Here is a 57,671-nt window from a genome sequence, read left to right as displayed (position 1 = left end):
CCAGCGCCCCCTGCGAGGCGAACCACCACTCGCTGCTGGTCGGCGCACCGATCAGCTGCAGCAGCGCGATGACCGAGTCACCGGCGGTGACGGCCAGGAACCAGACACCCATCATCTGCGAGCCGTACTTCTCCGGCGCCAGCTTCGTGGTGAGGGACAGGCCGACCGGGGAGAGCGTCAGCTCACCGATGGTCTGGATCAGGTAGACGATGACCAGCCACATCGGGGTGACCTTGGCGTCGCCGGAGGCGGCCGTCTGGGCCAGCATCATGACGAAGAAGGACAGGCCGATCAGGAACACACCGTTGGCGAACTTCGTGAGGGAGCTGGGCTCCTTGCCGCGGCGGTTCAGCCACAGCCACAGCCAGGCGAAGATCGGCGCGAGCGCCATCACGAACAGCGAGTTCAGCGACTGGAACCAGCTGGACGGGAACTCGAAGCCGAACAGCGTGTTCGCGGTGTTGTCGTTGGCGAACAGGTTCAGCGTGGAGCCGGACTGGTCGAAGATGCCCCAGAACACGGCGGCCACGATGAAGAACCAGATGTACGCGGAGACCCGGGACTGCTCGGTGTCCGACAGGTCCTTGTCGCGCTTCATCTTGACCAGGTACCAGATCGGCAGGACCAGGCCGAGGACGGTGAGCGGCCACAGGATCCAGTTCACGGTCAGCGCACCGGCCGCGCCGGCGACGGCGTAGAACAGGATGGCGACGACCGCCCAGATCGCGCTCTTCTTCCACAGGTCGCGCTTCTCGTCGTCGCCCATCGGGGACGGGACGACGTTGGACTCGCCCGACAGGTAGCGGTAGCCGAACAGGAAGCAGACCAGGCCGAGCGCCATGCCGACACCGGCCATCGCGAAGCCGAGGTGCCAGTTGACCGTCTGGCCGACCGTGCCGATCGTCAGCGGCGCGAAGAAGGCACCGAGGTTGATCGCGATGTAGAAGATCGAGAAGCCGCCGTCACGACGCGGGTCGTTCTTCTCCGGGTACAGGTGGCCGACCATCGTGGAGATGTTGGCCTTGAGCAGACCCGAACCGGCGGCGATCAGACCGAGGCCGAGGTAGAAGGAACCGGCCCACGGCAGCGCCAGCGTGAAGTGGCCGACCATGATGATCGCCGCGCCCACCGCGGTGGTCTTGCGCGGACCCCATACGCGGTCGCCGAGCCAGCCGCCCGGGAGGGCGAGCAGGTACACAAGGGCGTTGTAGACGGAGTAGATCGCCGTCGCCGTGGCTACGTTGAGGCCGAGGCCACCGTCGACGACACCGGCCGACAGGTACAGCACGAGAAGCGCGCGCATCCCGTAGAAGCTGTACCGCTCCCACATCTCCGTCAGAAACAGAAAGGCCAGGCCGCGAGGGTGGCCAAGGAAGGTCTTCTCACCGGCGCCGGGCGCGGTGGTGTCCTTCGTCAGGCTGGACGCCATGGGGGGTTCCTTGCTCGCTCGGGACGCTGCACCTTCGTGGGGAGCGCGCGCCCGGGATGGGGGCCGGCACCGGTACCCGCCAGTGCGGCGGGCCCGAGATCCACACCCCGACGCGCGTCCTTACACGCGGGGCCCGACCACAGGTCATTCCTAAAAATGCTGACGGAAGTCAGCTCACACAAGAAAGGGACCTTGGGTGCGCGGTGCGCTCCAAAGGTCCCCCAGTAGTGCATCAGGCGTTGAATCACCTTACGAACGACTCAGTGGCATATGGAAGGACTTGAGAGATGGATCACAGGCCTTCACGGAACCGCCCGCACTATTTCAAAGGTGTTCCCCAGGATGACACCCGACCCTCGCAGGGCGGGAACGCGGAGGCAAAAATTCCGTAAGCGCGCGGGCGCCGCTGTATCCGATCACCCCACGGGCGTCGTACGGCGCGGACTACCATCACCCCATGACCCGTGTACTGCTCGCCGAGGACGACGCGTCCATCTCGGAGCCCCTGGCCCGCGCCCTGCGCCGGGAGGGCTACGAGGTAGAAGTGCGCGAGGACGGTCCGACCGCCCTCGACGCCGGACTGCAGGGAAACATCGACCTCGTCGTGCTCGACCTCGGACTGCCCGGAATGGACGGTCTTGAGGTGGCCCGCAGAATGCGCGCCGAGGGGCACACGGAGCCGATCCTGATCCTCACCGCGCGCGCGGACGAGGTGGACACGGTCGTCGGGCTCGACGCCGGCGCCGACGACTACGTGACGAAGCCGTTCCGCCTCGCCGAACTCCTCGCCCGGGTCCGGGCGCTGCTGCGGCGCGGTGCCAGTGAGCCGACGCAGGCGCCTGCCACGCACGGGGTGCGGATCGACGTCGAGTCGCACCGCGCGTGGATGGGCGAGGAGGAACTCCAGCTCACGGCCAAGGAGTTCGACCTCCTACGGGTCCTGGTCCGCGACGCGGGCCGCGTCGTCACCCGTGACCAGTTGATGCGCGAGGTCTGGGACACGACGTGGTGGTCCTCCACCAAGACCCTCGACATGCACATCTCGTGGCTCCGCAAGAAACTCGGCGACGACGCGGCGAATCCGCGCTACATCGCCACGGTCCGCGGCGTCGGCTTCCGCTTCGAGAAAAGCTGACCCACCCCACACGGGGCTCCGCCCTGCCCCCCGCTGCTCAGCCCGCACCGCACGGGGCTCCGCCCCGGACCCCGCTGCTCAATCGCCGCAGGGGCTTGATTGTGCGCACTCCGGCCCGATCGGCGGCGAGCGAGCACATCCAGCCGCGCCGGCGTCGAGCAGGCAAGTCCAGCCGTGTCGGTGGCGAGTGGGCACATCCAGCCGCGTCGGCGTCGAGCGGGCACATCCAGCGGCGCGGGCATCGAGCAGGCAAGTCCAGTCGCGTCGGTGGCGAGTGGGCACATCCAGCCGTGTCGGTGGCGAGCGGGCACATCCAGCGGCGCGGGCGTCGAGCAGGTAAATCCAGTCGTGTCGGTGGCGAGTGGGCACATCCAGCCTCGCCGGCGTTTGAGGCGTGGGGTCCGGGGCGGAGCCCCGATCTTTTGAGCCCGTCGGCGATTGAGGCGCCGGGCCGGGGGCCGAGCCCCGGTCTATTCAGCCTCGCCGGCGTTTGAGGCGCGGGGTCCGGGGCGGAGCCCCGAGGCGTTGGTCACGGTGCCGGCCGAACCGCATCCGGGACACTAGGACCTATGCGCCGCCGACTGATCAACTCCACCCTCGCCGTGGTCCTGGTAGTGATCGCCGTCTTCGGCGTCTCCCTGGTCATCGTGGAGACCCGAACCATCACCAACAGCGCCCAGGAACGCGTCGAATCGGAGGCCGTCCGCCTCGCCTCCATCGTCGACAGCCGAATCCTCAGCGAGGAGCAGATCACCGGCGACATCCTCCAGGACCAGGTCGCCGGCGCCCGCTACGCCGAGATCGACATGCCCGACCGCGCGCCCATCACCATCGGCACCCCACCCGCAGGCGACGTCATCTCGTACACCGCCTCCGGCGAACAGGGCGAGAAGGTCACCGTCGAGGAGGCGCGCTCGGCCGTCACCACGGAGGTCGGCCGCACGCTCCTGATCATCGCGGGCGTCGCCCTCCTCGCGATCGTCGCCGCCGTCCTCCTCGCCGTACGCCAGGCCAACAGACTCGCCTCCCCCCTCACGGACCTCGCCTCCACAGCGGAGCGCCTCGGCTCCGGCGACCCCCGCCCCCGCCACAAGCGCTACGGCGTCCCGGAACTGGACCGCGTCGCCGACGTCCTCGACGGTTCGGCGGAGCGCATCGCCCGCATGCTCACCGCCGAACGGCGCCTCGCGGCCGACGCCTCGCACCAGCTGCGTACGCCCCTCACGGCGCTCTCGATGCGCCTGGAGGAGATCACGATGACCGACGACCTCGACGAGGTGAAGGAGGAGGCGACGATCGCGCTCGCGCAGGTCGAGCGGCTCACCGACGTCGTCGAGCGGCTGCTCACCAACTCCCGCGACCCGCGCACCGGCTCCGCCGTCCCCTTCGACCTGGACGAGGTGATCAAGCAGCAGCTGGAGGAGTGGCGCCCCGCCTACCGCAGCGCCGGCCGCGCGATCGTCTCCTCCGGCAAGCGCCACCTCACGGCCGTCGGCACCCCGGGCGCGGTCGCCCAGGTGCTCGCCGCGCTGATCGAGAACTCGCTGATGCACGGCGGCGGCACCGTCGCCCTGCGCACCCGCGTCACCGGCAGCCAGGCCATCGTCGAGGTCACGGACGAGGGGCCCGGCGTCCCGGGGGAGCTGGGCTCACGGATCTTCGAGCGGACCATCAGCGGCCGCAACTCGACGGGCATCGGCCTCGCCGTCGCCCGCGACCTGGCGGAGGCGGACGGCGGCCGCCTCGAAATGCTCCAGTCGAGCCCGCCCGTCTTCGGCCTGTTCCTGTCCCGTACGCCGCTGAAGAAGGCGACGGGAGACGAGGCGGAGGACCAGCAGACGATCCGGTGACTACCGGGGCCGGGCCGCGGACGTGGCCGGCGACTCGTCGAGGAACGATTCCGCACTGGCCACGGCCTCCCGCGCCGGCAGCGTCCTGAACACCCACGTCCGGTACGACCAGAACCGGAACAGGGTCGCGAGCCCCATCCCCAGGAACTTGAAGACGTTGCTCTGCAGCGGGCTGTGCCAGCCGAACCCGTACGTCGCCGCGTACAGGACCCCGTTCTCGATGACCAGCCCCGCCGCGCTGAACAGCAGGAACAGGGTCAGCTCCTTCGCGCGGCCGCTCTTGTCGCGGTCGCGGTACGTGAAGTAGCGGAACCCCACGTAGTTGAAGGCGATGGCGACGACCGTCGCGATCACGCTGGCGCGCACCACCTGGAGGTCGGTGCTGTGCCGCATGAGGTTGAAGACGGCGAAGTTCACGAGGACGCCCAGAGCGCCGACGACACCGAACTTGGCGACCTCGCGGGCCAGCCCCGCGAGCCGCTTGCGCAGCGCGCCCGTGGTGCGGCCGGTACGTCCGGTGATGCTCATGATGGTCGCCTCAGCCCCCGTGGTGTTCGCCGCGTCATGGTCCATGGTCCATGGTCCTGGTCCGGTTACGTGACCGACCCAGCCATGCTAACCGGGGCCCTTCCGCGGCGACGGAGGTCGGCGTCGATCCCCGTACGCAGCCCGTTGTCGTTTCCTACAGGACAAGGGGCGTACGGGATCCGGTCAATTGGCCGATACCCTGGACCGGTGACGTTCCCCGTAGTCGGTATGGTCGGCGGCGGCCAGCTCGCTCGTATGACACACGAGGCAGGCATCCCGCTCGGCATCAGGTTCAAGCTCCTCAGCGACACTCCGCAGGATTCCGCGGCGCAGGTCGTCGGCGATGTCGTGGTCGGCGACCATCGCGACCTGGACACGCTGCGCGAGTTCGCGCGCGGCTGCGACGTGATCACCTTCGATCACGAGCACGTACCGACAGCGCACCTGCGGGCCCTGGAGGCGGACGGCATCCCGGTCCGCCCCGGCCCCGACGCGCTGTTGTACGCCCAGGACAAGGGCGAGATGCGCGCGAAGCTCACCTCGCTCGGCGTGCCGTGCCCGCGCCACCGGATCGTGAGCGACCCGGTGGATGTCGCGGCGTTCGCCGCCGAGGGCGAGGGCTTCCCGGTCATCCTCAAGACCGTGCGCGGCGGCTACGACGGCAAGGGCGTCTGGTTCGTACGCTCCGAGGCCGACGCCGCCGACCCGTTCAAGGCGGGCGTGCCCGTCCTCGCCGAGGAGAAGGTCGACTTCGTACGGGAGCTGGCGGCGAACGTCGTCCGCTCCCCGCACGGCCAGGCCGTCGCCTACCCCGTCGTCGAGTCCCAGCAGGTCGACGGCGTCTGCGACACGGTGATCGCGCCCGCGCCCGAGCTGGACGAGTCGCTCGCGGGAGAGGCCCAGGAGCTGGCCCTGCGGGTCGCGCAGGAGCTCGGCGTGGTCGGCCACCTCGCGGTGGAACTCTTCGAGACCCGTGACGGCCGCATCCTCGTCAACGAACTGGCGATGCGCCCGCACAACTCCGGCCACTGGACGCAGGACGGGGCGGTCACGTCCCAGTTCGCGAACCATGTGCGCGCCGTCCTCGACCTGCCGCTGGGCGACCCGCGCCCGCGCGCCGAGTGGACGGTCATGGTCAACGTCCTCGGCGGCGACTACCCGGACATGTACAGCGCGTATCTGCACTGCATGGCCCGTGACCCGCAGCTCAAGATCCACATGTACGGCAAGGACGTGAAGCCGGGCCGCAAGGTCGGCCACGTGAACACCTACGGCGACGACCTGGACGAGGTGCTGGAGCGCGCCCGTCACGCAGCCGGCTACCTGAGGGGCACGATCACCGAATGAGCAGCACGACCAGCACGTCCCCCGTCGTCGGCATCGTCATGGGCTCCGACTCCGACTGGCCCGTCATGGAGGCCGCGGCCAAGGCCCTCGACGAGTTCGAGATCCCCTACGAGGTCGACGTCGTCTCCGCGCACCGGATGCCGCACGAGATGATCTCGTACGGGGAGCAGGCCGCGGAGCGCGGCCTCAAGGCGATCATCGCGGGCGCGGGCGGCGCCGCCCACCTGCCCGGCATGCTCGCGTCGGTGACGCCGCTGCCGGTGATCGGCGTCCCGGTCCCGCTGAAGTACCTCGACGGCATGGACAGCCTGCTGTCCATCGTGCAGATGCCGGCCGGCGTGCCGGTCGCGACGGTCTCGGTCGGCGGCGCCCGGAACGCTGGTCTGCTCGCGGCGCGCATGCTGGCCGCCCACGACGAGGAACTCCTCGGCCGCATGCGGGAGTTCCAGCAGGACCTGAACGACCAGGCGACCGAGAAGGGCAAGCGGCTGCGGGCCAAGGTCGAGGGCTCGGGCGCCGGTTTCGGCTTCGGTTCGGGTTCGGGTTCGGGGAAGTGACGCACATGAACGTCTCGTCCCTCGCGGAAGCCCGCTCGATACTCGCCGAGTTCCCCGTCGTCGACGGCCACAACGACCTGCCGTGGGCGCTGCGCGAGCAGGTGACGTACGACATCGACGCGCGCGACATCGCCGTCGACCAGAGCGCCCACCTGCACACGGACCTGGCTCGGCTGCGGGCCGGAGGCGTCGGCGCGCAGTTCTGGTCGGTGTACGTCCGCACGGACCTGTCCGGCGACGCGGCGGTCTCCGCCACGCTCGAACAGATCGACTGCGTCGACCAGTTGATCGCCCGGTACGCGGGTGAGCTGCGGGAGGCGCGGACGGCGGCCGACATGGAGGCGGCCCGTAAGGAGGGCCGCATCGCCTCCCTCAAGGGCGCCGAGGGCGGCCACTCCATCAACAACTCTCTCGCCACGCTGCGCGCGCTGTACGCACTCGGCGTCCGGTACATGACCCTGACGCACAACGACAACATCGCGTGGGCGGACTCGGCGACGGACGAGCCCGGCGTCGGCGGGCTTTCGGCCTTCGGCCGCGAGGTGGTCCGCGAGATGAACCGCGAGGGCATGCTGGTCGACCTCTCGCACGTCGCGGCGACGACGATGCGCGCGGCGCTGGATGTCTCGGAAGCTCCGGTGATCTTCTCCCACTCCTCCTCCCGGGCGGTGTGCGAGCACCCGCGCAACATCCCGGACGACGTACTGGAGCGCCTGCCGGGGAACGGGGGAGTGGCCATGGCCACCTTCGTCCCGAAGTTCGTGCTCCAGGCGGCGGTCGACTGGACGGCGGCCGCGGACGACAACCTCCGCTCGCACGGCTTCCACCACCTGGACACGTCCCCGGAGGCGATGAAGCTGCACCGCGCCTTCGAGGAGGCGCGCCCGCGCCCCGTCGCGACGGTGGCCACGGTGGCCGACCACCTCGACCACATGCGCGAGGTCGCGGGCGTCGACCACATCGGCATCGGCGGCGACTACGACGGCACGGCGTTCACGCCGGACGGCCTGGACGACGTCTCGGGCTATCCGAACCTGATCGCGGAGCTGGTCGACCGGGGCTGGTCCCGCGCCGACCTCGCCAAGCTGACGTGGCGCAACGCGGTCCGGGTCCTCGGCGACGCGGAATCGGCCGCCGCCGACCTCCGGCTCCGCCGGGGCCCGTCGAACGCGACGCTGGCGCAACTGGACGGGTAGCGCTCCGCGGGGGACCGGTGCCGCGTGGCGGTGCCGTCCGCCCGCCCACCCGAACGGCACCGCTCACCGAGACCCCGCCCCCGCCCCGTGCCACGGTGGTCCGAACGCCGCCCCACCGACGTCCGGAGCCCTCCATGGCCGACCTTCAGGACGACCTCAACACCCCCGTCGAGGCCAGGGGCCCGGCCAATCAAGCCCCGCCGGCGATTGAGGCGCGGGGTCCGGGGCAGGGCCCCGCGGCCGCAACCCCGTCGCAGCCCGACACCACCGCCGCCCACGACCTCCTCGCCCGCCACCCCGTCGCCGACGGCTACTGCGGCCTCCCGCAGGTGCTGCGCACCCTCCCCTGGTACGACCTGGAACTCGGCGAGAGCTCCGTGGAGGTCGACCTGCCGAGGCTCCGCGCAGGCGGCACCGGCGCACAGCTGTGGGCACCACACGTAGCCCCCGACGCCCCGGTCACCACCGCCCTGGAACAGCTCGACCTGATCACCAACGTCGTCGCCCGCCACCCGGAGGACCTCCGCCTCGCCCGCTGCGTCTCCGACACCACCGACGCCCGCGCCCACGGCCGTATCGCCGTCCTGATCGGCCCGGCCCCGGCCACGGCGACCGCGGACTCCCTCGGCACACTGCGCTGCCTGCACGCCCTCGGCCTGATCGCCCTCACGCTGACCGGCACGTCATGGACGTCCGGGGACGAGGGACTGACCCGGTTCGGCGAAGAGGTCGTACGGGAGATGAACCGCCTCGGCATGCTCATCGACCTCACCGGCGCCTCGCCCGCCACCGCCACCCGCGCGTTCGCCGTCTCGAAGGCCCCCGCCGTCATGACCCGCTCCGGCGCCCACGCCCTGAACCACCACCCCGACAACGTCCCGGACGAACTCCTCACCGCACTCGGCGAGAACGCGGGACTCTGCCTGGTGCCGTGCTCGGCGGACCGCACGGGGCCCGCCCTGGCGGACGTCGCCGATCACGTCGACCACGTCCGCCGCGTCGCGGGCCCCGAGTCGGTGGGCCTGTCAGGGACGTACGACACCGGGGACGCGCACCCCGAACACCTCACCGACGCCGCCGGCTACCCGGCCCTGATCGCGGAACTCCAGAGCCGCGGCTGGCCGGACACCGACCTCGCCCTGCTCACCTGGGGCAACGTCCAACGGGTGCTGCGCAGCACGGAGTTCGTGTCCCGTGCCGCCCGCCAACGCCGCGGCCCGTCGACGGCGACCCCGGACCTCGACTCGTAGCCGAGGTCCGGGGCCCCACTTCGACCGCACGCGCGCCGCTCAGCCCTGCGCGTCGCGCCGGCGCTTCACCCGGGCCAGGATCAGTCCGGCGGCCAGGAGCGCCGCGGCGAGCGCGGAGACGAGGCCGATCTGCGTGCCGGTATTGGCCAGCCCGCCGTTTCCGTCGTGCTTGCCGGACGGCGCGGACGGCTGGTCGTGGCCCGGTGCCGGGGTGCTGGGTGCCGGGGTCGGGGTGTGCTCGGCCGGCGGGGCCGGCTTGGCGCTGCGCGTCGGGGCGGGGGTCGGCCGCGGCCCGGTCGGCGGGGGAGTGCCGGTGGACTCGCCGGCGGTGTTGCCGCCGAGCATCACGAAGCCGTCCTTGTCGGCGTCGTCGGTCATGGCATCGACGGCGATCTTCGCCGTGCGAGGCGCGTAGCGGTGCTCGACCTGGAACCGGAGCCCGTTCATGTTGCGCTTGGGCTGCTTGGAGAAGTCCACGCCGCCCACGATGTAGACCAGCACGCCCCGGGCGGTGTCCACGTTGTAGCGGAACTCCCCCTCGGTGAAGATCTTTCGGTACTTCTTGAAGAGGGCGTCCTTGTCCCAGTTCTCGTGCGGGGCCCGCAGCTGCCACCGCTTCACGTCATTGCTGTTGATCAACTTGTGGTAGTCCGTGGGGGACTTGGCGTCCTGCTGGCGGATCCACTCCGCGGCGACCCGGGCGGTGTAGACCCGGCGCAGGTCCGCGTACTGCGGTGCCGTGTTGATGGTCTTCTCCACCGCGGGGACGATCATCCGCTCGATGACCGCCTGCGCCTGCCGCCGCTGGAGTTCGCCGGGGCGGCAGATCTCCTCGCCGCCGCCGGGCCGGGTGGCGAAGTCCTGGGTCGTGGACTTCAGCTTCAGGGGCGTGTCGAGGATGTGGACGCCGCTGTCCTGCTCGCGCACCGTGGCGGTCTCGGGCTCGATCCAGTTGCGGATCCCGGCGAAGCAGGGACGGCCGTTCTGCCGGGGCAGCGAGGCCCAGAACCGCCTCCCGAGGTCCGTCTTGGGGTCCATCGCCTTGAAGAAGTCGTGCTTCATCCGGAGGTCCGACTCCAGGAGCACGCGGCCCGCGTCGGTGGACGCGAACGTGTCGTCCATGACCCGGTCGGGCTGGTCCGGGTTGAGGTTGACCCAGAACTTGTCCGGGGTGAGCGCGAGCCAGGTGAAGAAGGCGTCCGAGATGAGCCGGGCCCTGGGCTGCGCGCCCCAGCCGCCCTGGTTCTCGTCCGGCAACTGCCGCGCGCTGAATGCGTAGTTGAGGCCCTTGCCCTTGACCGGCTTGCCGATGTAGCGCAGGTCGAGGCTGGTGAAGTCGACCCCGCCCGGCCCCTTGGGGAGGCGGCCACCGGTGTCGCCGGACCTGATGAGGGAGCTTTGCCGCTTCCATTCCTTGGCGGTGTTCGGCGACTGGCCGATGATGTCGTTGCCGCCGCCGCGGGAGCCGGTGTTGACGCCGTTCCCCAGGGACATGAGGGGCGAGTTCTTGCGGTAGGGGCCCTTCTCGGCCCACTTGGGCGCGCGCGGGACATGGTCGGAGTGGAAGTTGTACTCCCGCACGCGCCGCGCACCGGCGAGCCGCTTCATGGACTTCATGAAGCGGGTGCCCTCGCTCGTCTGCTTCTCACCGAAGACGAAGGTGTACTTGTACTGCCGCCAGCCGGGATGGCGCGCCCACGCCTTGTCGGCGGGAATCTGCTTGGGGCTGGGCTTGCCGTTGGACTTGATCTCGACGATCTCGCGGGTCGTCCTGTTGTAGGCGTCCAGTACCCGCTTGTAGCGCTTGCCGGTCCTGAAGTCCTTGAAGTACACCTCCTTCTGGCAGATCCAGTCCGGCCCGACCAGGCCCATGTCCTTGACGACCTTCCGCTCGAAGGCGGCGCCGCGCGGGTCGTTGCCGTGGTTGGGGATGTACTGCTTGGTCAGGTAGTCGGCGAAGTTCTTCCACCTGTTCTGCTTGTTGAAGCGGGCGTAGATCCGGCGGGGATCGTTGTGGCCGTACTTCTTGTACTTGTCCCCGGCCGCCTTGATCTGCGCGGCGGTGGGCCTGAGGCCGTCGAACGCCATGGCCGGGTTGACGTACTGGTAGCGGTCCCACTGGTCCTTGGCGCGGCTGGCGTCGCCGGGCGGCAAGGGCTTCGCCCGGAGGCCGTCGCTTTTCAGGCCGTGCAGTTCGTCGCAGCGTTTGCCGGGCTTGAGCGGCGCGGGTGCGGCCTGGGCGGGGCCGGCCGCGGCGGGCAGGCCGGTGACGACCACGGCCGTGGCGCACGCGAGCGCCAGCGCGCTCTTGCGGACCGCGCGCCACGGGGCACGCCGAACGGATTGATTCACTTGTGATTCCCCCGAGGGGCCCCGCGTCGTCGAACTCGTCCGGCGCCGGGGCCCCATGGTCCTGGGACGCCGGAGAGCCGTCTCACACTATGGGCTCAAGTGTTCGCGATGGCGCGGGAGTTGATCTCTGCCGATGATCAACACCACTCCTGCCCAAGGTGGTTACCGTGCCGTGATCCAGTGATCGGCTGTGCCGTTACGGTGGCCCCATGAGTCGCGAGAACTGGAGCACCAAGGACGTGCGCGAGGCGCGCCGGATCGACGTGCTGCGCCTGGAGAACGACGTGCTGCCGCTGTGGCTGGCGGAGCAGCAGTCGCGGTTCTCCGAGTGGGTGCGGGAGGTCGACGGCGTGTGGGACTTCTCCCCCGAGTCCCTGGACCGCCTTGAAGCGGCGGTGCGGGAGCGGTACCGGACCCAGGAGGAGTTCTGGGGCGCGGAGGCCGAGCGGTTCTTGCAGGTGGCGGCCTGGTATCTGGGTGAGGTGCACAACCGCCACCGGAACACCCAGTGGCAGGTGCACCCGGACGCCAAGGGCCGCCACCGCTGGAAGTCGTACCCGTTCGTCATTCCCCCGTGGGACCGCGTCGACGACTACGAGGACGAGGACGGCATCGAGTACGACGCGCGCCCCGTCGTCGACCCGCTCGTCAGCCTCCAGAACGCGGTCCTCGAACCGGCCGAGCGACCGGAGCCGGGGGAGACGCTGCGCGGCGAACTCGACGCGTACGAGCCGAAGGACTGACCCTCCGCGCCGGCCCCGCCCCCGCCCCTGGCCGGCGTCCGGCCGGAGCCCCTGTGGTCTCAGCAGGCGCAGAGGCAGAACGGGTGCCCCGCCGGGTCCGCGTAGACCCGCCAGCTGCGGGAGCGGTCCGCCGCGTCGAGGGCGGTGGCGCCAAGGGCGAGCACCTCCTTCTCCGCCGCGTCCAGGTCGGGTGCGGTCAGGTCGAGGTGGAACTGCTGCGGTGCGTCCGGCGCGGGCCAGGACGGCGCCACGTGGTCCGGCGCCTGCTGGAACGCGAGGCGGTGGCCGCCCGGCGCCTCGACGTCGACCCAGCCCTCCTCGTCCCCGGTGACGGTGCCGCCGAGCACGGCCGCGTAGAAGTCCGCCAGCTCGCGCGGGCGCGGACAGTCCAGGACGACGACTCCGAATTGTGCGACGGGCATGATGCTGATGCCTCCTCGTGTTACCTCTACATTGGCTTAGCCGGTAACTTCGGTGTTACTGCATGCTGCCCCATAGCGGGTAACGTCGCAACCATGAATGCCCGCCAGACCGCCCCTGGTCCCCTCGCCCTGATCGAGGCCCTGGTCAACACGCTGCTCGACATCACGACGGGCGAGGACACACTGGACCGGCCCGAGGTGCGCGAGAACCTCGGCATCGGGGCGGACGACGAGGTCGAGAAGGCGCGCGAGCTGCGCGAGTCGCTGCGCGCGGCGTGCCTGGCGCACGCGGGCCACCCGCCGCACCGCTCCGTGACCCCGCTGAGCGAACTGCTCGCCCGGGGCCCGCTACGGGTCGCGGTCGACGAGCGGGACGGCGCGGCGAGCCTGGTACCGGTGGACGGCGACTCGCTCGCCGGGCGGGTGGCGGCGGCCATCGCGCAGGCGCGCGGGGACGGCACCTGGCCCCGGCTCAAGGCCTGCGAGGCGGCCGACTGCCACTGGGCGTATTACGACCGGAGCCCCGCGGGCCGCGGTCGCTGGTGCGACATGGCGGTCTGCGGGGCCCGGGCGAAGATGCGGCGCTACCGCGCCAAGTAGCCGGTCGATGAGCCGGGTTACGCGGACGGGCGTCCCATCGCCCGGTACGTCCACCCGGCCGCCCGCCACAGCCCCGCGTCCAGCGCGTTGCGCCCGTCCAGGAGCACCGGGTTCGCGGCGGCCTTCGCCAGCTCGGCCGGGTCCAGCTCGCGGAACTCGCGCCACTCGGTGAGGTGCAGCACGATGTCCGCGCCGCGCACCGCCTCAAGGGCCGAGTCCGCGTAGCCGAGCGTCGGGAACACGCGCCGCGCGTTCTCCATGCCCTTGGGGTCGTAGACGGTGACCTGGCCGCCCTGGAGGTGGATCTGACCGGCGACGTTCAGCGCAGGGGAGTCGCGTACGTCGTCGGAGTCCGGCTTGAACGTCGCGCCGAGGACCGCGACCCGCTTGCCCAGGAACGCCCCGCCGCCCAGCGCCTCGCGCGCCATCTCGACCATCGCCCCGCGCCGCCGCATGTTGATCGAGTCGATCTCGCGCAGGAACGTCAGCGCCTGGTCGGCGCCCAGCTCACCGGCGCGCGCCATGAACGCCCGGATGTCCTTCGGCAGACAGCCGCCGCCGAAGCCGATCCCGGCGCGCAGGAACTTGTGCCCGATCCGCTCGTCGTAGCCGATCGCCTCGGCGAGCTTCGCTACGTCGCCGCCGCCCGCCTCGCAGACCTCGGCCATGGCGTTGATGAAGGAGATCTTCGTGGCGAGGAAGGAGTTCGCCGACGTCTTCACCAGCTCGGCCGTCGGGTAGTCCGTGACGATGAACGGGGTGCCCTCGCCGACCGGCTTCGCGTACACCTCGCGCAGCAGCGCCTCGGCCCGCTCGCTGGTCACGCCGACCACGATCCGGTCCGGGTGCAGCGTGTCCTTGACGGCGAAGCCCTCGCGCAGGAACTCCGGGTTCCACGCCAACTCCGCGCTCCCCGGGAGGAGTTCGGCGAGCCGCTGCGCCGAGCCGACCGGCACCGTCGACTTGCCGACGACGAGCGCGCCCTCCTTCAGGTGCGGCGCGAGGGAGGCGAAGGCGGAGTCGACGTAACTCATGTCACAGCCGTACTCGCCGTGCTTCTGCGGCGTGTTCACGCACACGAAGTGCACGTCGCCGAACTCCCCGGCCTCGGCCCAGTCCATCGTGAAGCGCAGCCGCCCGCTCGAACCCTCGAACCCGGCGACGTGCTTGCGCAGCAGCTCCTCCAGGCCCGGCTCGTACATCGGGACCTCGCCCCGCGTGAGCATGTCGATCTTCTCGGGCACGACGTCCAGGCCGAGCACCTCGAAGCCGAGCTCGGCCATGGCTGCGGCGTGGGTCGCGCCGAGGTAGCCGGTGCCGATCACGGTGATCTTGAGGGCCATAACGGGGACTCCAGAGGGGTGGGTGCTTCAGGGCGCTGCCGAGCATAGCCGTGGCATGTGAAGGCGCCTCACCGGGCAACTTCCACGTTGTCGCGTAGCTCACGTATCGGTGTCGTGGGCCGAGACCTAAAATTCGGGTTACTTAACGGTAATTAGCATCGCTTGGAGCGTGAGACACCTTGGCCGGATCGGCTTCCAACTCGGACTTCGACCTGTACCGCCCGTCCGAGGAGCACGACATGCTCCGGGACACGATCCGCTCGCTCGCCGAGGCGAAGATCGCCCCGTTCGCCGCGGAGGTGGACGAGGAGGCGCGCTTCCCGCGCGAGGCCCTCGACGCGCTCACGGCCGCCGACCTGCACGCCGTGCACGTCCCCGAGGAGTACGGCGGCGCGGGCGCCGACGCGCTCGCCACGGTCATCGTGATCGAGGAGGTGGCGCGCGCCTGCGTCTCGTCCTCCCTCATCCCCGCCGTGAACAAGCTCGGCTCGCTGCCCGTCATCCTCTCCGGCTCCGAGGAGCTGAAGAAGAAGTACCTGGGCCCGCTGGCCAAGGGCGACGGCATGTTCTCGTACTGCCTGTCCGAGCCGGACGCCGGTTCGGACGCCGCGGGCATGAAGACCCGCGCGGTGCGCGACGGCGACCACTGGATCCTCAACGGCGTGAAGCGCTGGATCACCAACGCCGGCGAGTCCGAGTTCTACACGGTGATGGCCGTCACCGACCCCGAGAAGCGCTCGAAGGGCATCAGCGCCTTCGTCGTCGAGAAGAGCGACGAGGGTGTCTCCTTCGGCGCCCCCGAGAAGAAGCTCGGCATCAAGGGCTCGCCGACCCGCGAGGTCTACCTCGACAACGTCCGCATCCCCGCCGACCGCATGATCGGCGCCGAGGGCACCGGCTTCGCCACCGCGATGAAGACCCTCGACCACACCCGCATCACGATCGCCGCCCAGGCGCTCGGCTGCGCGCAGGGCGCCCTCGACTACGCCAAGGGCTACGTCCAGGAGCGCAAGCAGTTCGGCAAGGCGATCGCCGACTTCCAGGGCATCCAGTTCATGCTCGCGGACATGGCCATGAAGATCGAGGCCGCCCGCCAGCTGACGTACGCGGCCGCCGCCAAGTCGGAGCGCGGTGACAAGGACCTCACCTTCCAGGGCGCCGCCGCCAAGTGCTTCGCGTCGGACGTCGCGATGGAGGTCACCACGGACGCCGTCCAGCTGCTCGGCGGCTACGGCTACACCCGTGACTACCCCGTCGAGCGCATGATGCGCGACGCCAAGATCACCCAGATCTACGAGGGTACGAACCAGGTCCAGCGCATCGTCATGGCGCGCAACCTGCCGTAGTCCGTGGCGCCACGCCACCTCTGAGGGCGAGGGCCCCTGATCCGTACTCCGCACGGTACGGCTCAGGGGCCCTCGTGCGTCCTGCGCAGCACCAGGGAGACGAAGCCGAAGCAGTGCCGGTAGCCGCGCAGCCACTCGTCGCGGCGCGCGGCGACCAGCTCCAACAGCCCGGCGCTGTCGGGGTGTTCGGGGCGGTCCAGCGCCCAGTCCGCGACGGAGCCGAGCCAGGACCATTCGTACGCGTCCAGCTCGTGCCGTGTGCTGAGGTGCGCCGCGACCGGGGTCCAGCCGGCCCCCGCCACCTTGTCGAGCGTCGTCGCCAGGTCGTCGAAGTCGCCGAGCGTCCCGACCGCTTCCGCAGTGGGTTCGGCCTCCCAGTAGCCGTCGCCGACGACGACCCGGCCGCCGGGCGCGAGGTGCCGGTGCGCCGCGGCGAGCGTGGGCAGCAGCCCGCCGAAGGCGTGCGCGGCGCCGACGCTGAACACCGCGTCGAAGGGCTTGTCCGGCGCGAACTCCTCGGCCGCCGCGTGGTGCAGCGCGAGCCGCCCGCCCACGCCCGCCGCGTCGGCCCGCTCGCGGGCCTCGGCCAGGGAGCCCGCGTCCAGGTCGATCCCCTCGGCCCGCACCCCCGGCCGCTCGGCGAGCGCGCGCAGCAGCCATTCGGCGGGGCCGCAGCCGAGGTCGAGGACGCGTTCGTCGCCGCGAGGGAGGGCGTGGCGCAGGACCTCGCGTACGGAGTCGTCGTCGAGCGGGGCCTTGACGGGGTGGTCGGTGTGGGCGATGCGGGAGATCTCTTCGCGGTCCATCGGGGCAGAGTGTCAGGGGCGGGATGGGGCGCGGTATCCGTTTCCTGCGTCTCGGGGCTCTGCCCCGGACCCCGCGCCTCAATCGCCGGCGGGGCTTGATAGGCCGCCGGCGGGGCTTGATGGGTCGGCGGCGGGGCTTGATGGGTCGGCGGTGGGGCTTGATGGGTCGGCGGTGGGGCCTGATAGGTCGGCGGTGGGGCTTGATGGGGCGTCGGAGGAGGTGGGTGTGACCTCCGGCAGTACCGCCAGATAGCCCCCGTCCACGGGCAGGCAGACCCCATTGACGTACGAGGATGTGGGCCCGGCGAGGAAGGCGACGGCGTCGGCGATCTCGGCGGGGGAGCAGATGCGGCCGAGCGGGTAGTGCGCCGCGACGCGGGCGCGGGCGGCGTCGTCCGGCACCCGGTGGGCGTTGCGCGGGACGGGGACGAAGCCCGGCTCGACCACATTGGTGCGTACGCCGAGCGGCCCCCACTCGGTGGCCGCCGCGCGGGCGAGCGCGCCGAGGCCCGCCTTGGCGACGGCGTACGGGGCGCAGCCGGGCACGGCGCCGTGCGCGTGCACGGAGCCGACGAGCACGACGGACGCGGGCCCCTCGCCCTTGCGCCGCACCAGCTCGGCGGCGGCCTGCCAGGCGGAGACGAGCCCGACGTCGAAGACCTTGTGCCACTGCTCCGGGCTCAACTCGCCGAGCGGCGCCCGCAGTTCGTACAGCAGCGCGTGCACGAGCACGGACGGCGGCTCGTCACCCGCGGCCTCGAAGGCCCGCGCGAGGAGGCCGGGTTCGGTGACATCACCCACCAACGCGGCGCTCGCATCCGCCAGTTGGAGCACCGCTGGGTCCTGGTCGACCGCGACGACACGCATACCGCCGCCGGCGGCGAGCCGGGCCACGACGGCCCGGCCGACGCCACCGGCGGCACCCAGTACGAGGGCGGTGGTCACGGTGCGACCGCTACTCGTCGCTCGTGACGGTGACCTTCTCGTCGTTGTTGAACTGCTCGACGAGCTGCTTGACCTTGGCCTTGTCCCACAGCAGATTGCCGCCGACCGAGCCGGACGTCGGCATGTTCATGGACTTGCCGTCGCCGCCGTTGACGCCCTTCATGGCCAGGAACATCTTGCCGAGGTCCCACAGCCCCATGTCCTTGTCGACGGTGAGCGAGTCGAGACCGGCGCCCATCGTCGGGTACAGCGAGAACGGGTTCAGGACCGTCCCCGGCGAGGACACCTTGTGCGCGAGCGCCCCGAGGAACTGCTGCTGGTTCTTGGTGCGTTGCAGGTCGGACTGGGCGAAGGCGTGCCGCGTACGGACGAAGGCGAGCGCCTGCTGCCCGTCGAGCGTCTGCTTGCCCGCCTTGAAGTCGGCCCCGGACCACTTGTCCTTGAAGCCCTCCTTCAGGTTCATCTCGACGCCGCCGACCGCGTCCACGATGCTCGCGAAGCCGCCGAAGCCGATCTCCGCGTAGTGGTCGATGTGCAGCCCGGTGTTGGCCTCGACGGTGCGCACGAGCAGCGTCGGACCGTCCTCCGCGTACGCGGCGTTCAGCTTCGTCTGCCGCCCGGTGCCCGGGTACGTCTTGCCGGACTCGGCGCCCTTGTACGAGGGGATCTCGACGTTCGAGTCACGCGGCAGCGAGACGAGGGTGTCCCCGTTCGAGCCCACGTGCAGGATCATCATCGTGTCCGTGCGCTTGCCCTCGGCGGAGCCGGTGTGCAGCTTCTTCTTGTCCTCGGCGGACATGCCCTCGCGGCTGTCGGTGCCGACGATCAGGTAGTTCGTGCCGTCCCCGGCCTCGGGCCGGTTGATGACCTTCGACAGGTCGACGTCCCGGTGCAGCTTGGAGTCGGCCCAGAAGTACGTGCCGATGCTCGCCACGACCACCACGAAGATGACGGTCAGGACGGTCCACTTGATGCGCTTGCCCCAGTTGCGGGGGCGCACCGGGCGGCCGGTCGGCGGCCCGTAGTCGTCACCGTCGTCGAAGCCGGGGCCCCGGCCGCGACGGCTCGGCTGGCCGTAGACCTGGCCCGTGTTGTACCCGTCGTCGTACGACGAGCCGTATCCGCCGCCGTCGTACGAGGCCTGCTGCTGCGGCACCGGACGCTGCACGTGCCGCATGACACGGGCGCCTTCCGGGCGCGCGCTACCGCTGCCACGGCCGTATCCGCCGCGGCCCTGGCCGCCCTGCCTGTCGCTCCACCCGTCGGGCCAATCATTCATAGGGGTCAGTGTGCAGTGCGCGAATACCTGCCTTACAAGCCCTGACGACGAATCGCACCAGTGCTGTTGCAGAGCTAACACAATCGGCGCGCGCATAAGGTTGGTGGCATGACAGACCAGGCCCACGGCGCGGAATCGGATATTCCGGGCAAGCCGACTTCCGCTTCCCGCACGACGTTGTCGCACATCATGACGCACAACGACACCAATCTCCTCGGCACGGTGCACGGCGGCGTGATCATGAAATTGGTGGACGACGCGGCGGGCGCGGTGGCCGGCCGGCACTCCGGCGGCCCCGCCGTAACGGCCTCCATGGACGAGATGGCCTTCCTGGAACCGGTCCGCGTCGGCGACCTCGTCCACGTGAAGGCACAGGTCAACTGGACGGGCCGCACCTCCATGGAGGTCGGCGTCCGCGTCCTCGCCGAACGCTGGAACGAATCCACCCCCGCCCAACAGGTCGGCTCCGCCTACCTCGTCTTCGCCGCGGTCGACTCCGACGGCAAGCCCCGCGGGGTCCCTCCGGTGCAGCCGGAATCGGACCGCGACCGGCGCCGCTACCAAGAGGCCCAGATCCGCCGCCAGCACCGCCTGGCCCGCCGCCGCGCAATCAAGGAACTGCGCGCCAAATCGGAGCCGATCTAGCCCTCGGCAACGTGCGAGCAAACCCACCCCCGCCGACGGGTGAGCAAATCCAGCCCCGCCGGCGAACGACCACATCCAAGCCCCGGCGGCGAATGACCACATCCAAGCCCCGCCGGCGCTTGAGGCGCGGGGTCCGGGGCGGCGCCCCGATCTTTTCCGGCCCCGGCGGCGAACGACCACATCCAAGCTTCGGCGGCGAATGACCACATCCAAGCCCCGCCGGCGTTTGAGGCGCGGGGTCCGGGGCGGCGCCCCGATCTTTCAAGCCCCTGCGGCGATTGAGCAGCGGGGTCCGGGGCAGCGCCCCGCGTCCTCAACCCCGGACTACGTCAAGGACACACCACCTGGTCCCCGGTAACCGCCCCGAACGACCCCGGGTCGGCGTCCTGCGCCCGCACCCCCCGCACCCCGCCATAGTCCGCCCCCGCAACAACCTTCAACGTCGACCCCAACCCGTCCACCGGCCTCATCTCCGCCCCCGGCAGGGCCGCCGCCAACGACTTCGCCGACCGGTCCCACCCCGGGTCGTACAACACCGCCGTCCGCTTCTCGGTCCGGTCGTCCGCGTTCACCGGCGCCCCGGTCGTCCGAAACCCGGTCCCCTTCAACGCGGCGTCGACCTTCTTCCCCAGACCGGAGGTCATCGTCCCGTTCTCGACCTGCACCCGAATGTCCTCCGGCGGCACATCCACCACCGCCGCCTTCTTCGCCTTCGGCCGGTGCGGAGCGAGCGGCTTGTCGTCCCGCAGCGCCGTGAACAGCTTCTCGGACTTCTTGTCGTCCCACTTCACGGTCGACCCGATGTTCGGCACGGGATAGCTGAGATCCCCGATCGGCACGGTCGTGAACTCCGACGACGACGGCGAGAAGTTCCGCATCGCCCGCGCCAGATCCACCATCTCGTCCGTCCCGAACCCCTTGTCGGCCCGGACCGAGCTCAGCATCGTAGAAGCGACATCGCGGAACCGCACCGGGTTGAGCAGCACCCCCGAGGACGTCGCCTTCGCGATCAGCGCCGCCATGAACCGCTGCTGCCGCTGCATCCGCCCCAGGTCCCCGGCCCCGTCGAGATGCCGGGCCCGTACGTACTGGAGCGCCTGCCCGCCGTTCAGCTTGTGCGTGCCGACGCCCAGGTCGAGCCCCGTGTACGAGTCCTTGAGCGGGGTCGCCGTGCAGATGTCGACGCCGCCCATCTCGTCGACCGTCTTCATGAAGCTGGTGAAGTCGACCTCCAGGTAGTGGTCGAGCTTCACCTTCGTCATGTGCTCGACCGTGCGCAGCGTCAGCTGCGGCCCGCCCTCCGCGTACGCCGCGTTCAGCTTCACGGGGTGCTGGTGGTGCTTCTCACCGCTGTTCTGATCCGTGTGCTCGGGAATCTCCGCGTACGAGTCGCGGGGGAGGGAGACCACAGACGCGCGCTCCCGGTCCGCCGAGATGTGCACGATCATCACGGTGTCCGTGCAGTGGCAGGGCGCCCCGCCGAGCTTGTACTTCTTGCGCTCCTCGTCGCTGATCTTGTCGCGGCCGTCGGTGCCGACGAGCAGCACGTTCATGCCGTCGCCCGGCGCGGGCCGGTTCTTCATGTCCTTGAAGGGGTCGATGCGGTTGATCCCGGTGTCGATGCCGTTGACGAGCGCGTGCCCGACGCCGGCCGCGGCGAGCACGGTCACCGAGAGCGCGGTCGCCGCCCGCATGGCCCAACGGGACTTCTTCCTCAGCGGCGGCCGAGTACGGCCACGGGCGGGTTGCGGACGGCCGGGGGAGCGGGGCGGCGTGGGCACGTGGGGACACCTCCGCGACAGTGGGCGTGGGACGGGGGCCTGCCCGCGGCGGGAAACCCCGGACAGGCCCCCGCACCGTAGGCCCATACGATCGGCTGACCGCGGCAGCGACTCAGCGGCGCGCGTCCGTGTCCCCCATTAGCGGTAACGTGACGCCGGATGAACGCGAACCCCGAGAAGCACCTCCCGGCCGTCTCCGTGATCATGCCCATCCTCAACGAGGAGCGGCATCTGCGGGAGGCGGTCGAGGCGATCCTGGCGCAGGAGTACGACGGTGAGATGGAGGTCGTGCTCGCGCTCGGCCCGTCCACCGACCGTACGGACGAGGTCGCCGCGCGGCTCGTCGCCGAGCACCCCGGCGTGCGGTCGGTGCCGAACCCGACGGGCCGCACCCCCGCCGCCCTGAACGCCGCGATCAAGGCCTCCCAGCACCCGGTCGTCGTCCGCGTCGACGGCCACGCCGCGCTCTCGCCCGGCTACATCGCCGCCGCCGTCCGCCTCATCGAGGAGACCGGCGCGATGAACGTCGGCGGCATCATGCACGCCGAGGGCACCAACGCCTGGGAGCAGGCCGTCGCCGCCGCGATGACCTCGAAGATCGGCGTCGGCAACGCCGTCTTCCACACCGGCGGCGCCGCACAGGAAGCCGAGACGGTGTACCTGGGCGTCTTCCGGCGCGAGGTCCTGGAGAAGCTCGGCGGCTACAACGAGGAGTTCATCCGCGCCCAGGACTGGGAGCTGAACTTCCGGATCCGCGAGGCGGGCGGCCTCATCTGGTTCTCGCCCGACCTGAAGGTCGCCTACCGGCCCCGGCCGAGCGTCAAGGAACTCGCCAAGCAGTACCGGAACTACGGGCGTTGGCGGCACGTCGTCGCCCGCTTCCACTCCGGCTCGATCAACCTGCGCTACCTCGCCCCGCCGACCGCCGTCTGCGCGATCGCGGCCGGCGCCGTCGTCGGCGTCGCCCTCACCCCGTGGGGCTTCGTGATCCCCGGCGGGTACCTCGCGGCGATCGTCGCGGGCTCGATCCCCGCGGGCAAGGGGCTGCCGCCGAAGGCACGCGCCCAGATCCCCGTCGCGCTCGCCACGATGCACATGACGTGGGGCTGGGGCTTCCTCACCAGCCCGAAATCGCTCGCGAAGAAGGTCATCGCCTCGCGCCGCCCGGCCGTACGGCGGGAGCCCGCGGTCAACTGACCCCCGATGCGTACGCACGACAGCTCGTACGCGCTACCAGGTGTATCCCTGCTCCACCTTCATGCACTTGGAGTCGTCCGCGCCGTTCTGCGTCTGCTCCTTGTCGAGTGCCTTGCCCGCGTCCTCGTCGTCCGTGTCGTCCGCGGACTTCGGGTACGCGGTGCCCGTCTTCCAGTCGGCGCCCACGATCAGCGTCACGCCGGACACGTCCGTCGACGTCTGCACCGAACTCAGCGGCAGACCAAGGGACTTGGCGACCGTCTGCGCGTCGCCCTCCAGGTCGGCCGACGGGTAACGGATCACCGTCCTGTCCTCGACGAGTGACTGCGACTGGTCCGCGACCGCCTGCGTGAAGCCCTGGGCCGTGAGGGCCTGCGCCACCTGCGCGGCCCGCCCCGGCACCGCCGGAGTGGCCGCCGTCCGGGTGCCGTTGCGCACCTGCACCGCGATCCGGTCGTCGGCCGCGGCCGGATCGTCGGACGTCTCGCCCTCGCCCTTGTCCTTCTTCTTGGCCTTGTCCTTGGACTTGTCCTTGCCGTCGAGCGCGACGTCGTCACGGATCAGGCGCCACAGCGCGTCGGCGTCGTTCGCCTTCGGCACCACGCGCGGACCCTCGTACACGAACGGCATCGTCGTCATCGTGATCCGGTCCGGCTCGGGCCGCTTCAGCTCGTTGCTCAGGTCGTACAGCTTCTTGACGGTGTCGAGGCCCTCGTCGACGCTGAGCGCGTCCGTCGCCTCCTCGGCGAGCGTGCGCAGCTTGTTCGGATGGCTGAACGTCGCGTTCTTGCGCAGCTCGCGCACCATCGCGCTCATGTACATGTGCTGCGCCTTGGCGCGCGCGATGTCGCTGCCGTCCTCGAAGCCGTGCCGGGTGCGCAGCCACTGCAGGGCCTGCTCGCCCTTGACGTACGTCGTGCCCTTCCGCAGCTTCAGGCCGGAGCCCTCGCCCTCGCTGTTGCGGGAGTACACATTGGCGTCGACGCAGACCGGTACGCCGCCGATCGCGTCCGCCATCGACACCACGCCCGAGAAGTCGACCATCATGTAGTGGTCGATGTGGATGCCGGTCAGCTGCTCCCACATGGCGACCGTGCAGCCCGGACCGCCGCGCGCCAGCGAGGAGTTGACCATCTCCCGGTTCAGCGTCGCCTGGTACACCTTGCCGGACTCCGGGTCGGTGCACTGGGGGAGCCGGGTCAGGGTGTCGCGCGGCATGCTCACCACGGACATGTTGCTGCGGTCGGCCGACAGGTGAAGCAGCATCTGTACGTCGGCCAGCGGGGCGGAGCCGACGCTCTGCTTGTGCCCGCCGAGCTTCAGGTTCTCCTTGGAGTTCCGGCTGTCGGAGCCGATCAGCAGGATGTTCAGCGGGGTCTGGCCCGCCGCGTTCGGCGTCGGCTCGGGGGCCTTGTGCTCGCCGAGGTTGAGCTTGCCGGTCTTGAGGTTGCCGTTCAGGTGCCGGTAGTAGAGGTAGCCGGCGCCCGCCGTGCCGAGTATCAGGAGCGCGACGATGCTCGCGGTCCAGCGCAGTATCCGGTGCTTGCGGCGGCGTGGCCGGACGGCGGCGCGCTGCCTGCCGCGGGCGGACCTGCCGCGGCCGTCCGTGTCGTCCCCGGAGGCGCCGGGAGCGTCCTCGTACAGGCTGTCGTCCCAGCCCAAGTCCGCTGCCCGGGCCGGTGGTTCGCCCCGTCCGGCAGGCCTCCGTGAGCGCTCCCCGCGCACGGTGCTTCGCCCCATGTCCTGCCCGCCCTCCCCGCTGTGACAGCCCAGCGGGCTGCCCTGTCAGTAACTTAGACAGTCAACGGGCGGCCAAGGTTGGTCACTTGGCGCAGACAGCCTTGTCCGCCGTTGTCTTGTCGACGTCCGGCGCCTTTGCCGAAGCCCCGTCGACGGGTGTCCCCGCACCCTTGAAGTCGCCGCCGAGGACGAGTGTCATCGCCGGCAAGCCTTGATCGTTGGTCTCGCTCTTGCCCTCCTTCAGCGCGGACGCCGGAAGGCCCATGATGTCCGCGAGCCGCCGGGCCTGGTCGGCCTGGTCGGGCGCGTACTCCAGGCTCGTCTTCGCCTGATGCGGCTTGTTGCCCATCTGACTCGACTTCAGGACGCCCTCATTGTTCTGCAGTTCGGTGAGAGTTTCCTGAGCGGCGCCCGTCGTGCCGCTGCCGTTGTAGATGTTGACGCGGACCTCGGAGGCGGCGGCCTTGGGGCCCTTGAGCTTCGCGGCCTCCTTCTCCTTCGCCTTCTTCTTCGTCTCCGTGAGGGAGACGTCGCTCTTGATCGCGTTGAACACCGGCTCGGCGGCGGGCTTGTTGACGACGACGGTCACCGGAGTCGGCTCCGCCGGGTTGTCGACCACGGGCACCGTCGTGAACGACAGGTTCTTCGGCGGCACCTTCTTCATCTCAAGAGCCAGGTCCTTGAGGCTGTTCAGGCTGCCGAGGCCGCGGTCGACGGTGAGCGCCTTCGTCGCCGCCTCGGCGAGGCTCGTCAGCTTGCGCGGGTTGGTGAGCGTGTCGCTCGAACTCATCTTGCGCGCGAGGGAACCGAGGAACTGCTGCTGCACCTTGATCCGGTCCAGGTCGCCCTGGTTGCCGAAGCTGTGCCGGGTGCGCAGGAACGCCAGCGCCTGCTCGCCCTGCAGATTGTGCGTGCCCGCGTCCAACTTCAGGTGCGAGTCCGGGTCGTTGACGTCCTTGGCGACACAGACGTTGACCCCGCCGACGGCGCTGGACAGCGTCTTCACCGCGTTGAAGTCCGCCATCATGAAGTGGTCGGGCTGGATGCCCGTGACCGACTTGACGGTCTTCATGGCGCAGCCCGCGTCGCGGTCGTCCTGCCCGAGGCTGGTGTTGAAGCGGACGTTCGGCGTGCCCTTGATGGTCTTGAGCGAGCCGTTCTTGTCCTTCACCTGGCAGTCCGGTACGTCCACGATCAGGTCGCGCGGAATGCTCAACGCGGTCGCGTTCGTACGGTCCTTGGAGACGTGCAGCAGCACGTTCGTGTCGGCGTGGCCGACGCTGCCCTTGTCGCCGTAGCCCCCGTTGCCCTTGCCGGTGCGCTTGTCGGTGCCGATGACGAGGATGTTGATCGCCTCGTCCTTGGCGAAGCCGTTCTTGGCGCCGACCACGTCCTGCGCGGTGATGTTGCCGTTGAGGTGCTCCCAGTACCAGTAGGCGGCACCGGCGCCCACCACGACGACCATGGCCATGCCGCCCGCCGTCCACAGCAGGATCTTCTTGGCCCGCGACTTCCTCTTCTTGAGCGGCTGGCGCGAACGCCTGCGCCCGGGGCCCTGGTCCTGCGACTGCTGCGGGGCGCGTCGTCTGCGCTGCGGGGGCACCTCGCGCCGGCTTCCGCCGTCGCCTCTGCGGCCTTCGGCCCTGCCGCCGTTGCCGCGCGGGGCGGCGCGGCGGGGGCCTGGCACCGCCGACTGCCCAGCGGAAGGGGCCAGTCGCAGTTCGTAGTCACCGGTCTGGGGGTTGAGCACCCACTGGTCTGCGGGGTCGATGTCCTCAGCCCGCCCACGGCCTTGCGCGTCCACGGTTGTCTGTGTCCTCCGTCGGGGCCACGCGGCGCCCCACCCCCCTCAAAGCGGGCGCCCGGTCAAGTCGGTCAGTAGTGCGCGACCGGCTCGCAAGCATGGCCGGGTGCACCGGATCGCTCACACTATCCGCCCAGTTCAGCGTCAAGCGAGGACGGTGACAAATTCCACTCCCCTACAACTGGGCAATACGGACCATTTCTTTGAACCTGTGAGTCAACTGATGACTTCCGCTTTACCCAGGGGCGGTTGGGAGGGGGAGACGGGGCGGGATTCAGTCGCAGGAGGCCTGTGTCGCGGTGCTGCCGCGGAAGGTGGGGGCGGGGGTGGCGCCGGGGCTGCCGCCGTACGCGCCGTACTCGCCACCTCCGCCGTACTCGTCACCCCCGCCGTACTCGTCACCCTCGTCGTATCCGTCCGAGTATCCGTCTGATTCGCCGTTGGTGCCGTATTCGTCTTCCGTGTCCGATCCCGCGTCCGCGGACGGCTGTTCGGCGACCTTCACCGGGGTGTCCTCGCGCAGGTGCGTGAAGAGCCGGTCGGCCGCGGGCTGGACGAGCTGGTCCCGATTGGCGTTCTCTACGTACGACTCGCGGGGGACCGTCAGGAATTGGACCTTCTCCGCCGGAATGTTCCGCATGCCGCGCACCAGGTCGTAGAGCCCGCGCAGGCTGGCGAGCCCGGGGTCGGTGGTGAGCGAGGAGGTGGCGGCGTCGAGCACGGGGTAGAGCCGCGCCGGATTCAGCAGCACGCCGTTGCTCTGCACCTTCTTGACGAGCGCGCCGAGGAACCGCTGCTGACGGTCCATCCGGTCGGTGTCGCTGCCGTTGCCGAGGCTCTTGCGGGCGCGTACGTAGCCCAGGGCCCGCTCACCGTTCAGATGGTGGGTGCCCGAGGCCAGCCGCACATGCGCGTCGTTGTCGTCGATCGGCCGCTCCAGGCACACCGTCACGCCGCCGACCGCGTCCACCATGTCCTTGAAGCCCTCGAAGTCGACGACCATGTGGTGGTCGACCCGAACTCCCGTCACCTTCTCGACCGTACGGATCGTGCAGGCCGAACCGCCCACCTCGAAGGCGTAGTTGAACATCGCGAACATCGCGTCGTGCCGGTCCCCGTTCCGCTCCCGGCAAGTCGGCACGTCGACCATCAGGTCGCGCGGGAACGAGACGGCCGTCGCGCTCTTCCGGTCCGCGGCGATGTGCAGCAGGATCGTGGTGTCGGAGCGCTGCGTCCCGTCGTTGCGCCCGTACTTCCCGTTCTTCCCGGCCCGCGAGTCGGAGCCGATGAGCAGCAGGTTCTGCGCCCCCTCGGCCAGCACGGTGGGCCGTTCCTTCTCGTAGCGGGCGAGCTCGGCGGCGGTGTCCTGGTCCTCGGTGATGTTCCCGTTGAGCCTGTTGTACGCCGCCCAGCCGACGCCGCCCGCCGCCAGCACCAGGAACGCCGCGCAGACCGCCGTGTACCGCAGCCATCTCCGGCGCCGCCGGGCGCGCCCCGCTCCGGTGGGCGAGCAACCGTGGGCCGGCCCGGGGTCCGGGGGCGTGGCAGCGGAGTCGGTCACGTACAGGTCCCCCTCATGGAAACGTAGGCGTACCTACGACCATGGACCCCGTCGCGGCGACGGGCCGGGGGAGCTGAGCCGAACGGGCTAGGAGTTTCCCGCAGGGGGATTCAGCCGGGACTCGGCGCGGGGGTCAGCGGGCGGTCGCGGTGACCCGCTCGCTCTCCACGCGCCCCGCCAGCGCCTCTTCGCCGAGCCGGTCCAGATTGCGGCACAGCACGACGGAACCGCCGGTGGCCAGCGGCGCGTAGAGCCCGGCGGCGAGCCCCTGCCAGCTGTCGTACGCGAGTCCGGACAGCAGCCGGGACCCGGGCCCGGTGAGGCCGAGGGCGGTCGCGTCGTCGGCGGCCTTCTCGACGACCTCCGCGCCCGTCCACTCGGCGCCCGCCACGACGAGCGCGGGCTCGTCGGCGTCGACGGGGGAGAAGGGCGCGAACCGGTCGCCCTGGCCCGGCACTTCCACGGCGTAGTCGAGGAAGCCCTCGGGCGGCTGCGGGAACCGTCCGCCGAGCGGCCGCAGCGCGAGCGCGATCCGCTCGCCGGAGCAGGCGCGGGCGGCGTCGAGGGTGTCGGGGCCGCTGACGACGAGGTCGGCGGCGGCCGGGTCCCCGTCGACGTCGGCGACGACACCGACGGACGAGCAGGCGAGCAGCCACACCGCGGTCTGCCAGTGGGCGGGCAGCAACAGCGCGACGCGGTCGCCGGGTTCGGCGTTCAGGTCCCCCTGCAACAGGTTGGCCGTCTTGGCCACCCAGTTCGCGAGCGTGGTCACGGACAGCTCCACGCGCTCCCCGGTCGCGTCGTCGTAGAACGTGACGAGCGGCCTTCCCGGGTCGGCGGCGAGGGCGGCCGTGAGGAGGTCGGCGGGAGTGCGCGGCGCAACATTCACGCGGCTCAGCGTACGCGCCGCTCAAGTCCTTGCGGCGCCCGGGCGGTGGGGTCCGGTAGGTCAAGTCCTTGCGGCGCCCGGGCGGTGGGGCCCGGCATTTCAAGCCCCTGCGGCGATTGAGCAGCGGGGTCCGGGGCAGAGCCCCGTGACGCAGGAACGGCCCCGCCGCACACCCGTATGACCCACCCCGATGGCCGACCAACCCCAACCCGCACACGATCGTGCGCATGCGTGGATTCCTTGCTTCCTCCGTCGGCGTCACCTGCGCGGCCGCCCTCGCCCTCCCGCTCACCCTGCCCACGGCCTCGCACGCCGCGCCGCCGGCCCCGGCGCGCGAAGGGGTTCCCGGCAGCACCCAGTCCCTCCCCCTCGACCCCCTCGGCGGCGGATCGACCCGCGCCTCCGGCACCCCCACCCCGACCGGGCAGGGGCTCACCCGCCGCGACGTACGCCCCTTCTCCCTCGTCGGCGTCGTCTGGGACGACCCGGACGCCGAACTCCACGGCCACGTACAAGTACGTACCCGCACCACGAACACCACCGACTGGTCCGCCTGGCAGGACGTGGAGACCCACAACGACGACGCCCCCGACCTGGAGGCACCGGAACGCGCCTCCGGCCGCCTGCACGGCGCGACCGCCCCGCTCTGGGTCGGCGACAGCGACGGCGTAGAGGTACGCGTCAAGCCGGACGCCCCCAACAACTCCGATGCTTCCGACACCTCCCGGGCCACGGAACCCGCCACCCTCCCCAAGGGCCTCCGCCTCGAACTCGTCGACCCCGGCAAGGAACCCGCGCGCGGCGCCCGCGCCGAGGGCGCCGCGACCGGCGTCATCCCCGCGCTCACCAAGGAACAGACCGAGGCACGGGCCCAGAAGCAGTCGGCCGTCTCCCGCCCGTTCGTCGGCCCGCGCCCGCGCATCATCACGCGCAAGGGCTGGGGCGCCAACGAGAAACTCCGGGAGCGGAAGTTCGCCTACACCAAAACCGTCAAGGCGGCCTTCGTCCACCACAGTGCTTCCGGCAACAACTACCGCTGCTCGCAAGCCTCTTCCGTCATCCGCAGTATCTACCGCTACCACGTCAAGAGCAGCGGCTGGCGTGACATCGGCTACAACTTCCTCGTGGACAAGTGCGGAAACATCTACGAAGGCCGGGCCGGCGGGGTGTCCAAACCGGTCATGGGCGCGCACACCCTCGGCTTCAACACCAACAGCATGGGTGTCGCGGTCCTGGGCTCGTACAGCCGCTCAAACCCGCCCGCCGCCGCCGTCCGGGCCATCGCCCGCCTCACGGCCTGGAAGCTCGGCCTGTACGGCGCGAATCCACGCGGAACGACATATCTGAAGTCGGGCGGTGGCAATCTCTACCGCAAGGGAAAGAATGTACGACTCAAGGTGATCTCCGGGCACCGGGACGGATTCGCGACCGATTGTCCGGGACGCCGTCTCTACAACCAGCTCGGCAGCGCTCGCAGCAGCTCCGCCCATCTCCAGGGTCGCTGACGCCGGCCGGCCTGGGCGCCTCGCACGGTCTGCATACACTGGCCGGCCGAAAGACAGTTCGGCCGGCCCCAGCAGGAAGCAGAGACGACAGGTGACAGAAGCGATCCTCCTGGTCGGCGGCAAGGGCACCAGACTCCGGCCACTCACGGTGAACACGCCGAAACCGATGGTCCCGGCGGCGGGCGTGCCCTTCCTCACGCACCAGCTGGCGCGCGCCAAGGCCGCGGGCGTCGACCACATCGTCCTGGCCACCTCCTATCTCGCGGAGGTCTTCGAGCCCTACTTCGGCGACGGCTCCCGCCTCGGACTGCACCTGGAGTACGTCACCGAGGTCGAGCCCCTCGGCACCGGCGGCGCCATCCGCAACGTCGCCTCGCACCTGCGCTCCGGTCCTGACGACCCGGTCCTCATCTTCAACGGCGACATCCTGACGGGCCTGGACATCGGCGCACTCGTCCACGAGCACGAGACGACCGGCGCCGACGTCTCCCTCCACCTCTCCCGCGTGGAGGACCCGCGCGCCTACGGACTGGTCCCCACGGACTCCACGGGCCGGGTGACGGCCTTCCTCGAAAAGCCCCAGACCCCCGAAGAGATCGTCACGGACCAGATCAACGCGGGCGCGTACGTCTTCCGCCGCTCGGTCATCGACACGATCCCCACGGGCCGCCCGGTCTCGGTCGAACGCGAGACGTTCCCGGACCTGCTGGCCGCGGGCGCCCACCTCCAGGGCATGGTCGACTCCACCTACTGGCTCGACCTCGGCACCCCCCAGGCCTTCGTCCGCGGCTCCGCCGACCTGGTCATGGGCCGCGCCCCGTCGCCCGCCGTCCCCGGCCGCCGCGGTGACCGCCTCGTCCTGCCGACGGCCAGGGTCGCCCCGGACGCGAAGCTGACCGACGGCACGGTCGTGAGCGAGGGCGCGACCATCGGCGAGGGCGCCCGCGTCTCCGGTTCCACGGTCCTCCCGGACGCCGTCGTCGAACCCGGCGCGGTGATCACCGACTCCCTGATCGGCACCGCCGCCCGCATCGGCGCCCGCACCACCGTCACCGGCGCGGTCATCGGCGACGGCGCCCACGTGGGCGCCGACAACGAACTCCAGTCCGGCATCCGCATCTGGTGCAACGCCACCCTTCCCCCGGCCTCCGTCCGCTTCTCGTCGGACCAGTAACTGTTCAAGCCCCTGCGGCGATTGAGCAGCGGGGTCCGGGGCAGCGCCCCGTGACGCCGGCCACTGCGCCCCGCAGGGGCACTTTCGGGAAGGGGCGGGCTGGGGGAGGAAACCCCATTACCCTCGAACCCCGCACCCACCCCACCCGCCCCACCCGAAGGACCCCGTGGCCGGCCGCCGATACGCCCCCGAAACCCCCTTCCACCTGGGCCTCACCCTCGGCCCGCTGCGAAGGGGCCCGGCCGACCCCACCTTCCGCACCACCCCGGACGGCTCCATCTGGCGCGCCAGCCGCACCCCGGACGGCCCCGCCACCCTCCGCGTCACGGAGAACCCCGACGGCACGATCCAGACCCGCACCTGGGGCCCGGGATCCGACTGGTTCATGTCCCAACTCCCCGACCTGCTCGGCGAATCGGACGACCCCACCCCGTTCGAGCCCCGCCACCGCCTCCTCGCCCGCACCGCCCACCGCCGCCCCGGCCTCCGCCTGACCCGCACCGGCCTGATCCTCGAATCCCTGATCCCGTCGATCCTGGAACAGAAGGTCACGACGGACGAGGCGTACCGAGCCTGGCGCCTGCTCCTGACCAAGTACGGCGAACCGGCCCCGGGCCCGGCGGGCGAAGAGCTACGGATGCGCGTGATGCCGGACCCGCGCACATGGACCCTGATCCCGTCCTGGGAGTGGCACAAGGCAGGCGTCGACAACAAGCGCGCCTCGACGATCCTCCGCGCCGCCAAGGTGGCCCGCCGCCTCCAGGAAGCGGCGGACATGGACCCGAAGGCGGCCCGCGCCCGCCTCGAACTGGTCCCCGGCATCGGCCCCTGGACCTCCGCCGAGACGGTCCAGCGCACACACGGCGCCCCGGACGAGGTGACGACGGGCGACCTGCACCTGCCCGGCATCGTCGGCTACGCCCTCGCTGCCAACCGGGACGCGACGGACGAGGACATGCTGGAACTCCTGACCCCGTACGCGGGCCAGCGCCACCGCGCCGCCCGCCTGATCATGCTCAGCGGCGTCTCACCCCCACGCAGACAACCCAAGATGCGCAAGGTGAACATCGCGCAGTGGTGAGGGGGTAGGGAGAAGGAGAAGCGGACACGGAAGCGCCCGCCTCACCTCACCTCGACAAAGTCGGAGACAACCCGCTCCGGCCGCACCCCCGGCGCCCCCGCCGCATGCCCCACCGCGACGGCCCCCATCGGATCCCACGACTCGGGCAGATCCAGCACTCGCCGCACCACGTCCCGGCAGAACATCGTCGACGACACCCACGCGGACCCGAGCCGCTCCCCGGCGAGCGCGACCAGGAAGTTCTGCACCCCGGCCCCGGCGGCGACCACGAACATCTCCCGCTCGGCGGCGTCCCGCCGCTCGTCCCCGTACGTATGGGACCCGTCCATCACCAGACAAGGCACCACCAAATACGGCGCGTTGCGCAGCACGTCCCCGCGCCGCACCCGCTTCGCGATGGACTCCTCGCTCTTGCCGTCCCGCCGCAGATCCTCGATCCACGCGTCCCGCATGGCATCGAGCAGCCGCCCCCGGGCCGCTTCCGACTCAAGGAGCACGAACCGCCACGGCGTCGTGTGATGCGGCGCGGGCGCGGTCACGGCGGCGGCGACCGCTCTTCGTACGGCCCCCGGATCCACCGGCTCGTCGGTGAACGCCCGCACGGTCCGCCGCTGCGTCACGGCCTCCCGCACCGCCTCCGACGTACCGAGCCGGAACATGTCGTCACGCGCCACCCGCACCAACTCCCGTGCGCTGCCGCCCTGTTGGTCGATGACACCGGTACCGAGCCCGCGGACCACGGCGACCGGCAGCCCGCCGGCCTTGCCCTTCACGAGGTCGCCCGCGGCCGCCAGCTCGTCGGCCGTGGCCACCACGGTGGCGCTGAGCGGATTCCCGTACGCGTCCGTGCCGCCCCGCAGGTCGTCGAGTACGCGCACGCCGGCGGCCCCGATGGCGACATCGGTCAGCCCGTTCCGCCACGGTCTGCCGAAGGTGTCGGTGACGACGACCCCGACGTCCACGCCCAGCGCGTCCCGCAGGCCGTCCCGTATCGCGGCGGCCGAAGCGTCCGGATCCTCGGGCAGCAACAGCACGGTGCCCGCAGGGGTGTTGGAGGCGTCGACACCGGCCGCGGCCATCACGAGCCCCAGCTTGTTCTCGACGATCCGCAGCGATCCGCGCCGCGCCACGACCCGTACGGTCTCGGCGTCTATCGCGGCCTCCCGGTCGTCGGCCCGCAGGATCCGCCCCTCGGCCTTGCTGACGATCTTCGAGGTGACCAGCAGTACGTCGCCGTCGACGAGGCCCGGTTCGGCGGCGGCGATGAGCTTGGCGAGGTCGTCGCCCTCCCGCACCTCGGGGATCCCGGCGACGGCCCACGCGCGAAAGCCGGGGGCGGCAGGGGTGTCGGTCACGCGCCGCGCACCTCCTCCGCGAGCTTCAGCGCCTCGCGCGCCATCTCCGCGGCGGCGGTGCCCTCCACGGGGTCCGTCATCATCAGCGGAATGGCCCGGCAGGGGATCCCGGCCGCCTCGACCCGCGCGACCTCCTTCTCGTCCACGGTGTCGACCAGCCACCCGTCGAGCAGCCCCGCCCCGTAGTGCTCGGCGACGGCCGCCGCGCTGGACTCCACGCCCACGGCCGCGAGCACCTTGTCCGCCATGCCGCGCACCGGCGCGTCACCGACGATCGGCGAGAGCCCGACCACGGGCGCGCCCGCCTCGGCGATGGCCTCCCGGATCCCCGGCACGGCGAGGATCGTGCCGACGCTCACCACGGGGTTGGACGGCGGGAAGAGGATCACGTCTGCCTCGGCGATGGCCTCCAGGACGCCCGGCGCGGGCTTCGCCTGCTCGGCGCCGACCGGCACGACGGCCTGCGCGTCCACGGAGGCCCGCAGCTTCACCCAGTACTCCTGGAAGTGCACGGCCTTGCGCTCCCCGTCCACGTCCACGGCCACGTGCGTCTCCACGCGGTCGTCCGACATGGGAAGCAGCCGCACCCCCGGCTGCCACCGCTCGCACAGCGCCTCGGTGACGGCACTCAACGGGAAGCCCGCCGCCAGCATCTGCGTACGGACGATGTGTGTCGCGAAGTCCCGGTCGCCGAGCCCGAACCACTTGGGTCCGACCCCGTACGCCGCGAGCTCCTCCTTGACCGTGAACGCCTCGTCCGTACGTCCCCAGCCCTGCTCCTCGTTGATGCCGCCGCCCAGCGTGTACATCACCGTGTCGAGGTCCGGACAGACCTTCAGGCCGAAGAGGTGGATGTCGTCCCCGGTATTGCCGATGACCGTGATGTCCGCGTCCGGGGCGGCCTGCTTGAGACCGCGAAGGAACCGGGCACCACCGATGCCGCCTGCCAGAACCACAATGCGCATGTGCCCAGCATCGCAGGCAGGTCTGACAACGCGTCGACTGGCTGCCCGGTCTCGGACAGCGACCGTGCCTCAGACGGTGACCGCGTCCGCAACCGAGCACGCGGCGCTGTGCATCGGCATCTCGGTCAGCCCGGGGAAGTAGACGTGCAGGCTGACCGCGGGCTCCAGGGAGTCGTTGGCGACCTCGTGGACATAGCCGGGCGCGAAGACCCGCTGCGCGCCCGCCCCGAGCGCGCGCACGCCGCTTTCCGTACGCTCCGTCAGCTCGCCTTGCAGCAGCGTCAGTACGCCGGACGACGGGCCGTGGTCGTGCGCCCCGCTGCCCTGCCCCGGCACCCACGACAGCAGCCACACCTCGTAGCCGGGCCCGGTGCGCAGGCGGTGGTACCAGCGGGTCGTGGCGTCGTACTCGACGAGGTGCTCCCGCTGGGAGCGGTCGGCGGCGATGGAGCGCGCGAGGCCGATGAACTCGGCCACCGTCTCGGGGTGCTCGCGGGCGGGCCGCAGGAGGTGCGGTACTTCGAGGATGTCGCCGGCGATCTGGAGGTCGCTGTCGCTGTTCATGGAGTGGTGGTGTTCCTCAAGGGAGTGCGGTGCACAGGGCCGTACTGGGATGAGAGATGCAGCGGGGTCGGAGCCGACGGGCTCAACGACTCAACAGCTGGAACAGCAACAGCGACAGCTCGCGAGGGCAACGCGAACGAGCCCGCCGGTGCGGGTCGTCGAGGTTGCGGAAGGCGCGAACATGCCCATCAGGAGACTGGGTCATGCCCTTGTTGTCAACCCAATGTCCGGATTGTGGAATATGGTTCACCTCTTCCGGTGCCTCTCGCAGGCGAAAGGTTTGTGCAGTGAGGCCGGGGGACATGTGGCGCAGCAACCCGGCGCGCAAACGTCGGAACGGTCACGATCTTCGCGGCGTCCTTCTGGATGGTCGCGCGCTGTGCGGTCGACTCCACATGGGCCGCGGGCAAGTGTCACGGTTTTTGGCGATTTGAACACTTTCCGCATAGCCTTGGTTCCGCAGAGTGAATAAGGGGCCCAATAGCAGATCTCGGCTTGACTGCCCCGGATCGGCACACTTGTAATTTCACTCGTGTCGTTCAGCCGAAATCGGTAACGGCAACATCACGGGGACGCACGGACAGACGAGGGGCGCACTATGACCGAGTCGTTTCAGGATCTGCTGGTCGAGGACGCGGAAGAAGAACTCGGCTGGCAGGAGCGCGCGCTGTGCGCCCAGACCGACCCCGAATCCTTCTTCCCCGAGAAGGGCGGCTCCACCAGGGAGGCCAAGAAGGTCTGCCTCGCGTGCGAGGTCCGCTCCGAGTGCCTCGAATACGCGCTCGCCAATGACGAGCGGTTCGGCATCTGGGGTGGCCTCTCCGAGCGGGAGCGCCGCCGGCTGAAGAAGGCCGCCGTCTAGTCCCCAGGACGTGCGGTGCTTTTCGGCCCGCTGCCCGTGGTTGTCCACAGGCGGCGGGCCACTCTTGTTGGCAGCCGTTAGTGTGGGGCCCCGTCCCGGACGCCACCGTGTCCCCAGTGGGCGCGGCCGTCCACCGCAGTCCAACGAACCGGGGCCCGTACCTCGATGTCCGTGCACAGCCATTCGGCAGGTCAATTCGGCGCTGCCGCAGCCGCGTTCAACCCGGCGCCCGCAGCGGGGTTCGACCCGAGCAGCGCCCCCGAGTTCCCCAGGCATGTCGTCACCGCCGTCGTCGTCTCGCACGACGGAGCGCGCTGGCTGCCCGACGTCCTGTCGGGACTGCTCGGCCAGGAGCGCCCCGTACAGAACGCGATGGCGGCCGACACCGGCAGCGCCGACGACTCCGCCGCGCTCGTCGCCGAGGCCATCGGTGACGAGCGCGTGCTGCATCTCGCGCGCCGCACCGGCTTCGGCCAGGCCGTCGAGGAGGCCGTGCGCAGCGCGGGCGTCCTCACCCCCGAAGAGCTGCCGTACCTGAAGCGGCCCAGCGGCTGGGACCCCGTCAGCCGCTCCTGGCGCGACGACGCGTACGACCTGCCCGACCTGCCGCACGGCGAGCCCGAGCAGTGGCTGTGGCTGCTGCACGACGACTGCGCGCCCGAGCCGGACGCGCTCGCCCAGATGCTGCGCGTCGTCGAGATGGAGCGCGAGGCCGGCAGTGACGTCGCGGTCGTCGGACCCAAGTTGCGCGGCTGGTACGACCGCAGGCAGCTCCTGGAGGTCGGCGTCTCCATCGCCCACTCCGGCCGCCGCTGGACCGGCCTGGACCGCCGCGAGCAGGACCAGGGGCAGCACGACCACGTGCGGCCCGTCCTCTCCGTGTCCACCGCCGGAATGCTGATCCGGCGTGATGTCTTCGAGCAGCTCGGCGGGTTCGACCGCAGGCTGCCGCTGATGCGTGACGACGTCGACCTGTGCTGGCGCGCCCAGGCCGCGGGCCACCGCGTCGTCGTCGCCCCCGACGCCGTCGTGCGGCACGCCGAGGCATCCTCGCGCGAGCGCCGCACCGTCGACTGCGTCGGCCGCACCGCCACGTCGCCGCACAAGGTCGACAAGGCGGGCGCCGTCTTCACGCTGCTCGCCAACGCGCGCGGGGCGACGCTTCCGTGGGTCCTGCTCCGCCTCGTGTTCGGCACGCTGCTGCGTACGCTCGCGTACCTCGTCGGCAAGGTGCCGGGACAGGCCTTCGACGAGATCACCGGTCTCCTGGCGACGCTGCTGCGGCCGGGGCGGATCCTCGCCGCCCGCAGACAGCGCGGCAAGGGCGCCGTCGACGCCAAGGAGCTGCGCCCGCTGTTCCCGCCGCCGGGAGCGACGGTGCGGCTCACCGTCGAGCAGGTCGCGGGGAACTTCTTCGGCCGCTCCGACCCGGAGACCTCGCGCGCGGGCCGGCACGGCGGCGGTGGCCTGGAGGCGCTCGACGACTCGGAGTTCGTCCGCGTCGAGCGGTTCGCGCGCCTCAAGCGCATCGCCCGCAACCCGGGACCGGTCCTCCTCGTAGTGCTGCTCCTCGTCTCCCTCATCGCCTGTAGAGGGCTGTTGGGCGGCGGGGCGCTCGCGGGCGGGGCGCTGCTGCCCGCACCCGCCGACGCCTCCGAACTGTGGGCGCGGTACGTCGACGCCTGGCACGCCACCAGTACCGGCGGCACCCAGGCGGCGCCCCCGTACCTCGCGGTCCTCGCCACCCTCGCCTCCGTGCTGTTCGGCTCCACCGGGCTCGCGGTCACCGTGCTGCTCGTCGGCTCCGTGCCGCTCGCCGGGTTCACCGCGTACTTCGCGTCCAGGCCGCTCGTCACCTCGCGCCTGCTGCGCGCGTGGGCGGCCGTCGCCTACGCCTTCCTGCCCGCCGTCACCGGCGCCCTCGCGGGCGGCCGCGTCGGAACCGCCGTGCTCGCGATCCTGCTGCCGCTCCTCGCGCGCGCGGGCCTCGCCGCCTCGGGGCTGACACACACTCAGGGCGGGCGCGGCAGCTGGCGGGCCACATGGGCCTACGCGCTGCTGCTCACGATCACGACGGCGTTCACGCCGATCGTGTGGCCGATCGCGCTCGTCCTCGGAATCGCCCTCCTTGTAGTGCGGCGTTCCGACCTCACCGCCTACGGGCTGCGTTTCCTGGCCGCGCTCGGCACCCCGCTGCTGATGCTCGCGCCGTGGTCGCTCTCGCTGCTCCCCTTCGGCTTCTTCAAGGAAGCCGGAATCCCGTACGAAGCGGGGTCCGCGACCGCGCTCTCACTGCTGGGCGCCTCGCCGGGCGGCTCGGGCACCACGGGCAGCCTGCTGCTCGTCGGCATCGTGCTCGCGGCGCTCGCCGCGCTGCTGCGCGACGAGCGGCGGCCCGCGATCCTCACCTCCTGGGCCGTCGCCTTCACGGCGCTGGTCTTCGCGGCCCTGTCGAACGGCTCGACGTGGGCCGGGCCCGCCACCCTCGTGTACGGCATCGCGCTCCTGGCCGCGGCCGCGCTCGGCGCCGACGGCGCGCGCTCGCGCGTGGCCGAGCAGAGCTTCGGCTGGCGTCAGCCGGTGGCCGCGCTCATCGCGTTCGCCGCGGCGGCCGGACCCGTGCTGCTCGCCGCGGGCTGGATGATCGGCGGCGCCGACGGGCCCGTGGAGCGCCGCGACCCGGTGCAGGTGCCCGCGTTCGTCGCCGAGGAGGCCGGCACCCGCGACCAGGCCCGCACGCTCGTCATGGACGGCTCCACGGGCGACGTCGCGTACTCGCTGGTCCGGGGCGCGGGCGCGCGCCTCGGTGACGGCGAGCTGACCGAGGCCGCGGGCAAGAACGCCAAGCTCGACAAGGTCGTCGCCAACCTGGTCGCGGGCTCCGGCGCCGACCAGGCCGACCAGCTCGGCGGCTTCGCCGTGCGCTACGTCCTCGTACGGGACGGCGCGCCGCGCGAGATGAGCCGCGTCCTGGACGCCACCCCCGGCCTGACCCGGCTCAGCCAGCAGGACGGCACGGCGCTGTGGCGCGTCGACCGGCAGGTGGCGCGCGCCGTCGTCCTGCCCACGGCCGACGCGGGCTCCACGGAGGAGGGGGCCGTGCCGGTCGCGGCGGGCCCCGTAGAGCTGCACACGAAGGTTCCGGCGGGCAAGGAGGGCCGCGTCCTTCGCCTCGCCGACCAGTCCGCCGAGGGCTGGACCGCCACCCTGAACGGCACACCGTTGACGAGGACCACCGTCGACGGCTGGGCGCAGGGCTTCGAACTGCCCGCCTCGGGCGGCACGTTGGACGTCACGTACGACGCGCCGATCACGCACACCGCCTGGCTGTGGGCGCAGGGCCTGCTGGCCGTCGTCCTCGTGGTGCTCGCCCTGCCGGGGCGGCGCAAGGACGTCGACGACGACCTGCCGGACGAGCCCGTCGTGACCGCCGAGGACCTCGCGGGCGACGGCCGCAGGGCGCGCCGACTGCGCGCCCAGGCCGAGGCGGAGCAGGCCGCGCAGGCCGCGCAGGACGCCCCGGTGCCGCAGCCGATGCCGGGCGCCGCCGTGCCTCCTCCTCCGGAGGAGGCCCCGGTCGCGGGCATCCCGCACCAGCAGGCGTACGCGGAGTGGGAGCAGCCCAGCTACGCGGGCACCGACTACGGCACGTACGCGATGGGGGAGCAGCAGTACCAGGGCGGCGCCTACGGGTACGACCAGCAGGCCGACCCCTACCAGGCGGCCCCGTACGACCCGTACGCCTACGGAGGCGGGTACGAGATGCCCCAGCCCCCGCAGCCCCCGCAGTACGACCCGGCGTACGACCCGACGTACGAGCAGCAGCACGGCCACGGCAACGGCGCCGACCATGAGCGCCCCGACGGGAGCCAGCAGTGAACCGCACGACCCTGTCCCTGATCGCCGCCGTGACCGCCCTGGCCGCCGTCACGGGCTTCGCCGCCGCCACGACGCCCGGCGGCGACGACACCTCCGGCAAGGCCGCCGCGCGCCTCCCTGTCGAGCGCTCCAGCCTGCTGTGTCCGGAGCCCAGCCAGTCCGACCTGGCCGAGACCGCGTACACCTCGTACACGCCCGCGACGAAGGGCACCGAGGGTGCGGGCGAGGCCGAGCTGACGCCCGCCAAGGGCGGCAAGAAGGGCAAGGCGGTCGTCACCCCGAAGAAGCCCGGCACGCCCGCCGCGGGCGACGCCAGCGGTTCGGACGCCCCCGCCCTGGCCGGCACCGCGGACGGCGCCCTCGCGCCCGGCTGGACCGTGCAGCAGACCACCAGCGTGGACGCGGGAGCGGGCCGCGGCCTGCTCGGCGTGAACTGCTCGGCGCCCGACACGGACTTCTACTTCCCGGGCGCCAGCACCGCCAAGGACCGCAGCGACTACATCCACCTCACGAACCCGGACGACGAGGCCGCGGTCGTGGACGTGCAGATGTACGGCCCCAACGGGCCCGTCAAGTCCGAGGTCGGCGAGGGCATCACCGTAGGGCCGCACTCCAGCGTCCCGGTGCTGCTGTCGACGCTGACCGACAAGGAGTACCCGAACCTGACGCTGCACGTGACCGCGCGCAGCGGCCGGGTCGGGGCGGCGGTGTCGGACGTCGACGACAAGGTGGGCGGGGACTGGCTGCCGGCCGCCGCCGACCCGGCGTCCTCCCTGGTGCTGCCCGGCATCCCGAAGGACGCCAAGAACGTGCGCCTGGTCGCCTTCGCGCCGGGCCAGGACGACGCCGACCTGAAGGTCCAGCTCGCGACCTCCAGCGGCAAGATCGCGCCCGCGGGGCACGACACGCTGCACCTGAAGTCGGGCATGACCACGGCCGTCGACCTCGGCGCCGTCACGCGCGGCGAGGCGGGCTCGCTGATCCTGACGCCGAGCGAGGACTCCGTGCCCGTCGTGGCCGCCCTGCGCGTCACGCGCGGCAAGGGCGCCAACCAGGAGACCGCGTTCATCCCGGCGACGCGCGGCATCGGCGCGCGCGCCACGGTCGCCGACAACCGCTCCAAGGGCTCCACGCTCGCCCTGACCGCCCCCGAGTCGACCGGCAAGGTCAAGGTCACCGCGTCACCGGGCACCGAGGGCGGCACCGCCGCCACGAAGGAGTACACGGTCAAGGGCGGCACGACCCTCTCGGTCACCCCGCCCGTGCCGTCCGGCCTGAAGGGCTCGTACGCGCTCACGGTGGAGCCGGTGTCGGGCGGCCCGGTGCACGGCTCGCGGATGCTGGAGGAGAAGCAGGGCTCCGTGCCCGCGTTCACGGTGCAGACGCTGCCGGACGACCGGGGCATGGTGTCGGTGCCGAAGTCGGACGAGGACCTTTCGGTGCTGCAGAAGTAGCTCCCGGCAGCCCCCGGTGGGGTGGACGGCGGGCACCGGGCCCGACAGGCCCTAGTCCTCGCCGTCCCCGAAGTCTCCGTAGTCCCCGTAGCGGGGATCCACGGTCTCCGGGGTGAGCCCCAGGACCTCCGCGACCTGCTCGACGACCACCTCGTGCACGAGCACCGCCTGCTCCTCGCGCCCCTTGGTGCGGATCTCCACGGGGCGCCGGTAGACGACCACGCGCGCGGGGGTGTCGTCCCGCGCGGGGATGGTGCCGCCGAGCGGGACCGTTTCGGTGCCCCAGGCCTCGTCCTCGGCCGTCAGGCGCGGCACGTCCAGGATCAGGAAGTCGACCTCGGCGAGCTGCGGCCAGCGCCGCTCCAGGCGCTCCACGGAGTCCTGTACGAGGTCGGAGAAGGCCTCGGCGCGGCTCGCGGACAGCGGCACCTGCGGGGGCGCCACGGGCCCGCGCATGCCCCGGCCGTGCCGGTCGCGGCGGCGCGGCGGGCGCGGCTCCCCGGCGGGCGGCGAAGCCGCGTCGTCTGTGTTGACTGGCCTTTCCATCACTGACGCAGCGTAGTCCTCCGCGGCGCCCGAAGCGGGACGGCATCGGACGGAGCACGTCATGTCGATTCCTGACCGATCAAGCCAATCTTGGGGCTGATTCAACTTCTCTCCCGGATCGGTGATCTCGTCGCAATTGGCGCTATATGCCCTCAGTGGTGACCGCTTTCAACTGCGCCACGGGGCGCACAACCTGGGGTCGCCGCAGGTCATCAGGGCGCCCGCGCGCGGTGGTGTGCGCCGTATCACGCCACGACACGGTGGGGTGACCTCGGGGAGAGTCGTCGCGGCCCGCTCAAGAGTGCGGTACCGTCCAACGCTGTGAGCCCTGTACGTCGCTGTTCGCGCACCGCTTGCGGCCGTCCCGCCGTCGCGACGCTGACGTACGTCTACGCCGACTCGACCGCGGTCCTCGGCCCGCTCGCCACGTACGCCGAACCCCACTGCTACGACCTGTGCGCCGAGCACTCCGAGCGCCTCACCGCGCCGCGCGGCTGGGAGGTCGTCCGCCTCTCCGACGCCAGCGGCCCCAGCCGCCCCAGCGGGGACGACCTGGAGGCCCTCGCCAACGCCGTGCGCGAGGCGGCCCGCCCGCAGGAGCGCGCGGCCGAGGCCGGCGGCTCCGGAGGGCGCACGGCGGACCCCATGGAGGTCGCCCGCCGCGGCCACCTCCGGGTACTGCGCTCGCCGGACAACTGATCCGGCCGACCGTCGGTCAACCGGTCAACTGCCTTGTAGATCAGCCCCCTTCACGGGATCTTCACAGTCGCACGCGTTGACCCGAGATTGTTGAGGACACGACGATTTTCGCCACCCGACTCCGGGATTCCGGGAGGCGCACGTGTTCGTCCAGCAACTGGAGCCCGTAGGCGGCTCGCTCGGCCTGTCCGCGCTCGTCGCGGCCCTGCCACTGGTGACCGTCCTCGTCCTGCTCGGCGCGGTGCGCATGAAGGCGCACCGCGCGGGCCTGATCGGCCTCGCCGTGGCAGCCGCCGTCGGCTGGCTCGCGTACGACATGCCCCTGGGGCAGACCGTCTCCAGCGCCGCACAAGGAGCGGTCTTCGGGCTCTTCCCCATCATGTGGATCGTCGTCAACGCCCTGTGGGTGTACCGGATGACGGTGCGCACCCGGCACTTCGACATCCTGCGCCGCTCCTTCGGGCGGCTCTCCGACGATCCGCGCATCCAGGCGCTCGTCGTCGCGTTCTGCTTCGGCGCGCTCCTGGAGGCGCTCGCCGGGTTCGGGGCGCCGGTCGCCATCTGCTCGGTGATGCTGGTCGCGCTCGGCTTCGACCCCGTGAAGGCCGCGGTCGTCGCGCTCGTCGCCAACACCGCGCCGGTCGCCTTCGGAGCCATGGGCACACCGGTCGTGACGCTCGCTCAGGTCACGGGCCTCCCGCTGGACGCCGTCGCCTCCGTAGTGGGCCGTCAGACGCCGCTGCTCGCCCTTGTGGTGCCGCTCGTGCTCGTCGGCCTGGTGGACGGCAAGCGGGGCCTGCGCGAGACCTGGGTGCCCGCCCTCGCGTGCGGATTCGCCTTCGCCGTCGCCCAGTTCGTGGCCTCCAACTACGTGTCCGCCCAACTCGCCGACATCGGCGCCGCCCTGGTGGGCGCCGGGGCCCTCGTCGCGGTGCCGCACGCGCGCAGGCCGGCCGCCGAGCCCGTACGCGCCGCCGTCCTGACCGGCGTACGCAGTGAGGACCTGGACCAGGAGGACGCGCGGCCGGAGGTGCTGCGCGCCTACGCCCCGTACGCGCTCATCGTCGCGATCTTCTCCCTGGCGCAGATCCCCGCCATCAAGGACTGGCTCGCGAAGGCCAACTGGGTCTTCGACTGGCCCTTCCTGAACGTCGCCGACCCGAGCGGCAAGCCCGTAGGGGGCAACATCTTCACGCTGCCGATCTTCTCCACCGGCGGCACGCTCGTCCTGATCGCGGGGCTCTTCACGGCCGTCGTGATCGGGGTGCACGCGCGCGATGCGGTGCGTGAGTGGCTCGGCACCGTGCACGAACTGCGGTTCGCGATCCTTACGGTGACGAGCGTGCTGGCCCTCGCGTACGTCATGAACCTCTCCGGACAGGCCGCCACCATCGGGCACTTCGTCGCGGCGGCGGGCGCGGGGCTCGCCTTCCTGTCGCCGGTTCTCGGGTGGTTCGGCGTCGCGGTCTCCGGGTCCGACACCTCGGCCAACGCGCTCTTCGGGGCGCTTCAGGTGACGGCCGCCCAGCAGTCGGGCCTTTCGCCGGAACTCCTTGCCGCGGCGAACAGTTCGGGCGGCGTGCTCGGCAAGATGATCTCGCCGCAGAACCTGACGATCGCGTGCGCGGCGGTCGGACTCGCGGGCCGGGAAGGCGACTTGTTGCGCAAGGTGCTGCCGTGGAGCGCCGGGCTGCTGCTCGTGATGTGTCTGATCGTGTGGGCGCAGAGCACGGCGGTGTTGTCGTGGATGCTGCCGTGAGCGGTGTGGGTCTGCCGTGACCAGTGAGGATGCGGGCGGACGGGTTTCCCGGGAGGAATGAGGGGTTCACCGTCCGCTGTCAGTGCGGCCAGGTACTTTGTGGGTCCGTGAAGGACTCCAGGAAGGCTGGGCGGACCGTGGCTGCAGCTGATCTGTCGCAGATCGTGAAGGCGTACGACGTGCGCGGGGTGGTCCCCGACCAGTGGGACGAGGACCTCGCCGCGCTGTTCGGTGCCGCGTTCGTGCGGGTGACCGGCGCCGAAGCGATCGTCGTCGGGCACGACATGCGGCCGTCGTCGCCCGGCCTGTCGGGCGCCTTCGCGCGCGGGGCCGCCGCCCTCGGCGTCGACGTCACCGAGATCGGCCTGTGCTCCACGGACCAGCTGTACTACGCGTCGGGCGCGCTCGGCCTGCCCGGCGCCATGTTCACGGCCTCGCACAACCCGGCGCGGTACAACGGCATCAAGCTGTGCCGCGCGGGCGCGGCGCCCGTCGGCCAGGACACGGGCCTCGCGGAGATCCGCCGCCTTGCGGAGGAGTGGAGCGAGTCGGGCGCCCCGGAGCCGGCCGCGACGCCCGGGAGCATCACGCGGCGGGACACGCTGGAGGACTACGCGGCGCACCTGCGCGGCCTCGTCGACCTCAGGGAGATCCGCCCACTGAAGGTCGTCGTGGACGCGGGCAACGGCATGGGCGGGCACACCGTGCCGACGGTTCTCGGGGGCCTGCCGCTGGACGTCGTACCGATGTACTTCGAGCTGGACGGCACGTTCCCGAACCACGAGGCGAACCCGCTGGACCCGGCGAACATCGTGGACCTCCAGGCACGCGTGCGTGCCGAGGGCGCCGACATCGGCCTCGCCTTCGACGGCGACGCGGACCGCTGCTTCGTCGTGGACGAGAACGGCGACCCGGTGTCCCCGTCCGCGATCACCGCGCTGGTCGCCGCGCGGGAGCTGGCGAGAAACGGCGGCTCGGGCACGATCATCCACAACCTGATCACCTCCTGGTCCGTGCCGGAGGTCGTGAAGGAGAACGGCGGCACGCCCGTGCGCACGCGCGTGGGCCACTCCTTCATCAAGCAGGAGATGGCCACGACCGGCGCGATCTTCGGCGGCGAGCACTCCGCGCACTACTACTTCCGCGACTTCTGGAACGCCGATACGGGAATGCTGGCGGCGCTCCACGTCCTCGCCGCGCTCGGCGGCCAGGACGGCCCGCTCTCCGCGCTGGTCTCTTCCTACGACCGCTACGTCGGCTCCGGCGAGATCAACTCCACGGTCGCCGACCAGGCCGACCGGCTCGCCGCGATCAAGGCGACGTACGCGGGCCGCGAGGGCATCACCACAGACGAGCTCGACGGCCTCACGATCACGTCAACCGACTGGTGGTTCAACGTCCGCCCCTCCAACACGGAACCGCTCCTGCGGCTCAACGCGGAGGCCCGGGACGCGTCGACGATGGAGAAGGTCCGCGACGAGGCCCTGGCGATCATCCGCGGCTGAGGCGTGGGGCGACCCGTGCCGTGGGCGCCCCACGCCGTGGATGCCCCCGTGTCGTGGGCGCCCCGAGCCGTCGATGCCCCGAAGCCGTGGATACCCCCATGCCATGGGCGCCCCACGCCGTGGATGCCCCACGTCGTGGGCGATCAGCCGCCTCGGGCGGCAGGGTGGGCGAGGCGGCCCCGGTGCCGCGCACCGTTCACGACGTGCCGCGCCTCGTTCACGACGCGCCGCGCACCGTTCACGGCGGCCCCGGCCACGGCGCGGCTCCGGTCCCCGCCGGTAGGCTGGTGACCAGCGCCGCACCCCGGTCGGCCACCCGGCCACCGCGCCCCGGTGCAGCGCGCCGAACCCCACGTACCCGAACCCCACGTACCCCCGGAGGGAACCATGCCGCTCGAAGCCGGCCTCCTGGAGATCCTCGCCTGCCCGGCCTGCCACGCCCCCCTCGAGGAGGCCGACGCCGAGCTGATCTGCACCGGCAAGGAGTGCGGCCTGGCCTACCCGGTCCGCGACGGCATCCCCGTCCTCCTGGTCGACGAGGCCCGCCGCCCCGCGTAACACCTCCCCGGCGCCCGGCGCAGGCCCCGACGGATCGCGGCCGCCTCCACGCGACCCGATCCGCCGGCCAGGCCACCCGCCGGCCAGGAACCCCGGGCCCGCTCGGCCAGACGCCAGACCCACTCGCCGGCCAGGAACCCCCGGGCCCCGGCCGGCCAGGCCCACCCCTCCCACCGCCCGCAGGAGATCCGACGCCATGTTCGACGAAACGCTCCTGGACGACCCGGACGCACTGGCCAGGGCCGACCGCCGCGGCCTGCTCCGCGGCGCAGCCGAGGCCGGGGCCCGCGTCCGCACGGCGGCCCGGCACGCGGCCGAGGCCGGCATCGCCGAGCTGAAGCCGGACGGCCGCCCCCGCGCCGTCCTGATCGCGGGCCCCGGCACCGCCGCCGCGGGCGTCGCCGAACTCATCGGCCGCCTCGCCGGCGCGTCCTGCCCGGTCGTCCGCCTGCGCCCCACCGGCGTGGCCCCCGCCGCGGGCGCGCTGCGCTGGGAGCTGCCCGGCTGGGCGGGCTCGGTCGACCTGCTCCTGATCGCCACCCCGGACGGCACCGAGCCGAGCCTCTCGCTCCTCGTCGAGCAGGCCTACCGGCGCGGTGTCACGGCCGTCGCGGTCTGCCCCTCCGGCGCCCCGCTGACCGAGTCGGTCGCCAGGGCGCACGGCCTCCTCGTACCGATGGCCACCGCCCCGTACGAGCAGGACGAACCCGCGGCCGCCTCCGCGCCGGGCGCACTCTGGGCGCTGCTCACGCCCCTCCTCGCGCTCCTCGACCGCACGGGTCTGCTCACCGCCGCACCCGACACGCTCGAAAAGGTCGCCGACCGCCTCGACCAGGTCGCCGAGCGCTGCGGCCCCGCCATCGCGACGTACAGCAACCCGGCCAAGACGCTCGCCGCCGAGCTGGCCGACTCGCTCCCGCTGATCTGGACCGAGGGCGCCGCCGCGGGCCCGGCGGGCCGCCGCTTCGCCGCCGCGCTCGCCGAACTCGCCGGCCGCCCGGCGCTCGCCGCAGACCTGCCCGAGGCGATGCCCGCCCACGGCGCGCTCTTCACCGGCGACCTGGCGGGCGGCGCCGACCCCGACGACTTCTTCCGCGACCGCGTCGATGATGCCCAGCCGCTGCACGCGCGCGTGGTGCTGCTGCGCGACCGGCCCGCAGGCGGCCTCACCGCCGCGCCCGCCGCCCGCGAACTCGCGCTCTCGCACGACACCGCCATCAGCGAACTGGAACCGGAGGAGGGCAGTGACCTGGAGACCCTCGCGGAGCTGATCGCCGTCACGGATTTCGCCGCCGTTTACCTGGGCCTCGCTTCCAGCGCGTGATCTGAACCCCGACCGCCGGCCCCACCTGAGTACCCCACCTGAGTAGAAGAAGAACCCCATGGACCGCCTCACCAACACCATCCGCCCCTACGCCTGGGGCTCCACCACCGCGATCCCGCAGCTCATCGGCGTAAGCCCGACCGGTGAACCGCAGGCGGAGATGTGGATGGGCGCGCACCCCGGCGCCCCCTCGCGCACCGAGCGCGGCCCGCTCAACGAGGTCATCGACGCGCACCCGGAGCAGGAACTCGGCGACGAGGCAGTGGCCAAGTTCGGCCCCCGCCTCCCGTTCCTCCTCAAGATCCTCGCCGCGGGCGCGCCCCTCTCCCTCCAGGTGCACCCCAACCTCCAGCAGGCGAAGGAGGGTTACGAGGACGAGGAGAGGCGGGGCGTCCCCATCGACGCCCCGCACCGCAACTACAAGGACGCCAACCACAAGCCCGAACTCATCTGCGCCCTCACGCCGTTCGACGGCCTGTGCGGATTCCGGGCACCCGAGGAGGCCGCCAAGCTCCTCGAAGGCCTCGGCGTCGACAGCCTCGAGCCGTACGTCGACCTGCTGCGCGCCCACCCCGAAGAGGCGGCGCTGCGCGAGGTCCTCACCGCCGTACTGAGCGCGGACCCGGGCGACATGGAGCGCACCGTCGCCGACGCCACCGCCGCCGCCCAGCGCATCGGCGGCCCCTACGAGCCGTACGCGGGGATCGCCCACCACTACCCGGGCGACCCGGGCGTCATCGCGGCGATGCTGCTCAACTACGTACAACTGCAGCCCGGCGAGGCCCTGTTCCTGGGCGCGGGCGTCCCGCACGCCTACCTCAACGGCCTCGGCGTCGAGATCATGGCCAACTCGGACAACGTGCTGCGCTGCGGCCTCACCCCCAAGCACGTCGACGTGCCCGAGCTGCTGCGCATCGTCCGCTTCGAGGCCACCGACCCCGGCGTGCTGCGCCCGGAGGCGTCCCCGGACGGCGAAGAGGTCTACGACACCCCCATCGACGAGTTCCGCCTCTCGCGCTTCGTGCTGCCCGAGGGCGGCGCGGACCACGACCTGACGGCCCCGACCCCGCAGATCCTGCTCTGCACAGCGGGCACCGTCCGGGCCGGCGAACTCGCACTCGCACCCGGCGAATCCGCCTTCGTACCGGCGGGCGAAAAGGTGAATGTGTCCGGATCCGGCACGGTTTTCCGAGCGACGGTTGTGGCCTGAGAGGCGTGCGAGGCGTCCCGTGCTGCAACAATGACCCACCGCGCACGGGACGTAATACGTACAACCTCGAAGGGACACCCGGAACGACATGAGTGCTTCAGGCGGAGCCAAGGCGATCGTGGCGGCGCTCGCCGCCAACCTCGCGATCGCAGTAGCGAAATTCGTGGCGTTCCTCTTCAGCGGCTCCTCGTCGATGCTCGCCGAGGCCGTCCACTCGCTCGCCGACTCGGGCAACCAATTCCTGCTCCTCATCGGTGGCAAGAAGGCGCAGCGCGAGGCGACCCCGCAACACCCCTTCGGGTACGGACGCGAGCGCTACATCTACGCCTTCTTGGTCTCGATCGTGCTCTTCTCCGTCGGCGGCATGTTCGCCGTCTACGAAGGCTACGAAAAGATCAAGCACCCGCACGATCTTGAGCACTGGTACTGGCCGGTCGGCGTGCTCGTCTTCGCGATCATTGCCGAGGGCTTCTCCTTCCGTACGGCCATCAAGGAGTCCAACGCGCTGCGCGGCAAGCTCACTTGGGGCCAGTTCATCAAGCGCGCCAAGGCCCCCGAGCTGCCGGTCGTCCTCCTGGAGGACTTCGGCGCCCTCATCGGTCTGATCCTCGCCCTCTTCGGCGTCGGCCTGACCCTCGCCACCGGCGACGCCGTCTGGGACGGCATCGGCACCCTGTGCATCGGTGTGCTGCTGATCGCCATCGCGGTCGTGCTCGCCCTGGAGACCAAGTCGCTGCTGCTCGGCGAGGCCGCCGGCACCGACGAGGTCGCGAAGATCGAGAAGGCCGTCGTCGACGGTGACACCGTCACCGGCCTGATCCACATGCGCACGCTCCACCTCGGCCCCGAGGAACTCCTCGTCGCCGCGAAGATCTCCGTGAAGCACGACGACACGGCCGCCGAGGTCGCGCGCGCCATAGACGACGCCGAGGCCCGCATCCGCGCCGCCGTCCCGATCGCCCGCGTCATCTACCTCGAACCCGACATCTACAGCGAGGCCGAGGCCGCGAAGGGCTCCGACGCGGAGGCCCGCCCCGGCGGCCCGACGCCGAGCGCGGAGCACTGAGTGCCGAACACTGAGCACTGAGCACTGAGCACGACTAGAAACGCGTCTCTACGTAGATGGGGCCCAGCCGAGAATCCCGGCTGGGCCCCATCTACGTAGAGACGCGTTGCGCTCACTGCACCTCGGAGAGCACCTCGAGGATCGCGGCCTCGTCCGGCGCCGCCTGCAGCCGCGCCCGGAAGTCCGTGTCCATGAGCTTGCGCGACAGCAGCGCCAGGATCCGCAGGTGCTCGTCGCCCGCCGCCGCCTCCGGCACCGAGATCATGAAGACGAGCTTGGCCTTCGTGCCGTCGAGCGAACCCCACTCGATGCCCTCGGCGGAGCGCGCGAAGCAGACGACCGGGGCGGTCACCGCGTCCGTCTTGGCGTGCGGGATGGCGATCTCCTCGCCGAGCCCGGTCGTGCCCTGCTCCTCGCGGCGCAGCGCGGTCTGTACGAGCTCTTCTTCGTCGGCGACCTTGCCGGTGGCGGCGGCGAGGCCCGCCATTTCGCGGATGGCCGCCTCCTTGTCCGCCGCGTCCAGCTGCACCTTGACGGTCTGGGCGGTGAGGTAGCCGGAGAGAACCTCGGGCTCCCCATCGGCCGCTTCGGCCTCTGCCTCGGCTTCTGCTTCGGCCGCGCCAGACGCGGTGGAGCTCGCCGCGGCCGCCTGGAGCGACCCGCTCGCGGACGCGGACGCGACGGACGCCGTGGCGTGCGCCGGCTCGGGCGCGTGCTCGGCGGCGACGGCCGGAGTGGCACCGGCCAGGACGGGCTCGGCGGCCTTGGCCTCGGCGGTCTTCGCCTCCGCGGTCTGAGCGGCGTCGGCCGCGGCCTGCTTGGCGGCGGCACGGCGGTTGCTCACGCCGATCAGCGCGTTCGTCGATACGGCGGTGACCACCGTGCCCGCGACGATCGCCACGAAGAACATGGCGAGCCCGCTGATCGCGCCGAACACCGCGACGATCGGGCCACCGTGCGGCACGGAGTCCTCGACGCCCGCGAGCCCGGCGATCGCACCGGCGACCGCGCCACCCAGCATGTTCGCCGGGATGACCTGCGCGGGCCGCGCCGCCGCGAAGGGGATGGCGCCTTCGGAGATTCCGAAGCACCCCATGAACAGCGCCGCGATACCCGCCTCGCGCTCCGAGTCGGAGTAGAGCTTGCGCCGGATCAGCGTGGCCAGACCCTGGCCGAGCGGCATGACCGGAATGGCCGCGGCGGCCATACCCATCACGGCGTTGTTCGTCCCGATCAGACCGACGGCGAACAGGAACGCCGTCTTGTTGACCGGGCCACCCATGTCGAACGCGATCATCAGACCGATGAGCGCGCCGAGCAGCACCGCGCTCGACCCGGTCATCCCGCCGAGGAAGTCGGTGAGGTGCGTGAACACCCAGGAGATCGGCCCGCCGAGGATGTAGATGAAGGCGAGGCCGACGGCCAGCGTGGACACGATGGGGACCACGATGATCGGCATGATCGGCTGGATGGCCTTGGGGACCTTGACCTTACGAATGGCAAGGACGAGGTAGCCCGCGAGGAAACCGGTCACGATGGCGCCGAGGAAGCCGGCGTTGGCGTCGGAGCCGTAGATGCTGGCGTCGGCTGCCAGGAAGCCGCCGATCATGCCCGGCACGAGTGCGGGGCGGTCTCCGAGCGCGAAGGCGATATAGCCGGAGAAGATCGGCAGCATCAGCTTGAAGCCGAGCGTGCCGAGCGCGTTGACGTTGAACCAGAACGTGTCCTTGGGGATCTGGATCCCGTCGGGCGTCGCGTGACCGCCGACCGCCAGCGAGATGGCGATCAGCAGACCACCGACGACGACGAACGGAATCATGAAGCTGACGCCGTTCATCAGCGCCTTGTACGCCGCGCTGCGCTCCTTGCCGCCGGGCGCCGCGGCCTCCTGCTCCGCACCGCCCTCCGCACCGTGCACGGGCGCGCTCTGCACACGCTCGATCAACTGCTCGGGGTGGCTGATGCCCTCCGACACACCCACCGACAGCACCCGCTTCCCGGCGAACCGGGCGCGGTCGACGTCCTTGTCGGCGGCGATGATGATGCCGTCTGCGCTTTTGACATCGTTGTCGGTGAGGACGTTCTCGGCCCCGATGGACCCTTGCGTCTCCACCTTCATGTCGATTCCCGCGGCGTCCGCTGCCTGCTGCAGCTTCTCCGCCGCCATGTAGGTGTGCGCGATGCCGGTCGGACATGCGGTCACCGCGAGCAGCTTCAACTTCTTCTGCTGCTCGACGGCCCCTCCGCCCGCGTGGGGGTCGGCCGGACTGGTCACGTGGCTCTCCTTCAAGCGTTCCGTGCAAGAGCGCGCAAATCTTTGCGGCTCTACCAGCATGGTGCAACACATACGAACAGAGTTGACAGTTCAAAGGTCCCGGGTCCGGTAGTCCGTTGTCATGTGTCCCCATTTCTCTCCGCCCGCGCCCCGAGCGGCCCCGCCCCGAAACGCGACATGGCCCGATCCGGAGGCGGGGTGGGTCCGGCTGGGCCGATCGGTGTAGCTTTGTGACGAGCCAGACGTCGCTGCTGATGGCGGTCGGGCGGCCCGTTCGCCGGGTCGACCGAGGGAGAGAGGGCCTCCGACGGACTGCGCCGCGAGTGTCAGGGGACAGGTGTGTCCCAGGACGCCGCAGGTCAGCCATGTACGCCCGGCCCGCTTACCGCGGACAGGCGCGTCAGCCCACCTCGACCGACTGCAACAGCACCGAGGAGCAGCTCACTTATGACTTCTGTCGCCAACCGACAGGACCAGGACTTCAAGGTCGCCGACCTCTCCCTCGCCGCCTTCGGCCGCAAGGAGATCACCCTCGCCGAGCACGAGATGCCCGGCCTCATGGCGATCCGCAAGGAGTACGCCGCCACGCAGCCCCTCGCGGGCGCCCGCGTCACCGGCTCCCTCCACATGACGGTCCAGACGGCCGTCCTCATCGAGACCCTCGTCGCGCTCGGCGCCGAGGTCCGCTGGGCCTCCTGCAACATCTTCTCCACGCAGGACCACGCCGCCGCAGCCATCGCCGTCGGCCCCAACGGCACCCCGGACAACCCCCAGGGCATCCCGGTCTTCGCCTGGAAGGGCGAGACGCTGGAGGAGTACTGGTGGTGCACGGAGCAGGCCCTGACCTGGCCGAACACGCCCACCGGCGGCCCGAACATGATCCTCGACGACGGCGGTGACGCCACCCTCCTCGTCCACAAGGGCGTCGAGTACGAGAAGGACGGCAAGGTCCCCTCGGTCGACACCGCCGAGTCCGACGAGCACCGCGTCATCCTCCAGCTCCTGAACCGCACGATCTCGAACGGTTCGCAGAAGTGGACCCAGCTCTCCTCCGAGATCCGCGGCGTCACGGAGGAGACCACGACCGGCGTCCACCGCCTGTACGAGATGCAGCGCGACGGCGCCCTCCTGTTCCCGGCGATCAACGTGAACGACGCCGTGACCAAGTCGAAGTTCGACAACAAGTACGGCTGCCGCCACTCGCTCGTCGACGGCATCAACCGCGCCACGGACGTCCTCATCGGCGGCAAGACCGCCGTCGTCTGCGGCTACGGCGACGTCGGCAAGGGCTGCGCCGAGTCGCTGCGCGGCCAGGGCGCCCGCGTCATCGTCACCGAGGTCGACCCGATCTGCGCGCTGCAGGCGGCGATGGACGGCTACCAGGTCACGACGCTCGACGAGGTCGTCGACAAGGCGGACATCTTCGTCACGACGACCGGCAACAAGGACATCATCATGGCCGGCGACATGGCCAAGATGAAGCACCAGGCGATCATCGGGAACATCGGCCACTTCGACAACGAGATCGACATGGCCGGCCTGGCGAAGATCGACGGCATCGTCAAGGACGAGGTCAAGCCGCAGGTCCACACCTGGACGTTCCCCGACGGCAAGGTCCTCATCGTGCTGTCCGAGGGCCGCCTGCTGAACCTGGGCAACGCGACCGGCCACCCGTCCTTCGTGATGTCCAACTCCTTCGCGGACCAGACGCTGGCCCAGATCGAGCTGTTCACCAAGCCGTCCGAGTACCCGACCGACGTGTACGTGCTGCCCAAGCACCTGGACGAGAAGGTCGCCCGCCTCCACCTGGACTCGCTCGGCGTGAAGCTGACGACGCTCCGCCCGGAGCAGGCCGCGTACATCGGTGTCGAGGTCGAGGGCCCGTACAAGCCGGACCACTACCGCTACTGAGCCGCTACTGAGTCGCGACCGCCGGGCACGCTCCGCTTGAGCGCTCGCCCCGGCACCGCGCACCGGCCGCCCAGCGGCTGACCGCTGCACAGGACAGGCCCCCGCACCCCCGTGTCGGGGGCCTGTCCCGTGTCCGCGCACACCGCTGGCTACGGTGGACCCGCCCTTCGACACCCGCCGCCCGCACCGACGGCGGCCGTCACCAGGCCAGACAGAGGACCCCACGAACGCCATGCCCCGCGGCCGTTATTCGCTTCACGATCCGCACGATCACACCCCCCTCGGTGAAGAGCACTTCCAGTGCGCGCCCGGCCCTTCCGGCTGGCGCTATGTAGCGCAACGGACCACCCCCTCCGGCGACCACGCCGGCTCGATCGACCTCGCCCTCGACGAACTCGGCCGCCCCATCCGCGTCGAACTGAATGCCTCGAGCTGGCAGGTGCGAGGCGCCGCCATCGACGGCGTCACATGGGTCCGCACCGACCCCACGGGCACGCACGCCACCGAAGGAAACGCACCCGCGCACGCGTTCACGGGAACGTCCCCCGCGTTCCTCATCGCCACCGCACGTCTGCTCGGCCTCACCCCCGCCTCCCCATCGACCCGCGTCCGCCTCGTCGCCCTGACCGACCCCGTCCTCGCGCCACGCACCGTTGACCAGTCCTGGACCTTGCTGAACAGCGAAGCACACGCCACTGACAACGGCCCTCTGACCGTGGACGAATACCAGGTCACAGCCCTGGACACCGGGGAACAGCAGACGGTTCACATCAGCGGCGACGTGGTCCTCGCGGCCCCCGGAATCGAGCTGGAGGACCTCGAGAACCCCCCGTCGGCGTTCCGCTGACGCCGCGCGCTCAGGCCGGCGGAACGAACCCGGTGGCCGGGGCGTCCGAACTCCCGGATCCGGCCGGGGGATTGTCGGGCTGGACCTGGGGCTGGCTCGCGCGCGGTGCGGGGGAGTCGGCCGGGGCCTGCCCGCCGAACGGGCCGGGCGCGGGGGCTGGAGGAGCGGGAGGGGCCGTGGATGGCACGGGCCCCGCGGCCTGTGCGTATCCGCCGTATCCGCCGTACGGTCCTGGAGCGGCACCGGTCACCGCCGAAGCCGCCTGTCCACCCGGACCACTCGGACCACCCGTGGCACTTGCGCCGAACGCCCGCTGAGCCTCCCGCGACTGCCGCTCGTGCGTCACAGCCGCGAGGAACGCGGCAGGCGGCATGTCACTCGGCACGGGCGCACCCGTGTGCGCGGCGAGCTCGCCCGCGAGCCGCTCCGCCATCCCCCACCCCACTTGCGGATCCAACTGCCCCATCCGCGTCAGGTACTGCCGCACCGCCAGCCACAGCCCCTCCGGCACAGCCGAAAGATCAAGCTCGGCGAACCGCCCCACCAGCCACGGCGGCGGAGGCGGCACGAACGCCATCTGCCCGGTCGGCACCCGCTCCCGTACGACGAGGGTCCCGGCGAAGACGTCCCCGACCCGCCGCCCTCGCTGCGACACCAGCGAAGCGATGCACGCCACGACCCCAAAGGTCATGAGGATCTCCACGACCCCGACGGCTCCCCGCACCAGCGCATGCCGGAACCGGATCGGCCCACCGTCGTCCCGTACGACGCGCAGCCCGCACGCGAGCTTCCCCAACGACCGCCCATGGCTCAACGTCTCCACGGCGATCGGGATCCCGACCAGCACCAACAGAAACGTCGCCACGGCGACCGCCGCGACCGCCGCATCATCGAGCGAAGCGGTGGCCGCCGCGAACGCCATGGTCACCGCGATATACACGGCGAACGCCACCGCCAGGTCGATGAGCACCGCCAGCGCTCGACTCGGCAACTTCGCGGGCCGCAGCTCCAGCGCCACCGCCTCACCCGTCACCAGCTCACTCACGCCGGCCACCCACCCTTCAACGAGCTGCCCCAGGAACCGCCAGTCTGCCAAGCTGAAGGCACATCGCGCCGTACAGGTGCCGGAAAGCGAGGAGCAGCAGACCGGATGGACCTCGACGTCTTCGTGTCCGCCCACCGTGCCGAATGGGACCGCTTGGACGCTCTGCTGCGCCGCCGACGTCGCCTCACCGGCACAGAAGCGGACGAACTGGTGACCCTGTACCAGCGCACCGCCACCCACCTCTCGCTCATCCAGTCGAGCGCACCGGACCCCCGGGTGATCGGCCGCCTCACTCAACTCGTGGCACGCGCGCGTAGCGCCGTGACGGGTACCCGCCGCGCTTCCTGGCGAGACGTGACGCACTTCCTGACCCACGGCTTCCCAGCAGCGGTCTACAGGGCACGCCACTGGTGGGTACCCACCGCGCTGCTCTCCACCGCGATAGCCGCCCTCATCGGCTGGTGGATCGGCACCCACCCCGATGTCCAGGCATCCATCGCGGCCCCCACCGAACTGCGTGAGATGACGCGCCCCGGAGGCCAGTACGAGACGTACTACTCGAGCCACCCTGCCGCGTCGTTCGCCGCCCAGGTCTGGACGAACAATGCTCAGGCCGCGGCCATGTGCCTGGTCCTGGGCGTCTTCCTGGGCCTGCCGGTCCTGTGGATCCTCTTCCAGAACATGCTCAACGTAGGTGTGGGCATCGGCCTGATGGCGTCCGCCGGCCGCCTCGACACCTTCCTGGGACTGATCCTCCCGCACGGCCTGCTGGAACTGACCGCGGTCTTCGTAGCCGCAGGCACCGGCCTCCGTCTCGGATGGACAGTGATCGACCCGGGCCCCCGTACGCGCAGAACAGCCCTGGCAGAGGAAGCCCGCGCGGCCCTCGGCATGGCCATCGGCCTGGCCCTGGTCCTCTTCATCTCCGGCGCCATCGAAGGCTTCGTCACCCCCTCGGGCCTCCCGACCTGGGCCCGTATCGCCATCGGCATCGCTGCGGAGCTCGCCTTCCTGGCGTACGTCTACGTCCTTGGCGGCCGAGCGGCCCGTGAGGGTGAAACCGGCGACGTGGCTAAGGACGAGCGCAGCGCGCTGCTGCCGACGGCCGCCTGATGTGCGATCGACCTTGCTGACCTGCTAGTCTCCTCTTCGCCCCGGAAAGACCGTTGACACGGACTGAACGGGGAGGTAGATTCGAACAGTTGCCCCGAACTAGACAGGTTCGATCGCGACGGTTAGCATCTAGCGCGCTTCACGAAATTCAATTCTTCGAGAAGCCCCCCGATTAATCGGAAACCCTGAGCCGGTCAGCCCGGCCCAAAACTTCTGATAAAGTCGGTCC

46 protein-coding genes (1 of these 46 running past the window's edge) are annotated in these 57,671 nt (G+C 71.1%); 27 read left to right on the top strand and 19 right to left on the bottom strand.

Annotated elements, in window-relative coordinates:
- A protein-coding gene (locus tag RBJ65_RS29355; protein WP_306323782.1) for a peptide MFS transporter crosses the window boundary here: on the bottom strand, positions 1 to 1,429 show its 5' portion. 71 nt of this gene lie to the left of the window's left edge; 1,429 of the gene's 1,500 nt are visible here — the first part of the coding sequence; the start codon lies at positions 1,427 to 1,429; its stop codon lies off the left edge, out of view.
- Between the two features lie 457 nt (positions 1,430 to 1,886).
- Here RBJ65_RS29355 and RBJ65_RS29350 point away from each other — a divergent pair, with 457 nt between their 5' ends.
- Together RBJ65_RS29350 and RBJ65_RS29345 are read left to right on the top strand one after the other, a co-directional pair.
- Positions 1,887 to 2,564: a response regulator transcription factor gene (locus tag RBJ65_RS29350; RefSeq protein ID WP_306323781.1), complete on the top strand. Its 678-nt coding sequence runs from the start codon at positions 1,887 to 1,889 to the stop codon at positions 2,562 to 2,564.
- A 569-nt stretch (positions 2,565 to 3,133) separates the two neighbouring features.
- Positions 3,134 to 4,414, top strand: coding sequence for an ATP-binding protein (locus RBJ65_RS29345; protein WP_306323780.1), 1,281 nt, complete (start codon positions 3,134 to 3,136; stop codon positions 4,412 to 4,414).
- Here the strand turns inward: RBJ65_RS29345 and RBJ65_RS29340 are convergent, their stop codons facing one another.
- A complete protein-coding gene (locus RBJ65_RS29340; protein ID WP_306323779.1) occupies positions 4,415 to 4,942 on the bottom strand; it encodes a GtrA family protein in 528 nt (175 codons plus the stop codon).
- Positions 4,943 to 5,149: 207 nt separating this feature from the next.
- Between RBJ65_RS29340 and RBJ65_RS29335 the strand changes: the two genes are divergently transcribed.
- From RBJ65_RS29335 to RBJ65_RS29320, 4 genes are all read left to right on the top strand, one after another.
- Positions 5,150 to 6,289 carry a 5-(carboxyamino)imidazole ribonucleotide synthase gene (locus RBJ65_RS29335; protein WP_306323778.1) on the top strand — a complete coding sequence of 380 codons (1,140 nt, stop codon included), beginning with the start codon at positions 5,150 to 5,152 and terminating at the stop codon, positions 6,287 to 6,289.
- Positions 6,286 to 6,846, top strand: coding sequence for a 5-(carboxyamino)imidazole ribonucleotide mutase (gene purE / locus RBJ65_RS29330; protein ID WP_306323777.1), 561 nt, complete (start codon positions 6,286 to 6,288; stop codon positions 6,844 to 6,846). Before RBJ65_RS29335 ends, purE begins: the two co-directional genes overlap by 4 nt.
- A gap of 5 nt (positions 6,847 to 6,851) precedes the next feature.
- Complete coding sequence (locus tag RBJ65_RS29325) at positions 6,852 to 8,042, top strand: dipeptidase (protein ID WP_306323776.1); 1,191 nt, start codon at positions 6,852 to 6,854, stop codon at positions 8,040 to 8,042.
- Positions 8,043 to 8,176: 134 nt separating this feature from the next.
- Positions 8,177 to 9,292 carry a dipeptidase gene (locus tag RBJ65_RS29320; RefSeq protein ID WP_306323775.1) on the top strand — a complete coding sequence of 372 codons (1,116 nt, stop codon included), beginning with the start codon at positions 8,177 to 8,179 and terminating at the stop codon, positions 9,290 to 9,292.
- Positions 9,293 to 9,331: 39 nt separating this feature from the next.
- Here RBJ65_RS29320 and RBJ65_RS29315 read toward each other — a convergent pair whose 3' ends face one another.
- Entirely contained in the window at positions 9,332 to 11,644 is a 2,313-nt protein-coding gene (locus RBJ65_RS29315) for a hypothetical protein (RefSeq protein ID WP_306323774.1), read from the bottom strand.
- 209 nt (positions 11,645 to 11,853) lie between these two features.
- Here RBJ65_RS29315 and RBJ65_RS29310 point away from each other — a divergent pair, with 209 nt between their 5' ends.
- Positions 11,854 to 12,387, top strand: coding sequence for a hypothetical protein (locus tag RBJ65_RS29310; RefSeq protein ID WP_306323773.1), 534 nt, complete (start codon positions 11,854 to 11,856; stop codon positions 12,385 to 12,387).
- Positions 12,388 to 12,446: 59 nt separating this feature from the next.
- Here RBJ65_RS29310 and RBJ65_RS29305 read toward each other — a convergent pair whose 3' ends face one another.
- The gene (locus tag RBJ65_RS29305) at positions 12,447 to 12,809 is read right to left on the bottom strand and encodes a VOC family protein (protein WP_306323772.1); all 363 of its coding nucleotides are present in this window, start codon (positions 12,807 to 12,809) and stop codon (positions 12,447 to 12,449) included.
- Between the two features lie 93 nt (positions 12,810 to 12,902).
- Here RBJ65_RS29305 and RBJ65_RS29300 point away from each other — a divergent pair, with 93 nt between their 5' ends.
- Positions 12,903 to 13,409, top strand: a complete 507-nt coding sequence (locus tag RBJ65_RS29300; protein WP_306323771.1) for a CGNR zinc finger domain-containing protein — start codon at positions 12,903 to 12,905, stop codon at positions 13,407 to 13,409.
- 17 nt (positions 13,410 to 13,426) lie between these two features.
- On the opposite strand, the gene RBJ65_RS29295 is transcribed toward RBJ65_RS29300, so the two are convergent.
- Entirely contained in the window at positions 13,427 to 14,752 is a 1,326-nt protein-coding gene (locus RBJ65_RS29295; protein ID WP_306323770.1) for a UDP-glucose/GDP-mannose dehydrogenase family protein, read from the bottom strand.
- A 179-nt stretch (positions 14,753 to 14,931) separates the two neighbouring features.
- Between RBJ65_RS29295 and RBJ65_RS29290 the strand changes: the two genes are divergently transcribed.
- Entirely contained in the window at positions 14,932 to 16,098 is a 1,167-nt protein-coding gene (locus RBJ65_RS29290; protein ID WP_306323769.1) for an acyl-CoA dehydrogenase, read from the top strand.
- Positions 16,099 to 16,160: 62 nt separating this feature from the next.
- Here RBJ65_RS29290 and RBJ65_RS29285 read toward each other — a convergent pair whose 3' ends face one another.
- The 3 genes from RBJ65_RS29285 to RBJ65_RS29275 all read right to left on the bottom strand — a co-directional run bounded on the left by RBJ65_RS29285 (position 16,161) and on the right by RBJ65_RS29275 (position 19,128).
- A complete protein-coding gene (locus RBJ65_RS29285; RefSeq protein WP_306323768.1) occupies positions 16,161 to 16,904 on the bottom strand; it encodes a cyclopropane-fatty-acyl-phospholipid synthase family protein in 744 nt (247 codons plus the stop codon).
- A gap of 78 nt (positions 16,905 to 16,982) precedes the next feature.
- A complete protein-coding gene (locus RBJ65_RS29280) occupies positions 16,983 to 17,849 on the bottom strand; it encodes an SDR family NAD(P)-dependent oxidoreductase (RefSeq protein WP_306323767.1) in 867 nt (288 codons plus the stop codon).
- Between the two features lie 10 nt (positions 17,850 to 17,859).
- Positions 17,860 to 19,128: an LCP family protein gene (locus tag RBJ65_RS29275; protein ID WP_306323766.1), complete on the bottom strand. Its 1,269-nt coding sequence runs from the start codon at positions 19,126 to 19,128 to the stop codon at positions 17,860 to 17,862.
- Between the two features lie 108 nt (positions 19,129 to 19,236).
- Here RBJ65_RS29275 and RBJ65_RS29270 point away from each other — a divergent pair, with 108 nt between their 5' ends.
- Positions 19,237 to 19,773 (top strand): acyl-CoA thioesterase, encoded by a 537-nt coding sequence (locus RBJ65_RS29270; protein ID WP_306323765.1) that lies wholly within the window; start codon positions 19,237 to 19,239, stop codon positions 19,771 to 19,773.
- A gap of 329 nt (positions 19,774 to 20,102) precedes the next feature.
- Here RBJ65_RS29270 and RBJ65_RS29265 read toward each other — a convergent pair whose 3' ends face one another.
- Positions 20,103 to 21,467 (bottom strand): LCP family protein, encoded by a 1,365-nt coding sequence (locus RBJ65_RS29265; RefSeq protein WP_306323764.1) that lies wholly within the window; start codon positions 21,465 to 21,467, stop codon positions 20,103 to 20,105.
- A 246-nt stretch (positions 21,468 to 21,713) separates the two neighbouring features.
- On the opposite strand from RBJ65_RS29265, the gene RBJ65_RS29260 reads away from it, so the two are divergent.
- The gene (locus tag RBJ65_RS29260; protein ID WP_306323763.1) at positions 21,714 to 22,751 is read left to right on the top strand and encodes a glycosyltransferase family 2 protein; all 1,038 of its coding nucleotides are present in this window, start codon (positions 21,714 to 21,716) and stop codon (positions 22,749 to 22,751) included.
- A 33-nt stretch (positions 22,752 to 22,784) separates the two neighbouring features.
- On the opposite strand, the gene RBJ65_RS29255 is transcribed toward RBJ65_RS29260, so the two are convergent.
- The 4 genes from RBJ65_RS29255 to RBJ65_RS29240 form a co-directional block, all read right to left on the bottom strand.
- A complete protein-coding gene (locus tag RBJ65_RS29255) occupies positions 22,785 to 24,491 on the bottom strand; it encodes an LCP family protein (protein WP_306323762.1) in 1,707 nt (568 codons plus the stop codon).
- 82 nt (positions 24,492 to 24,573) lie between these two features.
- Positions 24,574 to 26,295, bottom strand: coding sequence for an LCP family protein (locus RBJ65_RS29250; protein ID WP_306323761.1), 1,722 nt, complete (start codon positions 26,293 to 26,295; stop codon positions 24,574 to 24,576).
- A gap of 274 nt (positions 26,296 to 26,569) precedes the next feature.
- A complete protein-coding gene (locus RBJ65_RS29245) occupies positions 26,570 to 27,856 on the bottom strand; it encodes an LCP family protein (protein ID WP_306323760.1) in 1,287 nt (428 codons plus the stop codon).
- A 133-nt stretch (positions 27,857 to 27,989) separates the two neighbouring features.
- Positions 27,990 to 28,745: a TIGR03089 family protein gene (locus RBJ65_RS29240; protein WP_306323759.1), complete on the bottom strand. Its 756-nt coding sequence runs from the start codon at positions 28,743 to 28,745 to the stop codon at positions 27,990 to 27,992.
- A 227-nt stretch (positions 28,746 to 28,972) separates the two neighbouring features.
- On the opposite strand from RBJ65_RS29240, the gene RBJ65_RS29235 reads away from it, so the two are divergent.
- From RBJ65_RS29235 to RBJ65_RS29225, 3 genes are all read left to right on the top strand, one after another.
- Entirely contained in the window at positions 28,973 to 30,250 is a 1,278-nt protein-coding gene (locus RBJ65_RS29235) for a peptidoglycan recognition protein (RefSeq protein WP_306323758.1), read from the top strand.
- A gap of 91 nt (positions 30,251 to 30,341) precedes the next feature.
- Entirely contained in the window at positions 30,342 to 31,424 is a 1,083-nt protein-coding gene (locus RBJ65_RS29230; RefSeq protein WP_306323757.1) for an NDP-sugar synthase, read from the top strand.
- Between the two features lie 166 nt (positions 31,425 to 31,590).
- Positions 31,591 to 32,505: a DNA-3-methyladenine glycosylase gene (locus tag RBJ65_RS29225; protein WP_306323756.1), complete on the top strand. Its 915-nt coding sequence runs from the start codon at positions 31,591 to 31,593 to the stop codon at positions 32,503 to 32,505.
- 41 nt (positions 32,506 to 32,546) lie between these two features.
- Here the strand turns inward: RBJ65_RS29225 and RBJ65_RS29220 are convergent, their stop codons facing one another.
- The 3 genes from RBJ65_RS29220 to RBJ65_RS29210 form a co-directional block, all read right to left on the bottom strand.
- Positions 32,547 to 33,860 (bottom strand): coenzyme F420-0:L-glutamate ligase, encoded by a 1,314-nt coding sequence (locus RBJ65_RS29220; RefSeq protein WP_306323755.1) that lies wholly within the window; start codon positions 33,858 to 33,860, stop codon positions 32,547 to 32,549.
- The gene (cofD, locus tag RBJ65_RS29215; protein WP_306323754.1) at positions 33,857 to 34,825 is read right to left on the bottom strand and encodes a 2-phospho-L-lactate transferase; all 969 of its coding nucleotides are present in this window, start codon (positions 34,823 to 34,825) and stop codon (positions 33,857 to 33,859) included. Before cofD ends, RBJ65_RS29220 begins: the two co-directional genes overlap by 4 nt.
- A gap of 69 nt (positions 34,826 to 34,894) precedes the next feature.
- Entirely contained in the window at positions 34,895 to 35,389 is a 495-nt protein-coding gene (locus RBJ65_RS29210) for a cysteine dioxygenase family protein (protein ID WP_306323753.1), read from the bottom strand.
- 598 nt (positions 35,390 to 35,987) lie between these two features.
- On the opposite strand from RBJ65_RS29210, the gene RBJ65_RS29205 reads away from it, so the two are divergent.
- The 3 genes from RBJ65_RS29205 (at position 35,988) to RBJ65_RS29195 (ending at position 41,584) form a co-directional block, all read left to right on the top strand.
- The gene (locus RBJ65_RS29205) at positions 35,988 to 36,251 is read left to right on the top strand and encodes a WhiB family transcriptional regulator (RefSeq protein WP_127831770.1); all 264 of its coding nucleotides are present in this window, start codon (positions 35,988 to 35,990) and stop codon (positions 36,249 to 36,251) included.
- 165 nt (positions 36,252 to 36,416) lie between these two features.
- Positions 36,417 to 40,130, top strand: coding sequence for a glycosyltransferase family 2 protein (locus RBJ65_RS29200; RefSeq protein ID WP_306323752.1), 3,714 nt, complete (start codon positions 36,417 to 36,419; stop codon positions 40,128 to 40,130).
- Entirely contained in the window at positions 40,127 to 41,584 is a 1,458-nt protein-coding gene (locus tag RBJ65_RS29195; RefSeq protein WP_306323751.1) for a DUF5719 family protein, read from the top strand. Before RBJ65_RS29200 ends, RBJ65_RS29195 begins: the two co-directional genes overlap by 4 nt.
- A gap of 51 nt (positions 41,585 to 41,635) precedes the next feature.
- Here RBJ65_RS29195 and RBJ65_RS29190 read toward each other — a convergent pair whose 3' ends face one another.
- Positions 41,636 to 42,130: a metallopeptidase family protein gene (locus tag RBJ65_RS29190; protein WP_306323789.1), complete on the bottom strand. Its 495-nt coding sequence runs from the start codon at positions 42,128 to 42,130 to the stop codon at positions 41,636 to 41,638.
- A gap of 321 nt (positions 42,131 to 42,451) precedes the next feature.
- On the opposite strand from RBJ65_RS29190, the gene RBJ65_RS29185 reads away from it, so the two are divergent.
- From RBJ65_RS29185 to RBJ65_RS29155, 7 genes are all read left to right on the top strand, one after another.
- On the top strand, positions 42,452 to 42,829 hold the full coding sequence (locus RBJ65_RS29185; protein ID WP_306323750.1) for a DUF3499 domain-containing protein: 378 nt from the start codon (positions 42,452 to 42,454) through the stop codon (positions 42,827 to 42,829).
- A 142-nt stretch (positions 42,830 to 42,971) separates the two neighbouring features.
- Positions 42,972 to 44,588, top strand: a complete 1,617-nt coding sequence (locus tag RBJ65_RS29180; protein ID WP_306323749.1) for an L-lactate permease — start codon at positions 42,972 to 42,974, stop codon at positions 44,586 to 44,588.
- Between the two features lie 137 nt (positions 44,589 to 44,725).
- Positions 44,726 to 46,093, top strand: a complete 1,368-nt coding sequence (locus RBJ65_RS29175) for a phosphomannomutase/phosphoglucomutase (RefSeq protein WP_306323748.1) — start codon at positions 44,726 to 44,728, stop codon at positions 46,091 to 46,093.
- A gap of 387 nt (positions 46,094 to 46,480) precedes the next feature.
- Complete coding sequence (locus RBJ65_RS29170; RefSeq protein WP_161306397.1) at positions 46,481 to 46,651, top strand: Trm112 family protein; 171 nt, start codon at positions 46,481 to 46,483, stop codon at positions 46,649 to 46,651.
- A 196-nt stretch (positions 46,652 to 46,847) separates the two neighbouring features.
- Positions 46,848 to 47,975 carry an SIS domain-containing protein gene (locus RBJ65_RS29165; protein WP_306323747.1) on the top strand — a complete coding sequence of 376 codons (1,128 nt, stop codon included), beginning with the start codon at positions 46,848 to 46,850 and terminating at the stop codon, positions 47,973 to 47,975.
- Between the two features lie 58 nt (positions 47,976 to 48,033).
- Positions 48,034 to 49,185 carry a mannose-6-phosphate isomerase, class I gene (manA, locus tag RBJ65_RS29160; RefSeq protein ID WP_306323746.1) on the top strand — a complete coding sequence of 384 codons (1,152 nt, stop codon included), beginning with the start codon at positions 48,034 to 48,036 and terminating at the stop codon, positions 49,183 to 49,185.
- 88 nt (positions 49,186 to 49,273) lie between these two features.
- Positions 49,274 to 50,251, top strand: coding sequence for a cation diffusion facilitator family transporter (locus RBJ65_RS29155; RefSeq protein ID WP_306323745.1), 978 nt, complete (start codon positions 49,274 to 49,276; stop codon positions 50,249 to 50,251).
- Positions 50,252 to 50,363: 112 nt separating this feature from the next.
- Here RBJ65_RS29155 and RBJ65_RS29150 read toward each other — a convergent pair whose 3' ends face one another.
- Positions 50,364 to 52,526 carry a fructose-specific PTS transporter subunit EIIC gene (locus RBJ65_RS29150; RefSeq protein ID WP_306323744.1) on the bottom strand — a complete coding sequence of 721 codons (2,163 nt, stop codon included), beginning with the start codon at positions 52,524 to 52,526 and terminating at the stop codon, positions 50,364 to 50,366.
- 447 nt (positions 52,527 to 52,973) lie between these two features.
- On the opposite strand from RBJ65_RS29150, the gene ahcY reads away from it, so the two are divergent.
- Both ahcY and RBJ65_RS29140 read left to right on the top strand, forming a co-directional pair.
- Positions 52,974 to 54,437 carry an adenosylhomocysteinase gene (ahcY, locus tag RBJ65_RS29145; RefSeq protein ID WP_306323743.1) on the top strand — a complete coding sequence of 488 codons (1,464 nt, stop codon included), beginning with the start codon at positions 52,974 to 52,976 and terminating at the stop codon, positions 54,435 to 54,437.
- A gap of 232 nt (positions 54,438 to 54,669) precedes the next feature.
- On the top strand, positions 54,670 to 55,284 hold the full coding sequence (locus tag RBJ65_RS29140) for a hypothetical protein (RefSeq protein WP_306323742.1): 615 nt from the start codon (positions 54,670 to 54,672) through the stop codon (positions 55,282 to 55,284).
- Between the two features lie 10 nt (positions 55,285 to 55,294).
- Here RBJ65_RS29140 and RBJ65_RS29135 read toward each other — a convergent pair whose 3' ends face one another.
- A complete protein-coding gene (locus RBJ65_RS29135) occupies positions 55,295 to 56,329 on the bottom strand; it encodes an RDD family protein (protein ID WP_306323741.1) in 1,035 nt (344 codons plus the stop codon).
- Between the two features lie 105 nt (positions 56,330 to 56,434).
- On the opposite strand from RBJ65_RS29135, the gene RBJ65_RS29130 reads away from it, so the two are divergent.
- Complete coding sequence (locus tag RBJ65_RS29130; protein ID WP_306323740.1) at positions 56,435 to 57,442, top strand: stage II sporulation protein M; 1,008 nt, start codon at positions 56,435 to 56,437, stop codon at positions 57,440 to 57,442.
- Positions 57,443 to 57,671 lie beyond the last annotated feature (229 nt).

It is taken from the genome of Streptomyces sp. KL109B (genome assembly GCF_030766935.1).
Lineage (GTDB): Bacteria > Actinomycetota > Actinomycetes > Streptomycetales > Streptomycetaceae > Streptomyces.
This window is presented reverse-complemented; position numbering and strand designations above follow the sequence as displayed.

Coding starts and splice junctions, on each gene's coding strand:
- RBJ65_RS29345 (WP_306323780.1), top strand. CDS start 3,134: ATGCGCCGCCGACTGATCAACTCCACCCTCGCCGTGGTCCTGGTAGTG.
- RBJ65_RS29285 (WP_306323768.1), bottom strand. CDS start 16,904: ATGGACCGCGAAGAGATCTCCCGCATCGCCCACACCGACCACCCCGTC.
- RBJ65_RS29170 (WP_161306397.1), top strand. CDS start 46,481: ATGCCGCTCGAAGCCGGCCTCCTGGAGATCCTCGCCTGCCCGGCCTGC.
- RBJ65_RS29140 (WP_306323742.1), top strand. CDS start 54,670: ATGCCCCGCGGCCGTTATTCGCTTCACGATCCGCACGATCACACCCCC.
- manA (WP_306323746.1), top strand. CDS start 48,034: ATGGACCGCCTCACCAACACCATCCGCCCCTACGCCTGGGGCTCCACC.
- RBJ65_RS29300 (WP_306323771.1), top strand. CDS start 12,903: ATGAATGCCCGCCAGACCGCCCCTGGTCCCCTCGCCCTGATCGAGGCC.
- RBJ65_RS29310 (WP_306323773.1), top strand. CDS start 11,854: ATGAGTCGCGAGAACTGGAGCACCAAGGACGTGCGCGAGGCGCGCCGG.
- RBJ65_RS29165 (WP_306323747.1), top strand. CDS start 46,848: ATGTTCGACGAAACGCTCCTGGACGACCCGGACGCACTGGCCAGGGCC.
- RBJ65_RS29190 (WP_306323789.1), bottom strand. CDS start 42,130: ATGGAAAGGCCAGTCAACACAGACGACGCGGCTTCGCCGCCCGCCGGG.
- RBJ65_RS29255 (WP_306323762.1), bottom strand. CDS start 24,491: ATGGGGCGAAGCACCGTGCGCGGGGAGCGCTCACGGAGGCCTGCCGGA.
- RBJ65_RS29275 (WP_306323766.1), bottom strand. CDS start 19,128: ATGAATGATTGGCCCGACGGGTGGAGCGACAGGCAGGGCGGCCAGGGC.
- RBJ65_RS29260 (WP_306323763.1), top strand. CDS start 21,714: ATGAACGCGAACCCCGAGAAGCACCTCCCGGCCGTCTCCGTGATCATG.
- RBJ65_RS29205 (WP_127831770.1), top strand. CDS start 35,988: ATGACCGAGTCGTTTCAGGATCTGCTGGTCGAGGACGCGGAAGAAGAA.
- RBJ65_RS29305 (WP_306323772.1), bottom strand. CDS start 12,809: ATGCCCGTCGCACAATTCGGAGTCGTCGTCCTGGACTGTCCGCGCCCG.
- RBJ65_RS29325 (WP_306323776.1), top strand. CDS start 6,852: ATGAACGTCTCGTCCCTCGCGGAAGCCCGCTCGATACTCGCCGAGTTC.
- ahcY (WP_306323743.1), top strand. CDS start 52,974: ATGACTTCTGTCGCCAACCGACAGGACCAGGACTTCAAGGTCGCCGAC.
- RBJ65_RS29270 (WP_306323765.1), top strand. CDS start 19,237: ATGACAGACCAGGCCCACGGCGCGGAATCGGATATTCCGGGCAAGCCG.
- cofD (WP_306323754.1), bottom strand. CDS start 34,825: ATGCGCATTGTGGTTCTGGCAGGCGGCATCGGTGGTGCCCGGTTCCTT.
- RBJ65_RS29295 (WP_306323770.1), bottom strand. CDS start 14,752: ATGGCCCTCAAGATCACCGTGATCGGCACCGGCTACCTCGGCGCGACC.
- RBJ65_RS29340 (WP_306323779.1), bottom strand. CDS start 4,942: ATGAGCATCACCGGACGTACCGGCCGCACCACGGGCGCGCTGCGCAAG.
- RBJ65_RS29265 (WP_306323764.1), bottom strand. CDS start 21,467: ATGCGGGCGGCGACCGCGCTCTCGGTGACCGTGCTCGCCGCGGCCGGC.
- RBJ65_RS29350 (WP_306323781.1), top strand. CDS start 1,887: ATGACCCGTGTACTGCTCGCCGAGGACGACGCGTCCATCTCGGAGCCC.
- purE (WP_306323777.1), top strand. CDS start 6,286: ATGAGCAGCACGACCAGCACGTCCCCCGTCGTCGGCATCGTCATGGGC.
- RBJ65_RS29130 (WP_306323740.1), top strand. CDS start 56,435: ATGGACCTCGACGTCTTCGTGTCCGCCCACCGTGCCGAATGGGACCGC.
- RBJ65_RS29320 (WP_306323775.1), top strand. CDS start 8,177: ATGGCCGACCTTCAGGACGACCTCAACACCCCCGTCGAGGCCAGGGGC.
- RBJ65_RS29155 (WP_306323745.1), top strand. CDS start 49,274: ATGAGTGCTTCAGGCGGAGCCAAGGCGATCGTGGCGGCGCTCGCCGCC.
- RBJ65_RS29210 (WP_306323753.1), bottom strand. CDS start 35,389: ATGAACAGCGACAGCGACCTCCAGATCGCCGGCGACATCCTCGAAGTA.
- RBJ65_RS29200 (WP_306323752.1), top strand. CDS start 36,417: ATGTCCGTGCACAGCCATTCGGCAGGTCAATTCGGCGCTGCCGCAGCC.
- RBJ65_RS29235 (WP_306323758.1), top strand. CDS start 28,973: ATGCGTGGATTCCTTGCTTCCTCCGTCGGCGTCACCTGCGCGGCCGCC.